The 55710-nt window shown below is 71.7% G+C and carries 51 protein-coding genes and 1 pseudogene (1 of these 52 running past the window's edge); 27 read left to right on the forward strand and 25 right to left on the reverse strand.

Annotation, left to right across the window (positions count from 1 at the left end; all coding sequences use genetic code 11):
• Positions 1 to 207 (reverse strand): hypothetical protein (locus ACH4UM_RS01980; RefSeq protein WP_398172496.1); only part of this gene is annotated, 207 nt, incomplete at its 3' end.
• A 583-nt stretch (positions 208 to 790) separates the two neighbouring features.
• Here ACH4UM_RS01980 and ACH4UM_RS01985 point away from each other — a divergent pair.
• The 8 genes from ACH4UM_RS01985 (at position 791) to ACH4UM_RS02020 (ending at position 10708) form a co-directional block, all read left to right on the forward strand.
• A complete protein-coding gene (locus ACH4UM_RS01985; RefSeq protein ID WP_398172498.1) occupies positions 791 to 2032 on the forward strand; it encodes an amidohydrolase in 1242 nt (413 codons plus the stop codon).
• A gap of 270 nt (positions 2033 to 2302) precedes the next feature.
• Complete coding sequence (locus tag ACH4UM_RS01990) at positions 2303 to 3340, forward strand: BMP family protein (protein ID WP_398172500.1); 1038 nt, start codon at positions 2303 to 2305, stop codon at positions 3338 to 3340.
• A gap of 239 nt (positions 3341 to 3579) precedes the next feature.
• Positions 3580 to 4635 (forward strand): BMP family protein, encoded by a 1056-nt coding sequence (locus tag ACH4UM_RS01995; RefSeq protein ID WP_398172502.1) that lies wholly within the window; start codon positions 3580 to 3582, stop codon positions 4633 to 4635.
• 245 nt (positions 4636 to 4880) lie between these two features.
• On the forward strand, positions 4881 to 6560 hold the full coding sequence (locus ACH4UM_RS02000; RefSeq protein ID WP_398173570.1) for an ABC transporter ATP-binding protein: 1680 nt from the start codon (positions 4881 to 4883) through the stop codon (positions 6558 to 6560).
• The gene (locus ACH4UM_RS02005) at positions 6557 to 7687 is read left to right on the forward strand and encodes an ABC transporter permease (RefSeq protein WP_398172504.1); all 1131 of its coding nucleotides are present in this window, start codon (positions 6557 to 6559) and stop codon (positions 7685 to 7687) included. Before ACH4UM_RS02000 ends, ACH4UM_RS02005 begins: the two co-directional genes overlap by 4 nt.
• Positions 7684 to 8946: an ABC transporter permease gene (locus ACH4UM_RS02010; protein WP_398172506.1), complete on the forward strand. Its 1263-nt coding sequence runs from the start codon at positions 7684 to 7686 to the stop codon at positions 8944 to 8946. Before ACH4UM_RS02005 ends, ACH4UM_RS02010 begins: the two co-directional genes overlap by 4 nt.
• Positions 8943 to 9347 carry a cytidine deaminase gene (locus ACH4UM_RS02015; protein WP_398172508.1) on the forward strand — a complete coding sequence of 135 codons (405 nt, stop codon included), beginning with the start codon at positions 8943 to 8945 and terminating at the stop codon, positions 9345 to 9347. Before ACH4UM_RS02010 ends, ACH4UM_RS02015 begins: the two co-directional genes overlap by 4 nt.
• A 77-nt stretch (positions 9348 to 9424) precedes the next feature.
• On the forward strand, positions 9425 to 10708 hold the full coding sequence (locus tag ACH4UM_RS02020; protein ID WP_398172510.1) for a thymidine phosphorylase: 1284 nt from the start codon (positions 9425 to 9427) through the stop codon (positions 10706 to 10708).
• 186 nt (positions 10709 to 10894) lie between these two features.
• Here ACH4UM_RS02020 and ACH4UM_RS02025 read toward each other — a convergent pair whose 3' ends face one another.
• Positions 10895 to 11815 carry an AEC family transporter gene (locus tag ACH4UM_RS02025; protein ID WP_398172512.1) on the reverse strand — a complete coding sequence of 307 codons (921 nt, stop codon included), beginning with the start codon at positions 11813 to 11815 and terminating at the stop codon, positions 10895 to 10897.
• A 180-nt stretch (positions 11816 to 11995) separates the two neighbouring features.
• Between ACH4UM_RS02025 and ACH4UM_RS02030 the strand changes: the two genes are divergently transcribed.
• A complete protein-coding gene (locus ACH4UM_RS02030) occupies positions 11996 to 12340 on the forward strand; it encodes an STAS domain-containing protein (protein WP_398172514.1) in 345 nt (114 codons plus the stop codon).
• On the opposite strand, the gene ACH4UM_RS02035 is transcribed toward ACH4UM_RS02030, so the two are convergent.
• The gene (locus ACH4UM_RS02035; RefSeq protein ID WP_398172516.1) at positions 12224 to 13240 is read right to left on the reverse strand and encodes a sigma-70 family RNA polymerase sigma factor; all 1017 of its coding nucleotides are present in this window, start codon (positions 13238 to 13240) and stop codon (positions 12224 to 12226) included. The genes ACH4UM_RS02030 and ACH4UM_RS02035 overlap by 117 nt on opposite strands.
• A 129-nt stretch (positions 13241 to 13369) precedes the next feature.
• Positions 13370 to 14674 (reverse strand): MFS transporter, encoded by a 1305-nt coding sequence (locus ACH4UM_RS02040; RefSeq protein ID WP_398172518.1) that lies wholly within the window; start codon positions 14672 to 14674, stop codon positions 13370 to 13372.
• Positions 14675 to 14737: 63 nt separating this feature from the next.
• Between ACH4UM_RS02040 and ACH4UM_RS02045 the strand changes: the two genes are divergently transcribed.
• Positions 14738 to 15712: a LysR substrate-binding domain-containing protein gene (locus ACH4UM_RS02045; RefSeq protein WP_398172520.1), complete on the forward strand. Its 975-nt coding sequence runs from the start codon at positions 14738 to 14740 to the stop codon at positions 15710 to 15712.
• 35 nt (positions 15713 to 15747) lie between these two features.
• Here the strand turns inward: ACH4UM_RS02045 and ACH4UM_RS02050 are convergent, their stop codons facing one another.
• Positions 15748 to 16509, reverse strand: a complete 762-nt coding sequence (locus tag ACH4UM_RS02050; protein ID WP_398172522.1) for an alpha/beta hydrolase — start codon at positions 16507 to 16509, stop codon at positions 15748 to 15750.
• A gap of 113 nt (positions 16510 to 16622) precedes the next feature.
• On the opposite strand from ACH4UM_RS02050, the gene ACH4UM_RS02055 reads away from it, so the two are divergent.
• On the forward strand, positions 16623 to 17786 hold the full coding sequence (locus ACH4UM_RS02055) for an adenosine deaminase (protein WP_398172524.1): 1164 nt from the start codon (positions 16623 to 16625) through the stop codon (positions 17784 to 17786).
• 129 nt (positions 17787 to 17915) lie between these two features.
• On the forward strand, positions 17916 to 18266 hold the full coding sequence (locus tag ACH4UM_RS02060; RefSeq protein ID WP_398172526.1) for an ATP-binding protein: 351 nt from the start codon (positions 17916 to 17918) through the stop codon (positions 18264 to 18266).
• A gap of 94 nt (positions 18267 to 18360) precedes the next feature.
• Here ACH4UM_RS02060 and ACH4UM_RS02065 read toward each other — a convergent pair whose 3' ends face one another.
• The 5 genes from ACH4UM_RS02065 to afsQ1 all read right to left on the reverse strand — a co-directional run bounded on the left by ACH4UM_RS02065 (position 18361) and on the right by afsQ1 (position 22405).
• Positions 18361 to 18561: a PspC domain-containing protein gene (locus tag ACH4UM_RS02065; protein ID WP_398172528.1), complete on the reverse strand. Its 201-nt coding sequence runs from the start codon at positions 18559 to 18561 to the stop codon at positions 18361 to 18363.
• 141 nt (positions 18562 to 18702) lie between these two features.
• A complete protein-coding gene (locus ACH4UM_RS02070) occupies positions 18703 to 19284 on the reverse strand; it encodes a VanZ family protein (RefSeq protein ID WP_398172530.1) in 582 nt (193 codons plus the stop codon).
• A 94-nt stretch (positions 19285 to 19378) separates the two neighbouring features.
• Positions 19379 to 19984, reverse strand: a complete 606-nt coding sequence (locus tag ACH4UM_RS02075; protein WP_398172532.1) for a hypothetical protein — start codon at positions 19982 to 19984, stop codon at positions 19379 to 19381.
• Positions 19981 to 21639 carry an ATP-binding protein gene (locus ACH4UM_RS02080; RefSeq protein ID WP_398172534.1) on the reverse strand — a complete coding sequence of 553 codons (1659 nt, stop codon included), beginning with the start codon at positions 21637 to 21639 and terminating at the stop codon, positions 19981 to 19983. Before ACH4UM_RS02080 ends, ACH4UM_RS02075 begins: the two co-directional genes overlap by 4 nt.
• A gap of 88 nt (positions 21640 to 21727) precedes the next feature.
• Positions 21728 to 22405 carry a two-component system response regulator AfsQ1 gene (gene afsQ1 / locus ACH4UM_RS02085; protein WP_398172536.1) on the reverse strand — a complete coding sequence of 226 codons (678 nt, stop codon included), beginning with the start codon at positions 22403 to 22405 and terminating at the stop codon, positions 21728 to 21730.
• Between the two features lie 320 nt (positions 22406 to 22725).
• On the opposite strand from afsQ1, the gene ACH4UM_RS02090 reads away from it, so the two are divergent.
• Positions 22726 to 23502 carry a SigE family RNA polymerase sigma factor gene (locus tag ACH4UM_RS02090; RefSeq protein WP_398172538.1) on the forward strand — a complete coding sequence of 259 codons (777 nt, stop codon included), beginning with the start codon at positions 22726 to 22728 and terminating at the stop codon, positions 23500 to 23502.
• Between the two features lie 282 nt (positions 23503 to 23784).
• On the opposite strand, the gene ACH4UM_RS02095 is transcribed toward ACH4UM_RS02090, so the two are convergent.
• Positions 23785 to 24420: a uridine kinase gene (locus ACH4UM_RS02095; protein ID WP_398172540.1), complete on the reverse strand. Its 636-nt coding sequence runs from the start codon at positions 24418 to 24420 to the stop codon at positions 23785 to 23787.
• Positions 24421 to 24547: 127 nt separating this feature from the next.
• On the opposite strand from ACH4UM_RS02095, the gene ACH4UM_RS02100 reads away from it, so the two are divergent.
• The gene (locus tag ACH4UM_RS02100) at positions 24548 to 24946 is read left to right on the forward strand and encodes a hypothetical protein (protein ID WP_398172542.1); all 399 of its coding nucleotides are present in this window, start codon (positions 24548 to 24550) and stop codon (positions 24944 to 24946) included.
• A gap of 88 nt (positions 24947 to 25034) precedes the next feature.
• Here ACH4UM_RS02100 and ACH4UM_RS02105 read toward each other — a convergent pair whose 3' ends face one another.
• From ACH4UM_RS02105 to deoC, 3 genes are read right to left on the reverse strand one after another with little or no spacing between them, the layout of a single operon-like run.
• Positions 25035 to 26021 carry an aldehyde dehydrogenase family protein gene (locus ACH4UM_RS02105; protein WP_398172544.1) on the reverse strand — a complete coding sequence of 329 codons (987 nt, stop codon included), beginning with the start codon at positions 26019 to 26021 and terminating at the stop codon, positions 25035 to 25037.
• Positions 26014 to 27465: an aldehyde dehydrogenase family protein gene (locus tag ACH4UM_RS02110; RefSeq protein ID WP_398172546.1), complete on the reverse strand. Its 1452-nt coding sequence runs from the start codon at positions 27463 to 27465 to the stop codon at positions 26014 to 26016. Before ACH4UM_RS02110 ends, ACH4UM_RS02105 begins: the two co-directional genes overlap by 8 nt.
• Before the next feature lie 7 nt (positions 27466 to 27472).
• Positions 27473 to 28438, reverse strand: a complete 966-nt coding sequence (gene deoC, locus ACH4UM_RS02115) for a deoxyribose-phosphate aldolase (protein WP_398173572.1) — start codon at positions 28436 to 28438, stop codon at positions 27473 to 27475.
• Between the two features lie 135 nt (positions 28439 to 28573).
• Between deoC and ACH4UM_RS02120 the strand changes: the two genes are divergently transcribed.
• The gene (locus tag ACH4UM_RS02120; RefSeq protein ID WP_398172548.1) at positions 28574 to 29269 is read left to right on the forward strand and encodes a PH domain-containing protein; all 696 of its coding nucleotides are present in this window, start codon (positions 28574 to 28576) and stop codon (positions 29267 to 29269) included.
• Positions 29270 to 29384: 115 nt separating this feature from the next.
• Here ACH4UM_RS02120 and ACH4UM_RS02125 read toward each other — a convergent pair whose 3' ends face one another.
• From ACH4UM_RS02125 to ACH4UM_RS02140, 4 genes are all read right to left on the reverse strand, one after another.
• The gene (locus tag ACH4UM_RS02125) at positions 29385 to 31052 is read right to left on the reverse strand and encodes a phospho-sugar mutase (RefSeq protein ID WP_398172550.1); all 1668 of its coding nucleotides are present in this window, start codon (positions 31050 to 31052) and stop codon (positions 29385 to 29387) included.
• A gap of 165 nt (positions 31053 to 31217) precedes the next feature.
• Positions 31218 to 32042, reverse strand: a complete 825-nt coding sequence (locus ACH4UM_RS02130; RefSeq protein ID WP_398172552.1) for a purine-nucleoside phosphorylase — start codon at positions 32040 to 32042, stop codon at positions 31218 to 31220.
• 103 nt (positions 32043 to 32145) lie between these two features.
• On the reverse strand, positions 32146 to 32427 hold the full coding sequence (locus ACH4UM_RS02135) for a type II toxin-antitoxin system RelE/ParE family toxin (protein WP_398172555.1): 282 nt from the start codon (positions 32425 to 32427) through the stop codon (positions 32146 to 32148).
• A 51-nt stretch (positions 32428 to 32478) separates the two neighbouring features.
• Complete coding sequence (locus tag ACH4UM_RS02140; RefSeq protein WP_398172557.1) at positions 32479 to 32916, reverse strand: gamma-glutamylcyclotransferase; 438 nt, start codon at positions 32914 to 32916, stop codon at positions 32479 to 32481.
• Positions 32917 to 33022: 106 nt separating this feature from the next.
• On the opposite strand from ACH4UM_RS02140, the gene ACH4UM_RS02145 reads away from it, so the two are divergent.
• Positions 33023 to 34471 carry an NAD(P)H-quinone dehydrogenase gene (locus tag ACH4UM_RS02145; RefSeq protein ID WP_398172559.1) on the forward strand — a complete coding sequence of 483 codons (1449 nt, stop codon included), beginning with the start codon at positions 33023 to 33025 and terminating at the stop codon, positions 34469 to 34471.
• A gap of 178 nt (positions 34472 to 34649) precedes the next feature.
• Positions 34650 to 35612 (forward strand): DeoR/GlpR family DNA-binding transcription regulator, encoded by a 963-nt coding sequence (locus ACH4UM_RS02150; RefSeq protein ID WP_398172561.1) that lies wholly within the window; start codon positions 34650 to 34652, stop codon positions 35610 to 35612.
• Between the two features lie 110 nt (positions 35613 to 35722).
• On the opposite strand, the gene ACH4UM_RS02155 is transcribed toward ACH4UM_RS02150, so the two are convergent.
• Positions 35723 to 37495 carry an acetyl/propionyl/methylcrotonyl-CoA carboxylase subunit alpha gene (locus tag ACH4UM_RS02155; RefSeq protein WP_398172563.1) on the reverse strand — a complete coding sequence of 591 codons (1773 nt, stop codon included), beginning with the start codon at positions 37493 to 37495 and terminating at the stop codon, positions 35723 to 35725.
• Positions 37496 to 37931: 436 nt separating this feature from the next.
• Here ACH4UM_RS02155 and ACH4UM_RS02160 point away from each other — a divergent pair, with 436 nt between their 5' ends.
• Positions 37932 to 38495, forward strand: coding sequence for a hypothetical protein (locus tag ACH4UM_RS02160; protein WP_398172565.1), 564 nt, complete (start codon positions 37932 to 37934; stop codon positions 38493 to 38495).
• Between the two features lie 9 nt (positions 38496 to 38504).
• On the opposite strand, the gene ACH4UM_RS02165 is transcribed toward ACH4UM_RS02160, so the two are convergent.
• The 4 genes from ACH4UM_RS02165 to ACH4UM_RS02180 all read right to left on the reverse strand — a co-directional run bounded on the left by ACH4UM_RS02165 (position 38505) and on the right by ACH4UM_RS02180 (position 41939).
• Complete coding sequence (locus ACH4UM_RS02165) at positions 38505 to 39116, reverse strand: Maf family protein (RefSeq protein ID WP_398172567.1); 612 nt, start codon at positions 39114 to 39116, stop codon at positions 38505 to 38507.
• 33 nt (positions 39117 to 39149) lie between these two features.
• Complete coding sequence (mmpB, locus tag ACH4UM_RS02170) at positions 39150 to 39278, reverse strand: morphogenic membrane protein MmpB (RefSeq protein ID WP_398172569.1); 129 nt, start codon at positions 39276 to 39278, stop codon at positions 39150 to 39152.
• 833 nt (positions 39279 to 40111) lie between these two features.
• Entirely contained in the window at positions 40112 to 40321 is a 210-nt protein-coding gene (locus ACH4UM_RS02175; RefSeq protein WP_398172571.1) for an acyl-CoA carboxylase epsilon subunit, read from the reverse strand.
• A gap of 16 nt (positions 40322 to 40337) precedes the next feature.
• A complete protein-coding gene (locus ACH4UM_RS02180; protein ID WP_398172573.1) occupies positions 40338 to 41939 on the reverse strand; it encodes an acyl-CoA carboxylase subunit beta in 1602 nt (533 codons plus the stop codon).
• 111 nt (positions 41940 to 42050) lie between these two features.
• On the opposite strand from ACH4UM_RS02180, the gene ACH4UM_RS02185 reads away from it, so the two are divergent.
• Positions 42051 to 42989, forward strand: coding sequence for a biotin--[acetyl-CoA-carboxylase] ligase (locus ACH4UM_RS02185; RefSeq protein WP_398172575.1), 939 nt, complete (start codon positions 42051 to 42053; stop codon positions 42987 to 42989).
• Positions 42990 to 43136: 147 nt separating this feature from the next.
• Positions 43137 to 44300: an adenylate/guanylate cyclase domain-containing protein gene (locus tag ACH4UM_RS02190; RefSeq protein ID WP_398172577.1), complete on the forward strand. Its 1164-nt coding sequence runs from the start codon at positions 43137 to 43139 to the stop codon at positions 44298 to 44300.
• A 229-nt stretch (positions 44301 to 44529) separates the two neighbouring features.
• Here the strand turns inward: ACH4UM_RS02190 and ACH4UM_RS02195 are convergent, their stop codons facing one another.
• Positions 44530 to 45312 carry a hypothetical protein gene (locus ACH4UM_RS02195; protein ID WP_398172579.1) on the reverse strand — a complete coding sequence of 261 codons (783 nt, stop codon included), beginning with the start codon at positions 45310 to 45312 and terminating at the stop codon, positions 44530 to 44532.
• A 231-nt stretch (positions 45313 to 45543) separates the two neighbouring features.
• Between ACH4UM_RS02195 and ACH4UM_RS02200 the strand changes: the two genes are divergently transcribed.
• From ACH4UM_RS02200 to hutH, 3 genes are all read left to right on the forward strand, one after another.
• The gene (locus ACH4UM_RS02200; RefSeq protein WP_398172581.1) at positions 45544 to 46338 is read left to right on the forward strand and encodes an enoyl-CoA hydratase/isomerase family protein; all 795 of its coding nucleotides are present in this window, start codon (positions 45544 to 45546) and stop codon (positions 46336 to 46338) included.
• Between the two features lie 216 nt (positions 46339 to 46554).
• Entirely contained in the window at positions 46555 to 47706 is a 1152-nt protein-coding gene (locus tag ACH4UM_RS02205) for a diguanylate cyclase domain-containing protein (RefSeq protein ID WP_398172583.1), read from the forward strand.
• 79 nt (positions 47707 to 47785) lie between these two features.
• Positions 47786 to 49324, forward strand: coding sequence for a histidine ammonia-lyase (gene hutH / locus ACH4UM_RS02210; RefSeq protein ID WP_398173574.1), 1539 nt, complete (start codon positions 47786 to 47788; stop codon positions 49322 to 49324).
• Positions 49325 to 49461: 137 nt separating this feature from the next.
• Here the strand turns inward: hutH and ACH4UM_RS02215 are convergent, their stop codons facing one another.
• Complete coding sequence (locus tag ACH4UM_RS02215) at positions 49462 to 49803, reverse strand: hypothetical protein (protein ID WP_398173576.1); 342 nt, start codon at positions 49801 to 49803, stop codon at positions 49462 to 49464.
• Positions 49804 to 49933: 130 nt separating this feature from the next.
• Between ACH4UM_RS02215 and ACH4UM_RS02220 the strand changes: the two genes are divergently transcribed.
• The 4 genes and pseudogenes from ACH4UM_RS02220 to ACH4UM_RS02235 form a co-directional block, all read left to right on the forward strand.
• Positions 49934 to 50275, forward strand: a complete 342-nt coding sequence (locus tag ACH4UM_RS02220) for a hypothetical protein (RefSeq protein ID WP_398172585.1) — start codon at positions 49934 to 49936, stop codon at positions 50273 to 50275.
• Between the two features lie 228 nt (positions 50276 to 50503).
• Entirely contained in the window at positions 50504 to 51745 is a 1242-nt protein-coding gene (locus ACH4UM_RS02225; protein WP_398172587.1) for an Ig-like domain-containing protein, read from the forward strand.
• A 276-nt stretch (positions 51746 to 52021) separates the two neighbouring features.
• Positions 52022 to 52207 (forward strand): annotated as a pseudogene (locus tag ACH4UM_RS02230) (ABC transporter ATP-binding protein); the annotation flags it as partial.
• Between the two features lie 267 nt (positions 52208 to 52474).
• Positions 52475 to 55710, forward strand: partial view of a S8 family peptidase gene (locus ACH4UM_RS02235; protein ID WP_398172589.1) — the 5' portion only. Its footprint extends 73 nt past the window's final position; the window shows 3236 of its 3309 coding nt (coding positions 1–3236); its start codon is at positions 52475 to 52477; the stop codon falls past the right edge of the window.

Below are 55710 nucleotides of genomic sequence, written 5' to 3' on the forward strand. Positions count from 1 at the left end.
CTGTGCCTGGCTGACGGCCTGTGCCGCGGTCTGTGCCTGGCTGACGGCCTGTGCCGCGGTCTGTGCCTGGCTGACGGCCTGTGCCGCGGTCTGTGCCTGGCTGACGGCCTGTGCCGCGGTCTGTGCCTGGCTGACGGCCTGTGCCGCGGTCTGTGCCCGGCCGACGGCTCGCGCCGCGGTCTGTGCCCGGCCGACGGCTCGCGCCACGGTCTGTGCCTGGCTGACGGCCCGCGCCACCGCCCGCGCACTGGCTGAAGGTCTGTGCCCGGCCGACGGCCTACTGCGGTGCGGGCCGGCTCCCGTGCGGGGCGGTCACCTCCGGCCCGCTTCCTTGCGGCCCGCTCCTTTGCGGGGCCGTCCGCCCGGTGCCGAGGCGCCCGGTACGGACGCGCCCGATGCGGAGCCGCCCCCTGTACGGAGGCCCCAGGTACGGAGGCCCCAGGTACGGAGCCGCCGGGAGGCGCCTCCGGTGGTGGGCCCGCCCGAACGGGACACCAGCCGCAGCTGCCCCCCATGCGTCCGACAGGTGAACATTTCGGGCGTGGGTGGTGCCCGGCGTGGTATGCGTGGAGGTGACAACAAGTGGGACGGGTGTCAGGGATGTGGCCAGGATCACTCTCCCGGGGATCCCATGATCCACTCGGCCGGCCAAGGCGGGCGAGTGTACCCATCCCAGCCGATACCTATGCGTCGGACGGCCAGGTTTTCTTCCCCTAACGGGCTGAACTTTTGTTGATCGAGGGTCAGTTGACCGTCCGGGCGTCCTACCCTTCAGAGGGTGAAAGCACTGATGTCGCCAGACTCCGAGGCCGATACCCCCGCGGAAGCCGCCCTGCCCGGCACCCTGCCGGAGGCGCTGTTCGCCGAGCTCGTCGTGTTCCGGCGCGACCTTCACATGCACCCGGAGCTCGGCAACCAGGAGTTCCGCACCACCGCCGCGATCAAGGCGCGGCTGGAGAAGGCCGGGCTCGCGCCGCGGGTACTCCCCTCCGGGACCGGGCTCGTCTGTGACATCGGTGTGGACGCCGAGGGCGGGACCGGCGGGACCGGCGCGCCGGGCATCCTCGCGCTGCGCGCCGACATCGACGCGCTGCCCATCCCGGACACCAAGAGCGAGATCCCGTACCGCTCCACCGTGCCCGACCGTGCCCACGCCTGCGGCCACGACGTGCACACGACCGTCGTGCTCGGGGCCGGCCTGGTCCTCGCCGACCTGCACCGGCAGGGGCTGCTGCCCCGGCCGGTACGGCTGGTCTTCCAGCCCGCCGAGGAGGTGCTCCCCGGGGGCGCCGCCGAGGCCATCAAGAGCGGGGTCCTGAACGGGGTGGGGCGGATCATCGCCGTGCACTGCGACCCCCGGGTGGACGCCGGCCGGATCGGGCTGCGGCAGGGGCCCATCACCTCCGCCTGCGACCGGCTCGAGGTCTCGCTGGACGGCCCCGGCGGCCACACCGCCCGGCCGCACCTGACCACGGACCTCGTCACCGCCGTCGCCCGGGTCGTCACCGACGTGCCCGCGCTGGTCGGCCGGCGGGTCGACACCCGCGCCGGGCTCGCCGTGACCTGGGGCCGGATCGAGTCCGGGCACGCCCCGAACGTCATCCCGCAGCACGCCGAGCTCTCCGGGACCGTGCGCTGCCTGGACATCCACGCCTGGCGGCAGGCACCCGACATCGTGGTCGCCGCGATCGACGAGGTCGCCAACCTGCACAAGGCCAAGTCGGAGATCAACTACGTCCGCGGAGTGCCCCCGGTCGTCAACGAACCGGAGGTGACCGAACTGCTGCGCGACGCCATGGTGGCGCGGCGCGGCGCGGCCTCCGTCGAGGGTACCGAGCAGAGCCTCGGCGGCGAGGACTTCTCCTGGTATCTGGAGCACGTGCCCGGCGCCATGGCCAGGCTCGGGGTCCGCACGCCCGGCGAGCGGACCGTGCGCGATCTGCACCAGGGCGACTTCGACGCCGACGAGGCCGCCATCGCGGTCGGCGTGGAACTGTTCACCGCCGCCGCTCTGCTGCATCCCGTGCGCTGAGGCATGCTGGGAAGGGGCGCCTGATCAGTGCCCCTTCGTCCGCTTGTGTCACCCGGCCGTAATCGGCGGCGGGCAAACGTAACCCGCTGTCGGCACGGTTCGGTAACGGCCCCGAGAAACCCCGTTCCCCTGTACTTCTACGCGCGTTACTGTGCGCGGAATCGCCGCCAGAGGTGGCGTGGGGAAGCGGGCCGGCGACGGTGCCGTGGGCAAGAAGGGGTGCTTGCTGTGCGTCTGAATTCCCGGAGGACCAGGTTCTCCCAAGCCGCGGTGACCGTAGCGGTCATCGCACTCGCGGCCGCCGGGTGCGGCAAGTCCAGCAACGAGTCGACCGGCAGCGGCTCCTCGGAGTCCGGAAAGTACTCGGGCAAGGGCATCGGCCTGGCCTACGACATCGGTGGCAAGGGCGACCAGTCCTTCAACGACGCCGCCTTCGCCGGTTTCCAGAAGGCCGAGCAGGAGTTCAAGATCGGCGGCCGGGACGTCGAGCCGAACGACAACGAGTCCAGCGCCGACAAGGTGCAGCGCCTCGAACAGCTCGCCAAGGCCGGCTACAACCCCGTCATAGGCGTCGGCTTCGTGTACGCGCCGGCCGTCAAGGAGGTCGCGGCGAAGTTCCCGAAGACCTCCTTCGGCATCATCGACGACAACACCGTCAAGGCGAACAACGTCGCCGACCTGGTCTTCCACGAGGAGCAGTCGTCGTACCTGGCGGGCGTCGCGGCGGCCAAGACCACCAAGAAGAACCACATCGGCTTCATCGGCGGCGTGGACATCCCGCTGATCCACAAGTTCGAGGCCGGCTTCGACCAGGGCGCCCGGTCCGTGAACCCGAAGATCAAGATCGAGTCGCAGTACCTGACGCAGACCCCGCAGGAGGGCGGCTTCTCCAGCCCCGACAAGGGCAAGGACGCGGCCAACGGCCAGATCGAGGCGGGCGCGGACGTCATCTACCACGCGGCCGGCCTGTCCGGCCAGGGCGTCATCCAGTCCGCGGCCGAGCACAAGGTGTGGGCCATCGGCGTCGACTCCGACCAGTACAAGCAGTCGTCCCTCGCCAAGTACAAGGACTACATCCTCGGCTCGGCGCTGAAGAACGTCGGCGGCGCGGTGTACGACCTCACCAAGTCCGTGGTCGAGGGCAAGCCGCTGACCGGCGAGGTGCGCGGCGACCTGAAGTCGGGCGGTGTGGGCTTCGCCGACTCCAACCCGAAGTACCAGGCCATGAAGGACGTCGTCGCCGCCGTCCAGAAGGCCAAGCAGGACATCATCGACGGCAAGGTCACCGTCAACACCACCACCAAGTGACCGACCGCCCGTCCGGGGCGGGTCCCGCGACGCCCCGACAGGGCCGTCCGGGCACCCTTCTGCCCGTACGCCCCTTGCCTTCCGCAAGGGGCGTACTGCTGTCCGTGAGGGTGGACCGTGAGTGTGGCCACAGCTCGGTAACGGAGCGGACAGAAGGGGTTTTCCGCCAGGTCTACGCGCGTTACGCTGCGGCGGAACCAGCGCCTGGTTTGGGCGCTTGCACAAAGGAGTCTCGTTCCATGCGCCGGGTGTCCCGTATCGCGGTTGCAGGCGTTGCAACCGCAGCTCTCGCCGTCACTGTTTCCGCCTGTGGCAGCTCGTCCACCTCCTCGTCCGCCGGCGGCAGCGGCGGAAAGTCCAAGGGCATAGGCCTCGCGTACGACATCGGCGGCAAGGGCGACCAGTCCTTCAACGACGCCGCGTACGCCGGTTTCCAGAAGGCCGAGAAGGACTTCGGCGTCGGCGGCCGCGACGTCGAGCCGCAGGACGGCGAGACGGACGCCGACAAGGTGCAGCGCCTGGAGACGCTCGCCAAGTCGGGCTACAACCCCGTCATCGGCGTCGGCTTCGTGTACGCGCCGGCCGTCAAGGAGGTCGCCGCCAAGTTCCCGAAGGTGACCTTCGGTATCATCGACGACAACACCATCAAGGCGAACAACGTCGCCGACCTGGTCTTCCACGAGGAGGAGTCCTCCTACCTCGCCGGTGTCGCCGCCGCCAAGACCACCAAGAAGAACCACATCGGGTTCATCGGCGGTGTCGACATCCCGCTGATCCACAAGTTCGAGGCGGGCTTCGTCCAGGGCGCCCAGTCGGTCAACCCGAAGATCAAGATCGAGAAGCAGTACCTGACCCAGACGCCGCAGGAGGGTGGCTTCGCCAGCCCGGACAAGGGTGAGAGCGCCGCCAACGGCCAGATCGACGCCGGTGCGGACGTCGTCTACCACGCGGCCGGCCTGTCCGGTCAGGGCGTCATCAAGGCCGCCGCCGCGCACAAGGTGTGGGCCATCGGCGTCGACTCCGACCAGTACGCCCAGAGCGCGCTGTCGAAGTACAAGGACTACATCCTCACCTCGGCCCTGAAGAACGTCTCGGGTGCGGTCTACGACCTCGCCCAGTCGGTCATCAAGGACAAGAAGCCGCTCAGCGGTGAGATCCGCGGCTCGCTGTCCAACGGCGGCGTCAGCCTCGCCGGCTCCAACCCCGTCTTCAAGAACAACGCCGACCTGCAGGCCGCGCTCAAGAAGGCCGAGGACGGCATCAAGAACGGCACCATCAAGGTCAAGACCTCCTGACCTGACGGTCGTGGGCCGGTCGGGCCGGTCGTGAGGCCGCCCGGGGCATGGCCAAAAGAGCGCTGCAATGGCAGCGTTACGGCGACGGAACGGGGTGCGAGGAGCATGACCGAACTCGCACCCCGTTCGCGCGGCAGAATGCTCGGAACGGATCGGAAGAAATTCAAGATCGATCAGGTCCGGGCACTATTTAAAGCAGGGGCGCTACGCGCGTAGAGTGGCCCCTTTCCCGAGGAGAGTGCGCCATCGACGCGTCCAGCAGCCCTCCGCTCACCGCTCAGTCGACAGTCGCGGTCGAGCTCGCGGGCATCACCAAGCGATTCCCCGGAGTCGTGGCCAACCACGACATCCATCTGGCGGTCCGCAAGGGCACCGTGCACGCCCTCGTCGGCGAGAACGGCGCCGGCAAGTCGACCCTGATGAAGATCCTCTACGGCATGCAGAAGCCGGACGAGGGCACCATCGCGGTCGACGGCGAGCAGGTCTCCTTCGGCAGCCCCGCCGACGCCATCGTCCGCGGCATCGGCATGGTCCACCAGCACTTCATGCTGGCCGACAACCTGACCGTGCTCGAGAACGTCGTCCTCGGCAGCGAGAAGCTCTACGGCATCGGCGGCGGTGCCCGCAAGAAGATCAAGGAGATCTCCGACCGGTACGGCCTCGGCGTCCGCCCGGACGCCCTGGTCGAGAACCTCGGCGTGGCCGACCGCCAGCGCGTGGAGATCCTCAAGGTCCTCTACCGCGGCGCCCGGACCCTGATCCTCGACGAGCCCACCGCCGTGCTCGTCCCGCAGGAGGTCGACGCGCTCTTCGCCAACCTGCGCGAGCTGAAGTCCGAGGGCCTGTCGGTCATCTTCATCTCCCACAAGCTGGGCGAGGTCCTGTCGGTGGCCGACGAGATCACCGTCATCCGCCGCGGTACGACGGTGGGCACCGCCGTGCCGTCCGAGACCACCCCGCGCCAGCTCGCCGAGATGATGGTCGGCAGCGAGCTGCCCACCCCGGAGACCGCGGAGTCGACGGTCACGGACAAGCCGGTGATCGAGGTCAAGGGCCTGACGGTCTTCGCGAGCGGTGGCGCCTCTCTGGGCGAGCTCTCCGAGCCCGCGGGCACCGGTCTGCTCACCGAGGAGCTGGCCGAGGCCGACGGGGTGCGCCGTGTCCTCGACGACGTCACCTTCACCATCCACGCGGGCGAGGTCATGGGCATCGCCGGCGTCGAGGGCAACGGCCAGACCGAGCTCATCGAGGCGCTGATCGGCCTCAAGAGCGCCGACTCGGGCTCCATCGCCTTCCTCGGGAAGGACATCACCCCCTGGGCCACCCGCAAGCGGCGCGAGCAGGGCATCGGCTACATCCCCGAGGACCGCCACCGCCACGGCCTGCTCCTCGAGGCCCCGCTGTGGGAGAACCGCATACTCGGCCACGTCACCGAGCGTCCCAACGCCAAGGGCTTCTGGCTCGACATCAAGGGCGCCCAGGACGACACCCGCCGGATCGTCGAGGACTACGACGTCCGCACCCCCGGCATCGACGTGACCGCCGCCTCCCTGTCCGGCGGCAACCAGCAGAAGCTGATCGTCGGCCGCGAGATGAGCCACCAGCCGAAGTTCCTGATCGCCGCGCACCCCACCCGCGGTGTGGACGTCGGCGCGCAGGCCGCGATCTGGGACCACATCCGCGACGCCCGCCGCGAGGGACTGGCCGTACTGCTGATCTCGGCCGACCTGGACGAGCTGATCGGCCTGTCCGACACCCTCCGGGTGATCTACAACGGCCGGCTGGTCGCCGACGCCGACCCGGCCGCCATCACCCCCGAGCAACTGGGCTCGGCCATGACGGGTGCCGCGTCCGGTCACCTGGAACACGTAGAGAACGCCGCAGAGGGCGACGACAACGCCGGTCCGGAGGACGAGGCCCGATGAAGAAGTTCGACAAGGAGCGGGTGCTCCTCGCGGTGGCCGGCCCGGTCATCGCGCTCGTCGCGGCGATCCTGCTGACCTCGGTCGTGCTGATCGCCTCGGGCAAGAGCCCGATCGAGCCGTACACGCTGATGCTCCAGCAGGCGTCGTACTCCGACGTCCAGGTGCTGATCATCAACCAGGCGTCGATGTACTACCTGGCGGCGCTCGCGGTGGCCGTCGGCTTCCGCATGAACCTGTTCAACATCGGCGTCGACGGCCAGTACCGGCTCGCCGCGATGATGACGGCCGTGGTCGGCGCCAACATCGCCCTGCCGTCCTTCCTGCAGATCCCGCTGCTGCTGCTCGTCGGCATGCTCACCGGCGCCTTCTGGGCCGGCATCGCGGGCGTCCTGAAGGTCACCCGGGGCGTGAGCGAGGTCGTCGCCACGATCATGCTCAACGCCATCGCCACCAGCGTCATCGGCTACCTGACCCTGTCCAACGTGTGGGGCGTGCAGGTCGGCAACAACATGACGACCGGCATCATGCGGAAGTCCGGCTGGTTCCCGGGCATCGACCTCGGCCCGGACGTCGGCGAGATCTACGGCCTGGTCTTCCTCGCGATCGCCATGGGCATCCTCTACTGGATCGTCCTCAACCGCACCCGCTTCGGCTTCGACCTGCGCGCCACCGGCGCTTCGGAGACCGCCGCCGCGGCCTCCGGCGTCGACGCCAAGAAGATGGTGCTCACCGCCATGCTGATCTCCGGCGCGGTCGCGGGCCTGTCCGGCCTGCCCCTGCTGCTCGGCGACTCCCACACCTACAGCCTGAGCTTCCCCACCGGCCTGGGCTTCACCGGCATCACCATCGCCCTGCTCGGCCGCAACAACCCGGTCGGCATAGCGTTCGCCGCCCTCCTGATCGCCTTCCTCGACAAGGCCTCTCCCGCCCTCGACTACGCGACCCCGGTGGCGTACGAGAAGGAGATCGCCACGATCATGCAGGGCCTGATCGTCTTCGCGGTCGTCATCTCCTACGAGGCCGTACGGCAGTGGGGCCTGCGCCGCCAGCAGAAGCGGGTCGGCGCCGAGCTCGCCGCCGCCGCCGCCCAGAACAACTCCGAGAAGAATGAGGTGGCGGCCCGATGACCACCGCGACCATCGCCAAGCCGCAGGCCAAGAAGCCCGGCAGGGGCGGCCGCCGCGTCTCCCTCCCGGTACTCCTGCTGATCATCGCGGGCGTGCTGGTGCTGACCTCGATCGTCCGCCTGATCACCGGCGCGGACGGCATCACCTCGACCGGGCAGATGTCCACCGCGCTGCGGCTGGCCGTCCCGATCGGCCTCGCCGGCCTCGGCGGTCTGTGGTCCGAGCGCTCCGGCGTCGTCAACATCGGCCTCGAGGGCATGATGATCCTCGGCACCTGGTTCGGCGCCTGGGCCGGCTACCAGTGGGGCCCGTGGACCGGCGTGCTCTTCGGCATCGTCGGCGGCGCGCTCGGCGCGGTGCTGCACGCCATCGCCACGGTGACCTTCAACGTCAACCACATCGTCTCCGGTGTGGCGATCAACATCCTGGCCCTCGGCACCACCCGCTACCTGTCGAAGTTCACCTTCGAGAACGCCCCGCAGGGCTCCTCCAAGCAGTCCCCGCCGATCGACTCGCTGGGCACCTTCGACATCCCCGGCCTGTCGAGCTGGCTGGACACGCTGAACAACAAGCACTGGTTCCTGGTCTCCGACATCGCCGGCCTGGTCGGCGGTCTGATCACCGACCTGTCGCCGCTGACCGTCATCGCCGTCGCCCTCGTACCCCTGTCCTGGTGGGTGCTGTGGCGCACTGCCTTCGGGCTGCGGCTGCGCTCCTGCGGCGAGAACCCCGTGGCGGCCGAGTCGCTCGGCGTCAACGTCTACAAGTACAAGTACATCGCCGTGATCATCTCCGGTGGTTTCGCGGGCCTGGGCGGCGCGTTCCTGTCCATCGTGGCCTCCAACGTCTACCTCGACGGCCAGACCGCCGGCCGCGGCTACATCGGTCTCGCCGCGATGATCTTCGGCAACTGGATGCCGGGCGGTCTCGCCCTCGGCGCGGGCCTGTTCGGTTACACCGACAGCCTGAATCTGCGCGGCGGCACCACCAACGTGCACGCACTGATCCTGCTGCTGGCGATCCTGCTGGTGTTCGGGGCGGCGTACCTGGCGTGGAAGAAGAAGGTCGTCCCGGCCGTCATCACCGCCGTGGTCTCGGCCCTGATGTTCGCCTGGTACGCCGGCACCAGCGACGTACCGAAGCAGGTCGTTACGGCGACCCCGTACATCGTCACCCTGCTGGTGCTGTCGCTGTCCGCGCAGCACCTGCGGATGCCGAAGGCGGACGGCCTGCCGTACCGGAAGGGACAGGGCAAGTGAGCTCGGACGCGACGACGGCCGACTGGGCGGCACTGCGCGAGGAGGCCCGCGCGGCGATGTCCCGCGCCTACGCCCCCTACTCGGGTTACCCGGTCGGCGTCGCGGCCCTGGTCGACGACGGACGGATCGTCACCGGCTGCAACGTCGAGAACGCCTCGTACGGGCTCGGCCTGTGCGCCGAGTGCGGTCTTGTCTCCCAGCTGCAGAACAGCGGCGGCGGGCGGCTGACCCACTTCACCTGCGTGGACGGCCACGGCGAGATCCTCGTGCCGTGCGGCCGCTGCCGCCAGCTGCTGTACGAGTTCGGCGGGCCGAACCTGCTGCTGGAGACCCCGGCGGGGATCCTGCCGCTGTCCCAGATGCTGCCGCAGGCCTTCGGTCCGGACAATCTCACCACGTAACGCCCGTGCGGCCCCCCTGAGCCCGAAGCGGCCCAGGGGGGCCGCACCCCTTCGCACCCCGGAAGGAACCGAACCCCATGGCCATGGACGCCATCTCCGTCATCCGCACCAAGCGGGACCGCGGTGAGCTCAGCGACGAGCAGATCGACTGGGTCATCGACGCGTACACCCGCGGGGAGGTCGCCGACGAGCAGATGTCCGCGCTCGCGATGGCCATCCTGCTCAACGGCATGAACCGCCGCGAGATCGCCCGCTGGACCGCCGCGATGATCGCCTCCGGCGAGCGCATGGACTTCTCCTCGCTGTCCCGCCCGACCGCGGACAAGCACTCCACGGGCGGCGTCGGCGACAAGATCACCCTGCCGCTGGCCCCGCTGGTCGCCGCCTGCGGCGCGGCCGTCCCGCAGCTGTCGGGCCGCGGCCTCGGCCACACCGGGGGCACGCTGGACAAGCTGGAGTCGATCCCCGGCTGGCGCGCGCTGCTGTCCAACGAGGAGATGCTGCACGTCCTGGACAGCACAGGCGCGGTGATCTGCGCGGCGGGCGACGGCCTGGCACCCGCGGACAAGAAGCTGTACGCGCTGCGCGACGTGACCGGCACCGTCGAGGCGATCCCGCTGATCGCCTCCTCGATCATGTCGAAGAAGATCGCCGAGGGCACCGGCTCGCTGGTGCTGGACGTGAAGGTCGGCACGGGCGCCTTCATGAAGACGATCGAGGACGCGCGGGAGCTGGCGTCCACGATGGTCGGCCTGGGCACCGACCACGGCGTGAAGACGGTCGCGCTCCTGACGGACATGTCGACGCCGCTCGGTCTGACGGCCGGCAACGCGCTGGAGGTCCGCGAGTCGGTGGAGGTCCTGGCGGGCGGCGGCCCGGCGGACGTGGTCGAACTGACGCTGGCGCTGGCGCGGGAGATGCTGGACGCGGCGGGCGTGAAGGACGCCGACCCGGCCAAGGCCCTGGCCGACGGCTCGGCGATGGACGTCTGGCGCCGCATGATCGCGGCCCAGGGCGGCGACCCGGACGCGCCCCTGCCCACGTCCAAGGAGCAGCACGTGGTCAAGGCCGCCTCCTCCGGCGTCCTGACCCGCCTGGACGCCTACGGCATCGGCATCGCCGCCTGGCGCCTGGGCGCCGGCCGCGCCCGCAAGGAGGACCCGGTCCAGGCGGGCGCGGGTGTGGAGCTCCACGCCAAGCCGGGCGACACGGTGACGGCGGGCCAGCCCCTCCTCACCCTCCACACCGACACACCCGAGCGCTTCGAGTACGCGCTCCGGGCGGTGGAGGGCTGCTACGACATCGCGGCGGCCGACACCGACTTCACGGCGTCCCCGGTGGTGCTGGAACGTATCGCCTGACCTGCGGTTTCCCCGTACGGGTGAACGGGACCGGTGGACCGCCGCCGGTCCCGTTCGGCGTGCTGGGACCGGTGACGCACCGATGGGAGACCGCCATGGGTGCACTCACCGTCGGCCAGGATCCCGAGCAGAGCTGGGACGACCTCGTGATCGGCACCAGCGAATTCCCGGTTGACTGACGCCCCGTCACCCCAGCAACGCCGCAACCGATACCAGCACCGGCACCGACAGGATCGTCGACAGCAGGATGGCCTCGCGGGCCAGCGACTCGCCCACCCGGTAGCGGCTCGCGTAGGTGAACAGGTTCTGCGCGGCGGGGAGGGCCGAGGTCACCACCACGTCCAGGAGCGGGGCACCGCGCAGGCCGAAGACAGCTGACGCCAGCGCCCAGGCGGCCAGCGGCTGGCCCACCGACTTCAGGGCCACGGACAGCAGGACCAGGTGACGGTCGCGGCCCCGGCCGGGGGCTGTGCTGCCGTGCAGGGAGATGCCGAAGGCCAGCAGGACGGCCGGAACGGACATGTTGCCGATCAGGGTCAGCGGGTCCATGACCGGGCCGGGGACCTCCAAGCCGGTCGCCGACACCAGGACCCCGCTCAGCGAGCCCACCGCGATCGGGTTGCGCAGCGGTGCGAGCATGCGCTGCCACAGCGGGCCCTTCTCGCCGGTGCCGGACAGGTCCAGGACCGTCAGCGCGATCGGTGTGACCATGATCTGCTGGAACAGCAGGACCGGGGCCACCAGGGACGCGTCGCCCAGGACGTACACCGCGATCGGGATGCCGAGGTTGCCGGAGTTGACGTAGCTGGAGCACAGGGCGCCGATCGTGGTGCGGCCCACGCCCCAGCGCCGTACCGCGCCGAACGCCACGAAGACGCCCGCCGCCGCGGCCGTGCTCATCGCCGTCACCAGCAGCCGGCTGGAGAAGATCACCGACAGGTCGGCCCTGGCGAGCGTGGTGAACAGCAGCGCCGGGGAGGCCACATGGAAGGCCAGCCTGGTCAGCACCTCGCCGCCCCGGTCGCCGAGCGAACCCCGGCGCCCGATCACATAGCCGACGCCGATGACGACGGCGATGACCGCGAACCCGCTCAGCACGCCCTGCACACGGCCTCCTCGGCGGGCAGGAGGCCGTCGGGTATCCAGGGCGGTGCTGATCGGTGGGGCATACAGCAAACCCTCGGGGCAGGAGGGCGGCGGGTCAATGTGATCTACGGTGCTGCCGCCGAGGTGCGCCGGGTCTCGATGAGTTGTGGCCGCCCGGGGGGTCTACCGATCGTGGACGCCATGACACCCGCCGTGCTCGTGCTCGCCGGCCCGGTCACCCGGGAGGAGGCGACGGGGCTGTGCGACGACGTACGGCGGCTGCTGGAGGCCACCCGTGCCGGGGTCGTGGTGTGCGATGTGGGCGGGCTGGGCCCGCCGGGACTCGGCTCCGTCGACCTGCTGGCGCGGCTGCAGCTCACCGCCAGGCGGGTGGGGGGCCGCATCCGGCTGCGCGACCCCGACCCGGGGCTACACGCCCTCCTCGCCCTGGTCGGCCTCACCCTCGATACGGAGGGGCAGCCCGAACAGCGGGAACCAGCGCTGGGTGTCCAGGAAGCAGTGGAACCCGGCGATCCGGCCGTCTGACAACTCCAGCACCTGCACCGCCCACGCGGAGAAGCCGCCCTGGTCCGGGTCCGGCTTGTAGTGGGCGAAACCGGGCAGCCCGTTGGCCCGGACCGGCAGCAGGCGCGAGCCCGCGCAGGACGCGCCCAGCGTCGTCATGAAGCCGGTGATGTCCGCCGCGCCCGTCAGCCACAGGTCGAACGGCGGCATCGTCATGACCGCGTCCTCGTGCAGCAGCGCGGTCAGCGCCGTCATGTCGTACCCCTCGAACGCCTTCACATAGCGCTCCAGGAGTCTTTGCTGCTCCTCGTCCAGCGGGTCGGACACCGCCGCGTCCGCGCCGGCGTCGTTCCGCTCGGCGAGCGTCGCGCGGGCCCGCTGCAGGGCGCTGTTGACCGAGGCGACCGACGTGCCGAGGAGTTCGGCGACCTCGCTCGCCCGCCAGGCCAGCACCTCGCGCAGGATCAGCACCGCCCGCTGCTTGGGCGGCAGCTGCTGCAGCGCGGCCATGAAGGCGAGCCGTACGGACTCCTTGGCGACGGCCGCCTCCGCAGGGTCCTCGACCGTCGGCAGGACCCGGCCGTCCGGCATCGGCTCCAGCCAGGTGCTGTCCGGCCGGGGGGACAGCGCCGCCTGGGCCAGCGGCGTCGACTCGGTCAGATCCATCGGCCGGGCCCGCTTGCTGCCCGCCGTCAGCATGTCCAGGCAGACGTTCGTCGCGATGCGGTACAGCCACGAGCGAAGGCTGGAGCGGCCCTCGAACCTGTCGTAGCCGCGCCAGGCGCGCACAAGGGTGTCCTGGACCGCGTCCTCAGCCTCGAACGAGGAGCCGAGCATGCGGTAGCAGTAACCGGTGAGCTCGACCCGGTACTTCTCCAGCTGCGCGTCGAGATCCGGCGTCGTCGCCGTACCGTCGCCCATCGCGTCCACCCGCCCCTGTGGCCGTTCCGTCCGGTGCGCGTCGTCGCGCCCGGCACTTCGGAAGCTACCGCAGCCCACTGACAACGGCCCCCGGGGCGAGGAAAACAGCAGGTCGGAGGCGGTGACGCGCTACGCGGTCAGCGGCTTTCGCCGCGCCGCGGCCCGGGCCGCCCGCGAGCCGAGCAGCGTGATCGTCACAACGCCCAGGACGGCGAGCAGACCGACCTCGACCGTCCCGGACCAGCCCTGTGCGTGGAAGGCCATGGCACCTACCGTGCTGCCGGCGCTGGAGCCGATGTAGTACGCGGACTGGTAGAGCGCGGAGGCCTGCGCGCGGCCGTGGGTGGCCGTCTTGCTGACCGCCGAGGAGGCGACCGCGTGACCGGCGAAGAAGCCCGCCGTGATCAGGACCAGGCCCAGCAGGACGAGCGCGACCGAGTCCAGCAGGGACAGCAGCAGGCCCGCCGCCGTCGTGGCGCCCGCCAGGTACAGGGCGCCCCTGCGGCCGAGGCGGCCGACCAGCCGGCCGGCCGTCGACGCGGACACGGTGCCCACCAGGTACACCAGGAAGATCGAGCCGATGATGCCCTGCGGGAGCGAGAAGGGCGCCTCGGTCAGACGGTAGCCGATCACGGTGTAGACACCGCCGAACACCGTCATGAACAGCGCGCCGATCGCGTACAGCCGGCGCAGCAGCGGGTCGGCGAGGTGGTCGCGGACCGTGCGCGCCAGCACGCCCGGGCGCAGCGAACCCCTCTTGAAGTGCCTCGGCGCCGGGAGCAGGAGGCGGAAGGCCACCGCGCAGAGCACCGCGATCACCCCGACGACTCCCACGGCGGCCCGCCAGCCCCACTCCTGGGCCACCCAGCCGGTGACGACCCGGCCGCTCATGCCGCCCACGCTGTTCCCGGCCACGAACAGTCCGATGGCCGTGACCAGGGCTCTTGGCCGGACCTCCTCCGCCAGATAGGCCTGCGCCGAGGCGGGCAGCCCGGCCAGCGCCGCGCCCTGCAGCGCCCGGAGCACGACCAGCGCGCCCAGCGACGGTGCGAAGGGCACCAGCAGACCCACGGTCACCGCGACCGCCAGCGAGGCCGTCATCACCGTGCGCCGCCCGAAACGCTCCGACAGTGCGCTCATCGGCAGCACGAACAGGGCCAGGCCGCCGGTCGCCGCGGCCACCGTCCAGCTCGCCTCGCTCGCCGCCACCCCGAACTCGCCGGAGATCAGCGGCAGCAGCGCCTGCGTGGAGTACAGCAGCGCGAAGGTCGCCACACCCGCGAGGAAGAGGGCGAGGCTCATCCGGCGGTAGCCGGGGCCGCCCGGGGCCATACGGGAGTCGGCGGTGCCGAGGGCTGGGACGGCAGGGGCGGCGGCGGGAAGGGCACGTGCGGCGTCCACGACGGTGGACGCCCCGGTATCGGCGGGAGACATGCCTCGAAGGTAGGAACCCCATGGTTCATCCGTCCAATGCACGAACTCGCCATAATCGTTCCCATGGTGCATCAGCAGAGGTCAAGAGGACGCCTGTCACCGTCCGGTGACACAGAAGACATCCAAAAAGACACCGAGGACGTGGTCAGGCTGCTCGCGCCCCGCCTCGCCCACTTCGCCGGTGTCGCCCGCACCGAGCACGTCACCCGCGCCGCGCAGGAGATGCAGGTGCCGCAGTCCACCCTGTCCCGGGCCATGGTGCGCCTGGAACAGGACCTCGGCGTCGACCTCTTCGCCCGCCGGGGCCGTACGGTCTCCCTGACGCCCGCCGGCCGTACCTTCCTCACCTCCGTGGAACGCGCCCTCGCCGAGATCGAGCGGGCCGCCGACGAGGTGCGGGCCGACGCCGACCCGGCCACCGGCAAGGTCGCCTTCGGCTTCCTGCACACCATGGGCGCCGAGACCGTGCCCGGGCTCATCCACGCCTTCCGCGCCGACCACCCCCGCGTCCGCTTCAGCCTTGTGCAGAACTACGGCGAGGCCATGCTGGAGCGGCTGCGGGCGGGCGAACTGGACCTCTGCCTCACCTCACCCGTCCCGGACGCCCCTGACCTCGTCGCCCGCCGCCTCGACGAGCAGAAACTGCGCCTCGTCGTGCCCGCCGACCACCCTCTCGCCGCCCGCCGGCGAATCCGCCTCGCCGAGGCCGCCGACGAGACCTTCGTGACCCTGGAGTCCGGCTACGGCCTGCGCCGCATCACCGACGACCTGTGCCGTGAGGCCGGTTTCAGACCGCGCATCGCCTTCGAGGGGGAGGAGGCCGAGACCCTGCGGGGCCTGGTCGCGGCGGGCCTCGGGGTCGCCCTGCTGCCGCCGCCCGCCGTCCCCCGCCCCGGGGTGGCCGAACTGACGGTCACGGCCCCGCGCGCGGCGCGGGAGATCGGTGTGGCCTGGCTGGAGGGCCACCCGGACACCGCGCCCGTGGCGGCCTTCAAGAAGTTCCTGCTGTCGAAGCGGGGCAACCTGCTCCCCGCCTGAGCGGTGGCCCGCTCCCCATGTGGGGGACGCGGTCCCTACCGCCGCAACGACTTCCCGAACCCGGCCGCGAGCGGCATCCGCAGCCCCAGCGGCGGCGGTGCCGCCAGCGCGTCCTGCACCGGCCGGGAGAAGGCGCTCGAGAACAGCGTTCCCATGACGAAGTCCGTGGCGAGCGCGAGGACTTCGTCACGGTACTGGTGCAACCCGTGGCCGTCGGCGTGCACTTCGAACCGGCACACGTCCCGGTTCGCCTTCTTCGCCCGTGCCGCGTACCGGAAGGACAGCTCGGGATCGGTCCGCCCGTCGTTCGTGCCGTGCACGATCAGCACCCGGCGCCCGACGAGCTGCTTCACCGGTTCGGGCGAGGCGGCCAGGTCGTCCTCGGGCAGCCAGGGGGCGATCGCCACCACGGAGCCGACGGCCTCGTGCCCGCCCGCGTGCAGCGCGGCCCGTCCGCCCATGCCGACGCCGGCCAGGCACACGGGGACGTCGCCGTAGCGCCGTACCACCTCCTCGACGGCCCAGGTGGCGTCGCGGGCCAGATGTGCCTCGCTGCCGTTCCAGCCGCGGTAGCGGTAGTGCACCACGTGGGCGGCCAGGCCCTCGTCCCGCCCGGCGCGGGCCAGCCGGCGCCCCAGGGCCCGCACCGAGGCGGTCGCCAGCATCGGCGACGGTCTGCGGCCGGAGACCTCCTCACCGCCGGGGAGCAGCAGCACCACTCCGCTCACCGCCGCCGGCTCCGGGCCGAGCGTCCTCCCCAGCCGGGCCGTGCGAACCGGCATCGCTTGCTGTGCCATGACAGAACAGTGTCAGAAGCAGTGGTGTACGCCACCCGTCCGTGCGGTCACCGTTACGTATCGACGGATGTGTACAGGGGTCGCTCTACGCGCGTAGGCGTTAGAGTGCGGAAATGACGAGCCAGACTGCCCACCTGGGGAACACCCCGAGCTCGGACCAGATCCGCCGGGCGCCCAAGGTTCTGCTGCACGACCACCTCGACGGCGGGCTGCGCCCCGCGACCGTCGTCGAACTCGCCCGCGACGCCGGGTACGGCCAGCTCCCCGACACCGATCCGGACAAGCTCGGCCTGTGGTTCCGCGAGGCCGCCGACTCCGGTTCCCTCGAACGGTACCTGGAGACCTTCTCCCACACCGTCGCCGTGATGCAGACCCGGGACGCGCTCGTCCGGGTGGCCCGCGAGTGCGCCGAGGACCTCGCCGCGGACGGGGTCGTCTACGCCGAGGTGCGCTACGCCCCCGAGCAGCACCTGGAGGGCGGGCTGAGCCTGGAGGAGGTCGTCGAGGCCGTCAACGAGGGGTTCCGGGAGGGGGAGAGGAACGCCCTGGCGGCCGGCCGGCGCATCCGGGTCGGCGCCCTGCTCACCGCCATGCGGCACGCGGCCCGCGCCCTGGAGATCGCCGAACTCGCCGACCGCTACCGGGACCTGGGCGTCGTCGGCTTCGACATCGCCGGCGCCGAGGCCGGCTACCCGCCCACCCGGCACCTGGACGCCTTCGAGTACCTGAAGCGGGCCAACAACCACTTCACCATCCACGCCGGCGAGGCGTTCGGCCTGCCGTCCATCTGGCAGGCCCTGCAGTGGTGCGGCGCCGACCGGCTCGGGCACGGGGTGCGCATCATCGACGACATCCAGGTCCACGGGGACGGCACGGTCGAACTCGGGCGGCTGGCCTCGTACGTCCGGGACAAGCGCATCCCGCTGGAGCTCTGCCCGAGCTCCAACCTCCAGACCGGAGCGGCCTCCTCGTACGCCGACCACCCGATCGGGCTGCTGCGCCGGCTGCACTTCCGGGCGACGGTCAACACGGACAACAGATTGATGTCCCACACCAGCATGAGCCGGGAATTCGAGCACCTTGTCGAGGCATTCGGTTACACGCTCGACGACATTCAGTGGTTCTCCGTCAATGCGATGAAATCAGCGTTCATTCCTTTCGATGAACGACTCGCGATGATCAATGACGTGATCAAGCCGGGATATGCGGCGCTGAAATCCGAATGGCTGTTTCAGCAGACCGCCTCCACCAGCGGTTCTTCGGTCACGGAAGGCTGAGCGAGGGACACAGGGGTGCGGACGGGCTTCACAACCCGTCCGCATTTCGATGTTTGCGGCCGACGGCTCGGCATGTTTACGGTCGTGGACCGCTCGGTTCCCTGTCTTCCACACCAAGGACGCATTTCCATGAAGCAGTCTGCCGCCAAGACCCTCGGTGTCGCCGCCCTCGGTGCCGCTTTCGCCGCCGCCGGCGCGGGCGCCGCGAACGCGGCTCCGGCCGTCCCGGACGCCGGTCAGGCGCTGGGCACGGTCAGCCAGGCGCTCCCGACGGAGAACGTCGCCAGGACCCTGCCGGCCGGCCAGGCGCTGAACCAGGCCAGGCCCACGGTCGAGACGGGGCTCGCCGCCGCGCAGCCGGCCGCCCGGAACGCCCTCGGGAACGGCCCGGCCAAGCAGGTGGTCGGGCTGCTCGGCGGTCTGCCGGTGCAGGGCCTGGGCACCCACGGCCTGCCGGTGAACGGCGTCCCGCTGACCTGAGCCGCACGGCCGCCGGCCCGCCGTCGGGGCACACCCGTTGCTTCGGGGTGCGCCCCGACGGCGTTCGCGTACGCGGTCCTTGTGCGTACGGCGGTCACCAGGCCGTACGGGCCTTGTCCTCGGAGGGCAGCAGGATCCACAGCGCGAGGTAGACCACGAACTGCGGGCCCGGCAGCAGGCAGGAGAGCAGGAAGATCACACGCATCGTCGTCGCGGAGGTGCCGAAGCGCCGGGCCAGCGCGGCGCACACTCCACCGATCACGCGGCCGTGGGCCGGGCGGGCAAGGGCGGTCATCTCTTTCGACTCCTTCACCTTCGGGGCGCTCTCGGACGGCCCCTGAGGTTCAATCGTGGCCGGCGCCTGGGAGCAGTGGACCCGGCTGGGCCCCTGCCGGCCGGCCGCCGGGGTGGACAGATCGCTTTGACGACCTCCACGTTACGGAGACGAAGGGGGCAAAACGTCGCTCCAGGGGGCGATGCCGACCCTGGGAATCGTCGGGGTCCGACCCTGAGCCGCGTCCTCCTGCCGCAGGGCCGAACGGTCCCGGCGCTCGGCCCTGCGGCGGAGGCGGGAGCGGGCCGCGGGGACGAGGGCGAGGTGGGCGACGGCCACGCCCACGGTGTTCAGCAGGAGCGTGTCGACGTCCGTCACACGGCCCGGCACGCCGGTCTGCAACAGGGCGATGCCCAGCGAGATCAGGGCGCCCGCCGCGACCGTACGGATCAGGGACGCGGCCGGAGAGGCACAGAGCCGGCCGTGCGCCATGGGCAGCAGGACGCCGAGCGGGGCGAGCAGCCCGAGTCCCGCGCCGATCCGCCGGGCGGCCTCGGGCCAGCCGAGCGCCAGGTCGGCCCGGACGGTGGCGAGCGGGCGCAGATTCGCCGGCATCACCCAGGGGACGTCCAGAGGCCGCAGCGTCAGCCAGGCGACGAGCGCGAGATGGGCGACGAGGAGGACACCCCCTGTCACGCGGACGCGGATCGCGGCGCTGCCGCCGATGGAGCCTTGACGCTGCACGCCCCCCAAGACGCTGCCCCCGGCACGATCGGTTCCGGGAGAGCCGACACGCACCGCAATGAGTCCGGTGCCACACGCGACCGTCACCCGGTCGTCAGGCGGCGGCCACCTCGGTGGACGGCGGCGCGGTGGTGCCGGGCCGGGAGCGGACCTCGTCGGTGCATTCGTAGCGGCGCAGCCGGGAGCCGTCGGGCCCGCCGAGGACCACCGACCCGTCGCCCTCGGCGGCCGCCGAGTCGGACAGCGTGCACACGATCTGGGCGAGGGCGTACGGTGTGAGGCCGGCCGGTGCGGTGCTCAGCCGGAGGGCGTCGTCGGGGTCCTTGGGGTGCGGCCCGGTGACGGTCAGGCCGCCGGGGACGTGCGTGGTGTACCCGGCCGCCTTCTCACTGACCGCCGGCGGCGCGGCGAGCTCGTCCAGCAGCCCCTGCGCCACGATCACGCGCCGGCGCGCGTCCCCCGTGCCCTCCGGCACCCGTACCGTCCGGTCCACGGTCACCAGCGACTGGCCGCAGAGCAGGAACACCTGCACGGGCACGCCGCGCGCGCCCTGCGTGGAAAGGTCGGGCTGGGACAGCGAGCACGGCACCCTGGAGGGGGCGCCGCCGAAGTCGGTGGGCACCTCGGTGGGGCGGATCCCGCAGCCGGTGAGCAGCAGGCCCAGGGCGGGGACCGCCCACAGCAGACGGCGTACGTTCATCGGGCGCCCCCCTTCGAGTCGTTGCCCTTGCCCTTGTCCTGGTCCCCGTCCTGCCCCTTGCCCTTGCCCTTGCCCTTGTCCTGCACCTTGTCCATGCCGCCCTCGGCGGTCTCCTCGGTCAGGTCGGAGGCGTCCCGGGGCAGCCGCAGCGTGAACACCGCGCCGCCGCCCGGGGAGTTGGCGGCGGTGATGTCTCCGCCGTGGATGTGGGCGTTGTTCAGCGCGATGGACAGGCCCAGGCCACTGCCCTCGGAGCGCGGGCGGGAGGCGCTCGCCTTGTAGAACCGGTCGAAGACGTGCGGCAGGACGTCCTCGGGGATGCCCGGCCCGTGGTCGCGGACCTGGATGACGATCTCGGCCGGTTTCGTCCCCTCCGCTGCCGACTCCCGGACCGACACCCGCACCGGCGAGCCGCCGTGCTTGAGCGCGTTGCCGATGAGGTTGGCGAGGATGACGTCCAGCCGGCGCGGGTCGAGGCGGGCGTGGAGGCCGCGCTCGGCGTCCAGCTCCACCGCGTCCAGCCAGGCACGGGCGTCGATGCAGGCGGTGATCTGGTCGGCGATGTCGACGTCGTCCAGGACGAGGCGGGCCGTGCCCGCGTCGAAGCGGGTGACCTCCATCAGGTTCTCGACCAGGTCGTTCAGCCGCCGGGTCTCGCTGACCACGAGCCGGACCGCGGGCTCGATCATCGGGTCGATGCCGCCGCTCTCGGACTCCAGCTCCTCCTCCAGCACCTCCGTCACGGCGGTGATGGCGGTCAGCGGTGTACGCAGCTCATGGCTCATGTCCGCCACGAAACGGCGGGAGGCGTCGTCGCGGGCGGCCATGTCGGCGACCCGCTTCTCCAGCGCCTCGGCCGCGTTGTTGAACGTCCGGGACAGGTCGGCGAGTTCGTCGGTGCCGGACACCCTGAGCCGGGTGTCCAGCCTGCCCTCGCCGAGCCGGCGCGCGGCGACGCCCAGCCGGTGCACCGGTTTCAGCACGGTCGTGGCGGCGGCCTGGGCCAGGAGCGCGGCGCCGATCAGGGCCAGCCCGGTCGCGATCCCCAGTGACCAGGCCAGCGAGTTGAGGTCCTTGGCCTCCGGCTCCAGCGACTTGAGCATGTAGCCGGTCGGGCCGCCCCCGATCACCTTCGTGCCGGCCACGAGGTACGGCGTGCCGTGCTCGACGACGCGCTGCCAGTACAGGTGGTACTGCGACTTGTTGGCCGTGGACAACAGCTGCTGCCGGTTCACCGCGGTGCGCAGCGACTTGGGCACGTCCTCCAGCTCGAAGCCGCTCAGGCCACCGGAGTTGCCGTAGACCGCGTGACCGCTCGCGTCCTGGCCGGCCAGCAGCACGCTGAACCGCTGGCTGCTGCCCGCCATCTGGCCGGCCGTGCGCTGCAGCTGGTCCTGCGTCGGGTGTGCCGGCAGCGCGCCCGCGCGGTTCTGCATCTCCTGCTGGAAATCGCGCAGCACCGCGTCCTGGGCGCGGGTGAGCACCGCCTCGCGGTTGAGCCAGTAGGCGATTCCCGACGCGGACACGGCGGCGGTCAGCGCCACCAGCGCGAAGACGACGACCAGCCTGAGGCGCAGACTCGTGAACCGCAGCCGGGACAGTGCTCCCTTGCGCTCCGCGGCCCAGCCGCGGAGCCCCCCTTGCTGTTCGGTCACAGTGTCTTACCGTTCGCTTCTCCGCCCGCGCGGCGCAGAGGTGCGGCTTTCGTGCTCGGCTGCGGGCCGGTGGCCGCGCGTGCGTCGCTCACGACGGCGCGTCCAGGCGGTAACCGACTCCGCGCACGGTCCGGATCAGGGTCGGGGACGACGGCACGTCCTCGACCTTGGCGCGCAGCCGCTGCACACAGGCGTCCACCAGCCGCGAGTCACCGAGGTAGTCGTGCTCCCACACCAGCCGCAGCAACTGCTGCCGGGACAGCGCCTGCCCCGGCCGCCGGCTCAGCTCCAGCAGCAGCCTCAGCTCGGTCGGGGTCAGCTGGAGGTCCTCGCCGTTCTTCGTCACCGTCATCGCGGCCCGGTCGATGACCAGGCTGCCGAAGGCCGCCGCGTCGTTCGCCTCCCGCTCGCCGCGGCGCAGCACGGCCCGGATCCGGGCGTCCAGCACCCGGCCCTGCACGGGCTTGACGACGTAGTCGTCGGCGCCGGACTCCAGGCCGACCACCACGTCGATGTCGTCGCTGCGCGCGGTGAGCAGAATGATCGGCAACTGGTCGGTGCGCCGGATGCGCCGGCACACCTCGAACCCGTCGATGCCGGGCAGCATCACGTCCAGCACGATCAGGTCCGGCCGCTGCTCGCGCAACAGCTTCAGACCGTCCTCACCGCTGGCAGCGGTGACCACCCGGTGTCCCTGGCGCGTCAGTGAGAGCTCCAGGGCCGTCCGGATGGCGTCGTCGTCCTCGATCAGCAACAGGGAAGGCACGGGCCTCATTCTGGCCCATGCCGGGTCGGGGTTTCGACACTTGGAGCGCTCCCACCCATCTCCCTCGAACCTTCTGCCCCCCGGCGTACGCCTGTGTAGCCGTAACGCTCTGCTCTGTGACCGCGCTGTGCCCCGGCGAGGAGGGGCCCCTGTGACAGGTCTGTGACAGTCGGCGGACACGGCGATGAAGTCGCAGGGGCAGGCTTTTCGGCACAGGCAAGGAAGCAGAACGCAAGCCGCGAGGCGAGCGGGACGAGCAAGACGAGCAAGACGAGCAAGATGCGGTACGAACACCGGAAGTCCACGACGGGGGGCGCGAGATGAACACGCTGCACGGCACCAGCACCAGCGCAGTGGTCACGCGTCTGCACGACGTGACCCGGGGTTCGGAGAAGTCCGGTGCCGGTGGGGGCACCTCCCTGCTCGAGCGTGGCCGGGAGCCTGGGGGAGGGCGGGGGTGCGCTCGCGGTACCGGGCGTCAGCACACCGCGTACATGACGGTGGTTGACGCGCACACGGGGGAAACCCGCGGGGGAACCGCGTACGGGGAGGGCTCGGGGGAGCGCCGCACCCTGTCGGAGGTGGAGTTCACCGCCTACGTCCAGGAGCGCCGCGCCTCCCTGTACGCAACCGCGTACCACCTCACCGGCGACCGCTTCGAGGCCGAGGACCTGCTGCAGAGCGCGCTGTTCTCGACGTACAAGGCGTGGGACCGGATCAGTGACAAGGCGGCCGTGGGCGGATATCTCCGCCGCACCATGACCAACCTGCACATCAGCGCCTGGCGGCGCCGCAAGCTCAACGAGTACCCGACCGAGGAACTGCCGGAGACGCCCGGCGACACGGACGCCATGCGCGGCACCGAGCTGCGCGCGGTCCTGTGGCAGGCGCTGGCCCGGCTGCCCGAACTCCAGCGCACCATGCTGGTCCTGCGCTACTACGAGGGCCGCACGGACCCGGAGATCGCGGAGGTCCTCGGCATCAGCGTCGGCACGGTGAAGTCCAGCATCTGGCGGTCCCTGCGCCGGCTGCGCGAGGACGAGGTCCTCAGCTTCGGCCGTGACCAGGAGGAGTCCTTCGGCGAGCTCGTCGCCTGAGCCGTCCGGAGGTCTGGGGGAACGGGGAAACACGGGGGAAGTACGGGGGAGTACGGGGGAGCAGGACCGGGGGGACCCACGGGGGAAACGGGGGTCCACCGGAAGCACGGGGGAGCATCACCACGGGGGAACGTGGGGGGAGCACCAAGGAAGCGGGACTGGGGGCCGGGGGGTCCATCCAGTCCCGCTTTCGTGCGTACGTCCGTCCGCAGGCGAACGTACCGTCCGTCTGTACGGCGCACGTCCCGTCCGTCTGCACGGAGGACGCCCGCCCTGCGCCGGTTACGCCACCGTACGCGCCTGTGTCTGCCGTCCCGCCGCAGCGGCCGCCAGCCGGCCCAGGGCCTCGTCCCGGTCGCAGGGGCGGGCGCCCAGCGCGACCTGACGGGCGACGATGGAGCGCTCGGCGCGCATCAGCCGCCAGCCCCGGCGCAGCAGGAACGGCACCGACTTGCGGCCCTCCTTCAGGTCCCGCAGGAAACGGCGGCGGAAGGTGGTGACCGGCCCGCGGGTCAGGCACAGCGCGTCGGCCAAGACGCCCAGTTCACGGCAGCGCGCCACGATCTCGGCGGCGAACACGCCCTCCGCGATGAACAGCGGTGTGCGGCCGAGGTGCAGCGCCTCCTCGCCGGTGCGGGCGCTCAGCGCGATGTCGTACACGGGCACGCTCGTGGTGCCCGTCGCGCACAGCCGGGTGATCGCCGCCACCGCCACGTCCGCGTCCCAGGACCCGGGGTGGTCCCAGTCGATGTCCGAACTCCCCGCCACCTGCGGCAGTGTCGGGTCGTCACCTTCCTTGTAGAAGTCGTCGAGGCGCAGTACGGGCAGCCCGGAGCGGGCGGCGACCAGGGACTTGCCGGAGCCGGAGGGGCCGCAGAGCAGCACCACACGGGCGGGTGACGGGGGATGAAGGCTCACGGAACACCAGTTTGACGCATGGTGGCCCGCCTGCCGACCCCGCGGGTCGGCTTTGGAGCGTGGGCTGCGTCTCAACTACCCTGTGCGTCGTTCCCGTTACTCAGCGCATCAGAAGGTGGCACCAGACATGGCTCGACACGCGTCCTTGCCCCACCCCACCGCCCGGCGCGCCCTGGTCGCCCTCGCGACCGCCGGTGCCGCCCTGGGGGTGGGTGCGACGACGGCCGCGGCGGACACCGTTCCCGTCGTGGGCGGGTCGTACCAGCCCGAATCCCTGGGCAACGTCGACTCGCGGGCCGGCGTGAAGGCGCTGACCGGCACGGTCGGTTACGCCACCGGACCGGTCGCCGGCCTGAAGCCGAATCCGCTCGCGGGCACCGGCGTCGACCCGCTGGACAACGGCGTCGGCACCCAGCTCGCCGACTTCAAGCCGCTGACCTCCAAGGCGTTGACCGGCCCGGTGGCCCAGGCCCGCTCGGTCGGCAGCATTCCGGTGCTGGGGCAGGCGGTCGGGTCGGTGCGCTGACCTGCGTCCACCGCCAGGACCACGGACACGCGGAGAGCCGCGCCTGCCCCGGACGGAGGGCGGACGCGGCTCTCGTTCGTGCGGCGCCTCAGTAGGAGGAGCCGGAGGCGCCCAGCGACCCGGTCGGGTGCCAGACCGTCTTGGTCTCAAGGAAGGCCGTCAGGCGGTCGGTGCCCGGAGTCGCAAAGTAATCCACAGGCTGTGGACGCAGCACGCGCTTGAGGTTGTCCGCCGCCGCGATCTCCAGTTCCTTCGCCAGGGTTTCGTCGGCGCCCGCGAGGTCGATCGCGTTGACGTCCTGGTGCGCGGCGAGTGGTGCCGCGATCTCCGCCGTGCGGCCGGAGAGGATGTTGACCACCCCGCCCGGCAGGTCGGAGGTGGCCAGTACCTCGCCGAGGGAGAGGGCGGGAAGGGGGGACCTCTCGCTCGCGACCACGACCGCCGTGTTGCCGGTCGCGATCACCGGGGCGATCACCGAGACCAGGCCCAGGAAGGACGATTCCCGCGGTGCCAGGACGGCCACCACTCCGGTCGGCTCGGGGGAGGAGAGGTTGAAGAAGGGGCCCGCGACCGGGTTGCCGCCGCCCACCACCTGGGCGATCTTGTCGGTCCACCCGGCGTACCAGACCCAGCGGTCGATCGACGCGTCCACGACGGCGGACGCCTTCGGCCTCGAGAGCCCTTCGGCGTCGGCGACCTCGCGGACGAACTGCTCCCTGCGGCCCTCCAGCATCTCCGCGACGCGGTACAGGATCTGGCCCCGGTTGTACGCCGTCGCCCCCGACCAGGCGCCGAACGCCTTGCGCGCGGCGACGACCGCGTCCCGGGCGTCCTTGCGGGACGACAGCGGTACGTTTGCCAGCCAATTGCCCTTCGAGTCCGACACCTCGTACACCCGGCCGCTCTCGGAACGCGGGAACTTCCCGCCGACGTACAGCTTGTAGGTCTTGAAGACCGACAGCCGCGGTTCGGTCCTCTCGGTCCTCTCGGTCCTCTCGGTCCTCTCGGTCCTCTCGGTCCTCTCGGTCCTTTCGGTCTTCTCTGCCTTCTCGGTCTTCACGGACTTCTCAGACATCGAGGTACGCCTCCAGGCCGTGGCGGCCGCCCTCGCGGCCGAAGCCCGACTCCTTGTAGCCGCCGAAGGGCGAGGCCGGGTCGAACTTGTTGAACGTGTTGGACCAGATCACGCCCGCGCGGAGCTTGCCGGCCACCGCCAGGATGCGGGAGCCCTTCTCCGTCCAGATGCCCGCCGACAGGCCGTACGGGGTGTTGTTGGCCTTGGCGACGGCCTCGTCCGGGGTGCGGAAGGTGAGGACCGAGAGCACCGGGCCGAAGATCTCGTCGCGGGCGATGGTGTGCGCCTGGCTGACGTTGGTGAAGAGCGTCGGGGCGAACCAGTAGCCGGACGTCGGGAGTTCGCAGGCGGGGGACCAGCGCTCGGCGCCCTCGGCCTCGCCCTGGTCGGCGAGCGCGGTGATCCGGGCCAGCTGCTCGGCGGAGTTGATCGCGCCGATGTCGGTGTTCTTGTCCAGCGGGTCGCCCAGGCGGAGGGTGGCGAGCCTGCGCTTGAGGGAGTCGAGCAGCTCGTCGTGGATCGACTCCTGGACCAGCAGCCGGGAGCCCGCGCAGCAGACCTGGCCCTGGTTGAAGAAGATGCCGGTGACGATGCCCTCGACGGCCTGGTCGATCGGCGCGTCGTCGAAGACGATGTTGGCGCCCTTGCCGCCCAGTTCGAGGGTGAGCTTCTTGCGGGTGCCCGCGACCGTGCGGGCGATCTCCTTGCCGACCGCCGTGGAGCCGGTGAAGGCGACCTTGTTCACGTCCGGGTGCGCGACGAGCGCGGCGCCCGCGTCGCCGTAGCCGGGGAGGATGTTGACGACGCCCTTGGGCAGGCCCGCCCGGCGGCAGACGTCCGCGAAGAAGAGCGCGGACAGCGGGGTCGTCTCGGCGGGCTTGAGCACCACCGTGTTGCCGGTCGCCAGCGCCGGGGCGATCTTCCACGCCAGCATGAGCAGGGGGAAGTTCCACGGGATGACCTGGCCGGCCACGCCGAGCGGCCGCGGCGACGGTCCAAAGCCGGCGTGCTCCAGCTTGTCCGCCCAGCCCGCGTAGTAGAAGAAGTGAGCCGCGACCAGGGGCAGGTCGGCGTCCCTCGTCTCCTTGATCGGCTTGCCGTTGTCCAGCGTCTCCAGGACCGCGAACTCACGGCTGCGCTCCTGGATGATGCGGGCGATGCGGAAGAGGTACTTGGCGCGCTCGGAGCCGGGCAGCGCCGACCACTTCTCGAAGGCCCTGCGGGCGGCCTTCACCGCGCGGTCCACGTCCGCCTCGCCGGCCTGCGCGACCTCGGAGAGGACCTCCTCGGTGGACGGGCTGACCGTCTTGAAGACCTTGCCCTCGGCCGCCTCGGCGAACTCGCCGTCGATGAACAGGCCGTAGGACGGCGCGATGTCGACGACCGACCGGGACTCGGGAGCCGGTGCGTACTGGAAGGGGGAGAGCGTGTTTTCCGTGTTCATGGGGGTCTCAGTCCACCGTCACGTAGTCGGGGCCGGAGTAGCGGCCGGTGGCCAGCTTCTGACGCTGCATCAGCAGGTCGTTCAGGAGCGAGGATGCGCCGAAGCGGAACCAGTGGTTGTCCAGCCAGTCCCCGCCCGCGGTCTCGTTGACCAGGACCAGGAACTTGATCGCGTCCTTGGTGGTCCGGATGCCGCCGGCCGGCTTCACGCCCACCTGGACGCCGGTCTGCGCCCGGAAGTCCCGTACGGCCTCCAGCATGAGGAGGGTGTTGGCGGGCGTGGCGTTGACCGCGACCTTGCCCGTGGAGGTCTTGATGAAGTCGGCGCCGGCCAGCATGCCGAGCCAGCTCGCGCGGCGGATGTTGTCGTACGTCGACAGCTCGCCGGTCTCGAAGATGACCTTCAGCCGGGCGGACGCCCCGCAGGCCTCCTTCACGGCGACGATCTCGTCGTACACCTTGAGGTACTTGCCCGCGAGGAACGCCCCGCGGTCGATGACCATGTCGATCTCGTCGGCGCCCGCGGCGACCGCCTCGCGGACGTCGGCCAGCTTCACGGTGAGGGAGGCGCGGCCGGCCGGGAACGCGGTGGCGACCGAGGCGACCTTCACGGTGGAGCCGGCGACGGCCTCCTTGGCGACGGCCACCATGTCGGGGTACACGCAGACCGCGGCCGTGGCGGGCGACGTACGGTCCGTCGGGTCGGGATGGACCGCCTTGGCGCCGAGCGCCCGGACCTTGCCCGGGGTGTCCGCGCCTTCCAGCGTCGTCAGGTCGACCATCGAGATGGCGAGGTCGATGGCGTACGCCTTCGCGGTGGTCTTGATGGAACGGGTGCCGAGCGAGGCGGAGCGCGCCTCCAGGCCGACCGCGTCGACGCCGGGCAGCCCGTGCAGGAAGCGGCGCAGCGTGCCGTCGGACGCGGTCACGTCGGCGAGAGCATGTGCGCGTGCGGTGGGTGCAGTGGTGGGCATGGTCACCAGCCGAGCATATCTACGCGCGTAGCGGCTGTACAGCCCCGGGTCCGCATCGGGCGCTCGTCCCACACTCCCGGGCCGCACGGGCACCGCGGATGGGCGGGCCCCCGGGCGTCGGGCAGAATCGGGACCATGACGACGCCCGAGCACCAGTCCCCCGCGCCGCAGCCGCCGGTCCCCGAGTCCACGGATCGGGTCCACCGGTCGTCCGCAGGCATCGCGGGCGGTGTCCTGATGCTCGCCATCGTCCTGTGGCTGGGCTTCGACGCGCTGTTCACCGGCCATGGCCGCACCCCGTGGCTCGCCCTCGCCGCGATGATCCTCGTCGTGCCGCTGGTGATCGCCTTCACCCTGCGCCCGGCCGTCCACGCCAACGACGACCGGCTGCGCATCCGCAACCCCTTCCGCGTGATCGTGCTCCCCTGGGGCCAGATCGCGGCCCTGCGCTCCGGCTACTCGAACGAGGCCATCACCAAGTCCGGCACCAAGTACCAGCTGTGGGCGGTGCCCGTGTCGATGCGGGCGCGCAAGCGGGCGGCCCGGCAGCGGGCGCGGGCCGCCGCCACGGGGGAGCGCGGCGCTGGCGGGCGCGGTGGCGGGTTCGGCCTCGGTGGTCTCGGTGGCGGCGGGTTCGGTGGCGGAGGCGGGCCGGAGGCCCCCGCTCGCGTGGCGGCCGACCAGTACATGAACGACGTGCGCGAGCTGCACGAGAGCCGGGAGAACGCCGAGACGGCTCAGGGCGAGGTGACCGTCCGCTGGGCGTACGAGATCGCGGGGCCGGCCCTCGCCGGTGCGGTGGTGCTGGCGATTCTGCTGGCCGTGGGCTGACGGTCCCCGCGGCGGCTGCCCGCCGCTTCGGCCGTGGTGAACGGCGTACGGGTGCTCCCCTCGAGGGGAGCACCCGTTCCGTTTCCGTGCGCGGGGCGGGAACCCGGGCGGGTGGTCAGATGCCCGCCGCCGCCGACAGGTCCCGCTTGATCGACGCCAGTACCTCGGTGGCCTTCGCGCGCGCCGACGGGAGGCCGGCGTGGGTGGCGACCGGGATCACGACCTCCAGATAGCACTTGAGCTTGGGCTCCGTGCCGCTCGGGCGGACGATGACACGGGCGCCGTCGAGGGTGTAGCGCAGGCCGTCCGTGGGCGGCAGCCGGTCCGTGCCCTGCGTCAGATCCTCGGACCGGACGACGGGCAGGCCCGCCAGTTCGGTCGGGGGCTGCTCGCGCAGCCGGCGCATCGCGTCGGCGATGAGCGAGAGGTCCTGGACACGGACCGAGAGCTGGTCGGTGGCGTGCAGGCCGTGCTCGACGGCGAGGTCGTCGAGGAGGTCCAGGAGCGTGCGGCCCCCGGCGGAGCCGTTGCCGGAGGCCGTGTCCTTGAGCCGCGAGGCCAGTTCGGTGATCAGCAGGGCCGCCGTGATGCCGTCCTTGTCGCGAACCCCGTCGGGGTCGACGCAGTAGCCGAGGGCCTCCTCGTAGCCGTAGCGCAGGCCCTCGACGCGGGCGATCCACTTGAAGCCGGTGAGGGTCTCCTCGTACGGGAGCTTTGCGCTCTCGGCGATGCGGCCGAGGAGGGAGGAGGAGACGATCGACTCCGCGAAGGTGCCCCTCGCGCCGCGGTCGGCCAGATGGGCGGCGAGCAGGGCGCCGACCTCGTCGCCGCGGAGCATGCGCCAGTCCTCGCCGTCCTTGACGGCCACGGCGCAGCGGTCCGCGTCCGGGTCGTTGGCGATGACCAGGTCGGGGCCGGTCTCGCGGGCCTTGGCGAAGGCCAGGTCCATCGCGCCGGGCTCTTCGGGGTTGGGGAAGGAGACGGTGGGGAAGTCCGGGTCCGGCTCGGCCTGTTCGGCGACGAGGTCGGGGGCCGGGAAGCCGGCGCGGGCGAAGGCGGCCAGCAGGACGTCCTTGCCGACGCCGTGCATCGCCGTGTAGACCGTGCGGGCGGTGCGCGGGGATCCGGGGGCGAGCACGGCGTCCGTGCGGGCCAGATAGGCCTCCAGGACGGAGTCGTCGAGGGTCTGCCAGCCGGTGTCCGGGCGGGGCACGTCGTGGAGGCTGCCGATCGCCTCGATTTCCGCGGCGATCTCCGCGTCGGCCGGCGGCACGATCTGCGAACCGTCGCCCAGGTACACCTTGTAGCCGTTGTCGCGGGGCGGGTTGTGGCTCGCGGTGACCTCCACGCCGGCCACCGCGCCCAGGTGCCGGATGGCGAAGGCGAGGACCGGGGTGGGCAGGGGGCGCGGCAGGACGGCGGCGCGCAGGCCGGCGCCGGTCATGACGGCGGCGGTGTCGCGGGCGAAGTCGGCGGACTTGTGGCGGGCGTCGTAGCCGATGACGACGAGGCCGGCGTTCCCGTCCCCGTGGGGGGTCCCGTTCTTCTTGAGGTACGCGGCGAGACCGGCGGCGGCCCGGATGACGACGGCGCGGTTCATGCGCATGGGGCCGGCGCCGAGTTCGCCCCGCAGACCGGCGGTGCCGAACTGGAGGGTGCCGGCGAAGCGGGCGGCGAGTTCCTTGACGTCCCCGGCGTCGATGAGCCCGGCGAGTTCCTCACGGGTCTCGGCGTCGGGGTCCTCGGCCAGCCACGTCCTGGCCCGTGCGATGAGGTCCTGCACGTCTACGTCAGCCTCTCGTGTGGTGTCGGTGGGGGTGCGGTGCGGTGCGGTCGGTGCGTTGGGGCGGCGCGGGTCCTGTGCCGGAGGTCCGGGGTGGGACCCACTCGAATGGCCCGCTCCCGCGGTCCGGCGGCCTTTCCGCCGTGCGCGTTCGTTTCCGGGGTTCTACAGCCGGCCCAGCACCTGTGCCAGCAGCGAGCCCATGCGGGTGGCGCTGTCGCGGCCCGCCTGGAGGACCTCCTCGTGGTTGAGGGGCTCTCCGGTCATGCCGGCGGCGAGGTTGGTGACCAGGGAGATGCCGAGGACCTCGGCGCCGGCCTCGCGGGCGGCGATCGCCTCCAGGACCGTGGACATGCCGACCAGGTCCGCGCCGATGACCCGGGCCATGCGGATCTCGGCCGGCGTCTCGTAGTGCGGACCGGGGAACTGCGCGTAGACGCCCTCCTCGAGGGTGGGGTCGATCTCCTTGCACAGGGCGCGCAGGCGGGGGGAGTAGAGGTCGGTCAGGTCGACGAAGTTGGCGCCGACGATCGGTGAGGTCGCCGTGAGGTTGATGTGGTCGCTGATCAGCACCGGCTGGCCGGGGCGCATGCCCTCGCGCAGGCCGCCGCACCCGTTCGTCAGCACGATGGTCTTGCAGCCGGCCGCGACGGCGGTGCGCACCCCGTGGGCGACGGCGGCCACACCGCGGCCTTCGTAGTAGTGGGTGCGGCCGAGGAAGACCAGGGCGCGCTTGTTCCCCGTGGCGTACGAGCGGATCTTGCCGCCGTGTCCCTCGACCGCCGGCGGCGGGAAGCCGGGCAGCTCGGTGACCTGGAGCTCGGCGTCGGGGGCACCGAGGGCGTCGACGGCCGGAGCCCAGCCGGAGCCCATCACCAGGGCGACGTCGTGGGTCTCGGCGCCGGTGAGTTCCCGCAGGCGCGCGGCGGCGGCGTCGGCGGCGGCGTAGGGGTCGCCCTGGATGTCGTCCGGAAGAAGAGATGCGTTCACGCGCATGAGAGTAGCCGGTATCGGCCTACGCGCGTAGATGACAGAGGTCACGGGAATGCGATCGTTGTCTTGTCGTTTCCGACAACGCGGGTGGCCGGTGGGGTCAGCCCTCGCCCGTGATGAGGACGTCCTTGTCGTTGAAGACCTCGACGATGAAGATCAGCAGCCGGCCGCGGCTGACCGTGTACTCCACCAGGATGTTCTCCGTGAGCCGGATGGTGCGGTCGTCGCCGGTGGAGCTTATCGGCCGGGACACCGGGAGGAAGGGGTCACGCGCGAGGAGGGAGATTCCCTTGTCGAACGCCGTGCGCTGTTCGTGGTCGAGCCGGTCGCGGGCCGCTGCGGCCTGTTCGGTGTAGTAGACGTCGTACGTGATGGGGGACATGGTGCTCTCCCGTTCGTGCGTCGATCATCCCGATTTTACGGGCCCGGCCGCTCAGCAGGGCCGCTTGCGCAGCTCCATCACGTAATCGTGGGGCGCGCCCGCCGACTCGGCCGCATCGGCGATCTCGCCGAGGTAGCGTGCGGACGGCAGGCCGCCCTCGTAGGCGTTGAGGACGTAGACCCAGGCCTGTTCCTCGCCGTCCAGGGTGTGGACGCGGACCCGCATGCGGCGGTAGATGCCCAGTCCCACGCCCTCCCAGCGGTCCAGGGAGTCCTCGTCCATGGGGGCGAGGTCGTAGAGCGCGACGAAGACCTGCGAGATCGGGTCCTCGACCAGGGTCGCCAGGGCGCCCTCCCAGCCCATGTGCTCGCCGCCGAAGGTCAGCCGCCAGCCGTTGAGCCAGCCCGTGGCGCGCAGCGGCGAGTGCGGGGCCCGGCGGGACATGAGCCGCGCGTCGAGATTGCCGGCGTACGAGGCATAGAGCGACATGGGTCGAAGCGTACGGCAGGGGCGCCCGTGTCTCTTCCGGCTCAGAGGTAACAGAACGGGCCCGCCTGTCCCCCCGAGGCGGTAGCACCTTGAACGGTGCGGGACAATGGAGTACGTGACTCGGATCGTGATCATCGGTGGCGGACCCGGCGGATATGAAGCGGCGCTGGTGGCCGCGCAGCTCGGCGCGGAGGTGACCGTCGTCGACTGCGACGGTCTGGGCGGAGCGTCGGTGCTGACCGACTGCGTACCGTCGAAGACCCTTATCGCTACGGCCGAGGTGATGACCACCTTCGACTCCTCCTACGAGGAGCTGGGGATCATCGTCGCCGACGACACCCCGCCGCTGGAGCAGGCCGCCCGGGTCGTGGGCGTCGATCTGGGCAAGGTCAACCGGCGGGTGAAGCGGCTGGCGCTCGCACAGTCGCACGACATCACGGCGTCGGTGACACGGGCCGGGGCGCGGGTCATGCGCGGGCGCGGCCGGCTGGAGGGCGTGCAGGCCCTCGACGGGTCGCGCAAGGTCGTCGTCACGGCGGCCGACGGGAGCGAGGAGACACTCAGGGCCGACGCCGTCCTCATCGCCACCGGCGGTCACCCGCGCGAGCTGCCCGACGCCCAGCCGGACGGCGAGCGCATCCTGAACTGGACCCAGGTCTACGACCTCACCGAGCTGCCCGAGGAGCTCATCGTGGTCGGCTCGGGTGTCACCGGTGCCGAGTTCGCCGGCGCCTACCAGGCGCTCGGGTCGAAGGTCACGCTCGTCTCCTCGCGCGATCGCGTGCTGCCGGGCGAGGACCCGGACGCGGCGGCCGTGCTGGAGGACGTCTTCCGGCGCCGCGGCATGAACGTCATGGCCCGCTCGCGCGCCGCCGCGGCCAAGCGGGTCGGGGACCGGGTGGAGGTGACGCTGGCCGACGGGCGCGTCATCACCGGCTCGCACTGCCTGATGGCCGTCGGCGCCATCCCCAACAGCGCCGGGCTCGGCCTGGAGGAGGCAGGCGTCAAGCTGCGCGACTCCGGTCACATCTGGACCGACAAGGTGTCGCGGACGACGGCTCCGGGTGTGTACGCGGCCGGCGACGTGACCGGTGTCTTCGCGCTCGCGTCGGTCGCGGCGATGCAGGGACGTATCGCCATGTACCACTTCCTGGGCGACGCGGTGGCCCCGCTGAACCTCAAGACGGTCTCGTCCAACGTCTTCACCGACCCCGAGATCGCCACCGTCGGCTACAGCCAGGCCGACGTCGACGCCGGCAAGATCGACGCCCGCTGTGTCAAGCTGCCGCTGCTGCGCAACCCGCGCGCCAAGATGCAGGGCATCCGGGACGGCTTCGTCAAGATCTTCTGCCGTCCGGGCACCGGGATCGTGGTCGGCGGTGTGGTCGTGGCGCCGCGCGCCTCGGAACTGATCCACCCCATCTCGATCGCCGTCGACAACAATCTGACGGTCGAACAGATCGCGAACGCGTTCACCGTGTACCCGTCCCTTTCGGGGTCGATCGCCGAGGTGGCACGACAGTTGCACGGACGGAAGGCGACGGGCGAGGCGTAGGGCCCGCTCCTCGGCCGGATCCGACTCCGCGCTGGTCACGGCGAGTTGTCGGCCGTTCGTACGGCACAGGCGCGGAGACCGGACTCCTATACCACCTCGCGTCCTGCCGTGCGAACAACTTCTGCTATTCGGCGCAAACAGCTGAAAGCAGACGGTCGCTGGGGTTACTGTCAGTTTCGTGTTCGCTGCTGAACGTCGCCAATTGATCCTCGAAATGGTGCGAGCGAACGGTGCCGTGTCGCTCCGTGAACTCGCCCGCGTCGTCCAGACCTCCGAAGTGACCGTACGGCGGGACGTGCGCGCGCTGGAGGCCGAAGGACTCCTCGACCGCCGCCACGGCGGCGCGGTACTCCCGGGTGGGTTCACCCGGGAGTCCGGCTTCCCGCAGAAGTCCCATCTCGCGACCGCGGAGAAGACGGCCATCGCCGACCTCGCCGCGAGCCTCGTCGAAGAGGGCGAGGCGATCGTCGTCGGGGCGGGTACGACCACACAGGAGCTGGCCCGCCGGCTCGCCCGGGTCCCGGGCCTGACCGTGGTCACCAACTCCCTCCTGGTCGCCCAGGCGTTGGCCCATGCCAACCGCGTGGAGGTCGTGATGACCGGCGGCACGCTGCGCGGCTCCAACTACGCGCTCGTCGGCTCGGGAGCCGAGCAGTCGCTGCAGGGCCTGCGGGTGTCCAAGGCCTTCCTCTCGGGGAGCGGGCTGACGGCCGAGCGGGGCCTGTCCACGTCCAACATGCTGTCGGCGTCCGTCGACCGGGCCCTCGTCCAGGCCGCCGCGGAGGTCGTGGTCCTCGCCGACCACACCAAGCTCGGTGCGGACACGATGTTCCAGACCGTCCCGACGGACCTGATCACCCGGCTGGTGACGGACGAGCCCCCGGTCCACGACGACCGCGCGGCCACCGAGCTCCAGGCCCTGGCCGACCAGGGCGTCCAGATCGGTGTGGCCGGGGCCTCGGGACACCCGGTGGGTGATCAGCCCCCGGCGCGCGGCGAGCGCCGCCGGGACGTGCCGCTGCCCGGCCCGCGCCGCAGCCAGGTCACCGGACCGGCCGCGCTGCGCTCCACGACCCTGGGCGGCGAGCAGTCGCCGGGGGCGGAACGGGCGGCCCGGGTGGCGGACCTGCGCAGGCGTTGAGGGGCGCGTTCCGGGGGCGCTGCCGGCCGCCCCGCCGGCGCTGACCAAGCAACGAGGCGCCCGGCGGACTGTCGGTGACAGTCCGCCGGGCGCCTCGAAGGTGGTACGGGTCAGTCCTTGATCTCGCAGATGGGGGCGCCGGAGGTGAGGGAGGCGCCGACCTCCGCGCTGAGGCCCTTGATGGTGCCGTTCTTGTGGGCGTTGAGGGGTTGTTCCATCTTCATGGCCTCCAGGACCACGATCAGGTCGCCTTCCTTGACCTCCTGGCCCTCCTCGACGGCGATCTTGACGATGGTGCCCTGCATGGGTGAGGCGAGGGTGTCGCCGGAGGCGACGGGGCCGGACTTCTTGGCCGCGCGGCGTTTGGGCTTGGCGCCGGCCGCCAGGCCGGTGCGGGCCAGGGACATGCCCAGTGAGGTGGGCAGGGAGACTTCCAGGCGTTTGCCGCCGACCTCGACCACGACCGTCTCACGGCCGGGTTCCTCGTCCGTCTCGGTGTCGGCCGGGGCGGTGAAGGGCTTGATGTCGTTGGTGAACTCGGTCTCGATCCACCGGGTGTGGACGGTGAAGGGGTCGGTGGAGCCGGTCAGTTCGGGGGCGAAGGCCGGGTCGGTGACCACCTTGCGGTGGAAGGGGATCGCGGTGGCCATGCCCTCGACGTGGAATTCTTCCAGGGCGCGGGAGGCGCGTTGCAGGGCTTCGGCGCGGGTGCGGCCGGTGACGATGAGTTTGGCGAGCAGGGAGTCCCAGGCCGGGCCGATGACGCTGCCGGATTCCACGCCGGCGTCCAGGCGGACGCCGGGGCCGGTGGGTGCCTGGAAGCGGGTGACGGTGCCGGGGGCGGGCAGGAAGTTGCGGCCGGGGTCCTCGCCGTTGATGCGGAACTCGAAGGAGTGGCCGCGCAGGGGCGGGTCGTCGTAGCCGAGTTCCTCGCCGTCGGCGATGCGGAACATCTCGCGGACCAGGTCGATGCCGGCGACTTCTTCGGTGACCGGGTGTTCGACCTGCAGGCGGGTGTTGACCTCGAGGAATGAGATGGTGCCGTCGTTGCCGACGAGGAACTCCACGGTGCCGGCGCCGACGTAGCCGGCCTCCTTGAGGATGGCCTTGGAGGCGCGGTAGAGCTGGGTGATCTGCTCGTCGGACAGGAAGGGGGCGGGGGCTTCCTCGACGAGTTTTTGGTGGCGGCGCTGCAGGGAGCAGTCGCGGGTGGAGACGACGACCACGTTGCCGTGGCGGTCGGCCAGGCACTGGGTCTCCACGTGGCGGGGTTTGTCGAGGTAGCGCTCGACGAAGCATTCGCCGCGGCCGAAGGCGGCGACGGCCTCGCGGACGGCGGAGTCGTAGAGCTCGGGGACCTCTTCCAGGGTGCGGGCGACCTTCAGGCCGCGGCCGCCGCCGCCGAAGGCGGCCTTGATGGCGATGGGCAGGCCGTGCTGTTCGGCGAAGGCGACGACCTCCTCGGCACCGGAGACGGGGTCGGGGGTGCCGGCGACCAGGGGGGCGCCGGCGCGCTGGGCGATGTGCCGGGCGGCGACCTTGTCGCCGAGGTCGCGGATGGCCTGCGGGGGCGGGCCGATCCAGATCAGGTCGGCGTCCAGTACGGCCTGGGCGAACTCGGCGTTCTCCGAGAGGAAGCCGTAGCCGGGGTGGATGGCGTCCGCGCCGGACTCCTTGGCGGCCCTGAGGACCTTGTCGATGTCCAGGTAGCTGGTGGCCGGGGTGTCACCGCCCAGGGCGAACGCCTCATCCGCGGCGCGGACATGCAGAGCGTCCCGGTCCGGGTCGGCGTAGACGGCCACGCTCGCGATCCCGGCGTCCCGGCAGGCCCGGGCAACGCGGACAGCGATTTCGCCACGGTTGGCGATGAGCACCTTGCGCACGATTGAGGCTCCCTCCTTGAAACAAGCCGAGTTTAGGGACTGCCGACACGGCACTTCGACCCGTCCCCACTGGTGAGCTTGCCCACACGGAGCGTGATTCGAGGCTCGCTCGACCTGCGAAATCCCTTGTCACATCGCTGTACGCAGGACTCCTCCGGAAAACCCTAGTCCTCCGGTGTGGTCAAGGTCTCTGTGAGGGCGTGCTGCGGCCCACTTCGTTTCTTTGTGGAGTCCCTACGAATGGCCCAATGATTCTTTGCCGTCCGCAGGACCCTTGTCCCCACGTTTACCCGTTAGTAGCGTTCGCGATGCTGAAGAAGGCCCGTGGCCCGCAGGGCCTCCTCGAGGGGTGGTGGTCGGGCGACGGGCGGGCGTACCTGGGGTAACAGGCACTCGTGCGGATGCGTGCGGCGGCAGTCGAAAGTGGGTGGGACCGGTGGTGCGCAGACCGGTGGCGTGGATCGTGGCGGTCGTGCTCTTCGCCGAGGCCTTCGGCTTCGCGGCACTGAACTGGTTCCTCGGGGAGGTCGTGCACCGGCAGAAGATGTCGCTGGCCGGCCTGGACTCGAACGTGATGTCGACGTCGTCGAAGGCCGGCGGCGTGCTCTTCGGCCTCTACTTCGCCCTGTGCGGCCTGGTCGCCCTGCTGGTGGCCCTGCGGGGCCGCCGCCCGGCCGGCATCGGCCGCATCCTGCTGATCAGCGCCGCGGTGGTGCACGGGCTGCTGGGCGCGTTCGCGTGGGGGCTGGTGGGCTGGACGGCGTTCCTGTTCATGGTCGTCGTCCTCGGGCTCATCGTGCTGCTGCTGATGACGTACGACCGTGCGGAGGACCAGCCGGTCGACGCCGGAACGCAGGACGGCCCGCGGGACGCGGGCGGCCCCGCCGGCGCCCCCGGGCCGGCCGGCGAGGGCAAGGGCGCCGGCGACGGGCACCCGTTCGGCGGCAGCCCCGCCGGACCCGCCCCGCTCACCCCGCCGGCGGAGCCCAGCACCCCGTGATCAGTCCTCTCAGGGCGTCCACAACTCCGTGATACCCACGCCCAGTTCGGCCAGCAGCCGGCGGATCAGGGGCAGGCTGATGCCGATGACGTTGCCGTGGTCGCCGTCGATGCCGTCGATGAAGGGGGCCGAGCGGCCGTCCAGGGTGAAGGCGCCGGCGACGTAGAGCGGCTCGCCCGAGGCGACGTACGCGGCGATCTCCTGGTCCGTCGGCTCACCGAAGCGGACCACGGTGGAGGCGGTGGCCGAGGCGTGCCGGCCGCTCGTCGTGTCCCACACGCAGTGCCCGGTCTGCAGGGTCCCGGCGCGGCCGCGCATCGCCTTCCAGCGGGCGGTGGCCTCCTCGGCGTCGGCGGGCTTGCCGAGCGCATGGCCGTCGAGGTCGAGCACCGAGTCGCAGCCGATCACCAGGGCGCCCTTCACCTCCGGCCGGGCGGCCACCACCGAGGCCTTAGCCTCGGCGAGCGCGAGTGCCAGTTCGGCGGGGGTGGGCGCGGTGACGGCGTCCTCGTCGACGCCGCTCACCATCACCTCGGGGGCCAGCCCGGCCTGCCGGAGCAGCCCGAGCCGGGCCGGGGACTGGGAGGCGAGCACGAGTCGGCGGCGCGGCTGGTCGGTCATGCGGTTCAGCGTATCCGCGCGGCCCCTTCCGGCTCACCTCAGTCCGATCACGAACATCGCGAGCACCATGGCCAGCGCCATGAGAACGCCCAGCCGCCGCAGCATCTCCTGCATGTCACGCAGTTCCTTGGGCGGCTCGTTCTCGGGGTCGGACCACAGCATCCTCCGATCGTCCGGCGGCAACCGGGGCCGCCGCCTGAGTACGCGTACTCAACTTGACGCCCGACCAGGGGGGCGGGGTCCGCGGCCCCGAGCCGGGGGCTCGCGGTTCAGGTTCAGGCGCGTGCGCTGGAGCCACCCGGGGCCGGTCCGCGGCTCGCGGCTCGCGGCTCTGAGGATCCCCCCTCGCGTTCGCGGTGGCGGGTGGCGGGTGGCGGGTGGCGGGTTCACGGGCCGCGGGTTCACGGGCCGACGCCGGTGGCTCGGCGTCTCCTGCGTGCGGCCCCGGCCCTCATGCCTCCGGGCCGCGGGGCGCGGCGGGGTGCCGTACCCGTACGGGTACGCCTCCCGGTACACGCGTGGGCGGCGGCTCACGGCTGACGGTCACGGGCGTGCGCACGGCCACGGCTGCGGCTGCGGGCGCGAGTACACCGGCCGTCGGCCCGCTGCTGGGGAGGATGCCCGCGGTGCCGGCCTGCGGGGCGCGGTCGAGGGGCGGGCACGCGGCCTCGGGCCCCGTGTCCGCCCGGCCGGTGCCTCTGCGGCACGGGGGTTCAGGGGCGTCGCGGTCTGCGGCCGAGGGGCGACGGTCCTTGGCTGAGGTGAGGAGGACGGTGCGTGCCTCAGTGCCTGAGGGGGGACGGTCCGTGGCTTCCGGGGGCGGCTGACGGGCCTGCGGGCGCACCGTGGGCCGGGCACGAGCGACGGCCGCCGGCCCCGCGTGAGCGGGTCGGCGGCCGTGGACCGCGGGGCGGGGCCGGCCGAGCCCGGCCGGCCGAGCGGGTCGGTCCGGCCGGGCCGGAGGGACCGGACCCGGTCGGGGTAGGCCGGGCCGGTCAGCCGGGCCAGTACGTGCGGGCCCAGGCTGAGGGTCCCGGGTGGGGGAATCGATGGGCGGTGAGGCGGGCGGGGTCCGCCCAGGAGTCGCGGGGGGTGGGTGCGCCGGGGGGCAGGGCGGCTGCCGCCGCGGCGCGGGCCCGGACCACCGCCAGGGCGGCGGCGAGCTCCTCCGGGGTCGGGTTGCCTCGTACGACCTTGATCGTCATGTCCGCTCCCAGCGGCCTAGAGGGGGATGTTGCCGTGCTTCTTCGGAGGCAGGGATTCCCGCTTGGAGCGCAGCTGACGCAGGCCGCGCACGATGTGGGCGCGGGTGTCGGACGGCATGATCACCGCGTCGACATAGCCGCGCTCGGCCGCGACGTAGGGGTTGAGCAGGGCGTCCTCGTACTCCTGGATCAGCCGCGCCCGGGTGGCCTCGACGTCCCCGGCGGACTCCGCCTCCGCGATGGTGCGGCGGTGCAGGATGTTGACCGCGCCCTGGGCGCCCATGACGGCGATCTGGGCGGTCGGCCAGGCCAGGTTGAGGTCGGCGCCCAGGTGCTTGGAGCCCATGACGTCGTAGGCGCCGCCGAAGGCCTTCCGCGTGATCACCGTGATCAGCGGGACGGTGGCCTCCGCGTAGGCGAAGATCAGCTTGGCGCCGCGGCGGATGATGCCGTCGTGTTCCTGGTCCACGCCCGGCAGGAAGCCGGGGACGTCGACGAAGGTCAGCACCGGGATGTTGAAGGCGTCGCAGGTGCGGACGAAACGCGCGGCCTTCTCGGACGCGTCGATGTCGAGGCAGCCGGCGAACTGCATCGGCTGGTTGGCGACGATGCCCACCGGGTGGCCCTCCACCCGCCCGAAACCGGTGAGGATGTTCGGCGCGAACAGCGACTGGGTCTCGAAGAACTCGGCGTCGTCCAGGACGTGTTCGATCACCGTGTGCATGTCGTACGGCTGGTTGGCCGAGTCCGGGACGACGGTGTCCAGCTCCAGGTCCTCGTCGGTGACGGACAGGTCCGCCTCCTCCGGGAAGACCGGCGCCTCGGAGAGGTTGTTGGACGGCAGGTACGACAGCAGCTGCTTGACGTACTCGATGGCGTCCTTCTCGTCCCCGGCCATGTGGTGGGCCACGCCCGAGGCGGAGTTGTGGGTGCGCGCGCCGCCCAGCTCCTCGAAGCCGACGTCCTCGCCGGTGACCGTCTTGATGACGTCCGGTCCGGTGATGAACATGTGCGACGTCTGGTCGACCATCACCGTGAAGTCGGTGATGGCGGGGGAGTAGACCGCACCGCCCGCGCACGGGCCCACCACCAGGGAGATCTGCGGGATCACGCCGGAGGCGTGGGTGTTGCGGCGGAAGATCTCGCCGTACGCGCCCAGCGACGCGACGCCCTCCTGGATGCGGGCGCCGCCGGAGTCGTTGATGCCGATGACCGGGCAGCCGGTCTTCAGGGCGAAGTCCATCACCTTGACGATCTTCTGGCCGTAGACCTCGCCCAGCGCCCCGCCGAAGACGGTGAAGTCCTGCGAGAACACCGCGACCGGGCGGCCGTCGACGGTGCCGTAGCCGGTGACGACGCCGTCCCCGTAGGGGCGGTTCTTCTCCAGGCCGAAGTTGGTGGAGCGGTGCCGGGCGAACTCGTCCAGCTCGACGAAGGAGCCCTCGTCGAGAAGGAGTTCGATCCGCTCACGGGCCGTCAGCTTGCCCTTGGCGTGCTGCTTCTCGACGGCGCGTTCCGAGCCGGCGTGCGTCGCCTCGTGGATACGGCGCTGCAGATCCGCGAGTTTCCCTGCGGTCGTGTGAATGTCGATCTCTTGGCGCTCTTCCGGCTCCGACATCGGGATCGCGGCTCCCTGCCTGCTCAAAAGGGGGGACGGTTACTCATCCGTAGCGTAGTGGCGGCCCTCCGGTTCGGCAGTGCGGCGTTTGCCACACCTAGGGTGGCTTGCATGACGCCGCGAGATGCAGCAGACGACAACGCAGATAGCGCAGACAACGCAGATAGCACGGATAGCGCAGACAACGCCGGCAACGCCGGCAACGCTCCGCGGGGCAGCCGCTGGTCCGACCTCGACCGCCCGCCCCTCAACGCAACGGCGCTGCGGCACGGTCTGGTGCGGGAGGGCGGCCTGTTCGCCGAGGTGGACGTGGTGCAGTCCACCGGCTCCACCAACTCGGACCTGGTCGCCCGGGCCGCCGCGGGCAGCGCGGCCGAGGGCGCCGTCCTGGTCGCCGAGGAGCAGACCGCCGGCCGGGGCCGGCTGGACCGCCAGTGGACGGCGCCGCCCCGCTCCGGCCTCTTCTTCTCGGTGCTGCTGCGGCCCAGCGAGGTCCCGGTGGCCCGCTGGGGCTGGCTTCCGCTGCTCACGGGGATCGCCGTGGCGACCGGCCTGTCCCGGGCCGCCGGCGTCGACACGGCGCTCAAGTGGCCGAACGACCTCCTGGTCACCGTCGGGGGCGAGGAACGCAAGGCCGGCGGCATCCTCGCGGAACGGGCCGGTGACGACGCCGTGGTGGTCGGCGTCGGCATCAACGTCAGCCTGCGGGCCGACGAGCTGCCGGTCCCGCAGGCCGGTTCCCTGGCCCTCGCCGGGGCCGTGAGCACGGACCGCGATCCGCTGCTGAGGGCGGTGCTCCGTGCTCTGGAGGAGTGGTACGGGCGCTGGCGGCGGGCCGGGGGCGATCCGGCCGCCAGCGGCCTGCAGGAGACCTACGCGGCGGGCTGCGCGACGCTGGGGCGCATGGTGCGTGCCGAGCTGCCGGGCGACCGGTCGGTGGTCGGGGAGGCGGTCGCGGTGGACGGCGACGGCCGCCTGGTGCTCGCGACGGCGAACGGGGTGCAGGAACCGGTGGGTGCCGGCGACATCGTGCACTTGAGGCCTGCGTGAGCGCGTCCAGCCGGTCCGGGGCCCTGCGCTGATCGAAGAGCGTTCGGCTTCTCCACGGCGCAACCTGACTAAGTGAGCTGGCGCACACCTGCCGTAGAGTTGAGGCCGGTCGATACCTGACCGTGACAGATCGGAAGGGCAGCAGGCGTGACCGTCGACGACACGGGCTCCGGCGCGGACGCGGACGGCCGGGTGGACCCTCCCCCACCCTCGCCTCCGCTCGAGCGGGGGGACCCCCACGCCCCCGACTCCGAGGACCCGCTCGCGCTACGTCTCGAACAGCTCATCCTGGGCGCGGAGCGGCGCTACACCCCCTTCCAGGCGGCCCGTAGCGCCGGTGTCTCCATGGAACTGGCCTCCCGCTTCTGGCGGGCCATGGGTTTCGCCGACATCGGCCAGGCCAGGGCCCTGACCGAGGCCGATGTGCTGGCCCTGCGGCGCCTCGCCGGTCTCGTCGAGGCCGGGCTGCTCAGCGAGGCCATGGCCGTCCAGGTGGCCCGGTCCACCGGCCAGACCACCGCCCGGCTGGCCGAATGGCAGATGGACTCCTTCCTGGAGGGCCTGACCGAGCCGCCCGAGCCGGGCATGACCCGCACCGAAGTGACGTATCCGATCGTCGAACTGCTGCTGCCCGAACTGGAGGAGTTCCTCGTCTACGTCTGGCGCCGTCAGCTCGCCGCCTCGGCCGGCCGGGTCGTGCAGGCCGCCGACGACGAGGAGATGGTCGACCGGCGCCTGGCCGTCGGCTTCGCCGACCTGGTCGGCTTCACCCGGCTGACCCGCCGGATGGAGGAGGAGGAGCTCGGCGAGCTGGTCGAGGCCTTCGAGACGACCTCCGCCGACCTGGTGGCCGCGCGCGGCGGGCGGCTGATCAAGACGCTCGGCGACGAGGTGCTCTACGCCGCCGACGACGCCGGTACGGCGGCCGACATCGCGCTGCGTCTGGTCGAGACCCTCGGCAACGACGAGACGATGCCCGAGCTGCGCGTGGGCATGGCGTTCGGCACGGTGACCACCCGGATGGGCGATGTCTTCGGTACGACCGTCAACCTCGCCTCGCGACTGACCTCCATAGCCCCGCGCGACGCCGTCCTCGTCGACAGCGCCTTCGCCGAGGAGCTGATCCGCACCGGTGAGGCCCCGGCCTCCGAGGCGGAGGCGGCCGAGGCCGCGGCCGCCGCGGAGAAGGAGGGCGAGGAACCGCCGACGTACCGCTTCGCGCTCCAGCCGATGTGGCAGCGCCCGGTGCGCGGACTGGGCGTGGTCGAGCCGTGGCTGCTCAGGCGCCGGGACGACGACGCGACGCCGTGACCGCGCCGGCGCCGTGACCCCGGTGCCGGGACCGAGAGTTCGGAATCCAGAGACCGCTGTCGAGGAGACCGGCGTCCAGAGGCCGGTGTCCAGAGGCCGGCATCCAGACACGGGCATCCAGACACCGGCACCCAGAGGCCGTGACCGCGAGGCCGTGACCACGACGCCGTGACCACGACGCCGTGGCCGTGGGCCCCCGGCCCCGTGGCCGGGGTCGCCCCGCTCGCGCTCAGTGGGCCGCCGCCCCGCCCTGGACGCCGACGCACAGCCCGATGACCGGGACGCACAGGCCGCCGCCCCCGCCGGACGAGGGGGCCGGGCTGTGCGTACGGCGGCTCGGGGCAGGAGTGGGCCGCGGGGCGGGGTCGCGGGTCGCGGGCGGCCGGGACGCCCCGGTGGGTGCCCGGTGTTCCGGCGGGTTCGGGGCCTCGGGGATGGTCGTCGGGACGGACGTGGGCACGCTCGTGGTGTCCGGCAGCGCGGAGGGCGGCAGGGCGGCGGCCGCGGAGGGCGACGAACCCGTCGAGGCGCTCGTGCCCGAGGCCGGCGCGGCGTCGGCGCCGCCCATGGGGACGGTCGCCGAGGGCAGGGCCGCCGGGCCGGCCCCGGTCGTGGCGGACGCGCCGGCCGAGCGGGCCCGTCCGTTCCCGGCGTCGGCGTGGGGCTCGGCCTCGGCGCTGCCCGGGCCGCCGTTCCCGGACTCCGGTGCCACCGGTGCCAGCCGTACGAGGCTGAGCACACCGGTGGCCAGCGCGAGCCCTCCGGCGGCGAGCAGTACCCTGCGGGGCCGGGGCCGGCGGTGCCGTCCCCGAACGCGGGGACTCCAGGACCGGCGCCACGAACCGGTCGGGTGCGAACGAGCCGGATCCGAACAGGCCGGCCCCGAACCGGTCGTGTGCGAACCGGTCGTGTCCCCGCGATCCCCGTGTTCCGCCTCGCGGTTCTCCGCCCCGACTGCGGCGCTTATGTCGGCTGTGTCGTCCTTCACCGTGGTCGTGTCCGTCGTCGTCATCGCAGTTCCTCCCCCTGCGCTCGCGCCCCCCGATGCGCCATGGCGGAGCACGCTATTGCGCTGGCGTGGCGATACGGCGGGAGTTGGGCGGGATGTCACTCGAACGGGGTGCCGGGTCTCGACAGGGATGGCGTGCCGTGGTCGTACCTCGGGCGGCCGCTCTTTTCCCGCGCGGGCGGGGCTGCGATGATCGGGGCAGGTGTTGTTAACCCGCGTTAACCGGAGGGTGTCATGAGCGAGGAACGGTTCGGGGAGTTCGTGCTGGTACGGCGGCACGAGTACGTCGCGGAGCTCGTTCTCGACCGGCCCAAGGCCATGAACGCGGTGTCGACCGGCATGGCCCGGTCGATCGCCGGAGCGTGCGCCGCGCTCGCCGCCGACCGGGACGCGCGGGTGGTGGTCGTCACCTCCTCGCACGAGCGGGCCTTCTGCGTCGGCGCCGACCTCAAGGAGCGCAACTCCTTCAGCGACGCCGACCTGGTCAGGCAGCGGCCGGTCGCGCGCGGGGCGTACACCGGCGTACTGGAGCTGCCGATGCCGACGGTCGCCGCGGTGCACGGGTTCGCGCTCGGCGGGGGCTTCGAGCTGGCGCTTTCCTGCGATGTGATCGTGGCCGACCGTACGGCCGTGGTGGGGCTGCCGGAGGTGTCCGTGGGGGTGATTCCCGGCGGCGGCGGCACGCAGCTGCTGCCTCGGCGGGTGGGGGCGGCGCGGGCGGCCGAGCTGATCTTCACGGCCCGGCGGCTGGAGGCCGGGGAGGCGCACGAGCTTGGGCTGGTGGACCGGCTGGTGGACGAGGGGCGGGACCGGGCGGAGGCGCTGGAGCTGGCCGCGCGGATGGCCGCGAACTCGCCGGTCGGCCTGCGTGCGGCCAAGCGGGCGCTGCGGCTCGGGCACGGGCTGGATCTGCGGGCAGGCCTGGAGGTCGAGGACGCGGCGTGGCGTTCGGTGGCGTTCTCCGGGGACCGTGCGGAGGGCGTGGCGGCGTTCAACGAGAAGCGCACGCCGCGGTGGCCGGGGGAGTAGCCGCGACGGCCCGCGGCCGGCGAAAGCCGCCGACGGAGGCGGCGGACGGAGGCGGCGGAAGCGATGGACGGAGGCGGCGGACGGACGCGGCGGAAGCGATGGGCGGACGCGGCGGAAGCAGGGCCAATGGCTTCGGAGCGGGGCCAGCGGCGGAGGCGGACCACTGTCAGCCGCACCAATATCCCGATTCGACCGGAAAATCCCTAGCCTGGGGTAATGGGCGAGAACAGGCGGCTCGCGGCCGTCGTGGCGTTGGCGCAGGGTATGGCCGCGGCGCACACCCCGCGTGAGTCATGGCGGGCGGCGGCGCTCGGCGCGTGCCGGGCGCTGGAGGGCAGCTTCGCCGCGCTGTCGGTGTGGGAGCGCGAGCGCGGCCGGCTGCGGGTCCTGGTGAACGTGGGGGACCGGGCCCCGGAGGAGGAGGAGTTCCCCGAGGACGAGACCTACCCGGTGCACCAGTTCCCGGAGATCACCGAGTTCCTGCACGAACGGTGGGCCTCGGGCGGTGAGCCCGACGCCTGGGTGGAGACCGCCGGGGGGCCGGCCGCCGGCGAGCCCGGCTACTGCCATCAGCGCGTCGCGGCCCTGCGCCGGCGCGGCCGCGGCTGCTGTGCGGTCGCGCCGATCGTGCAGCACGGACGCGCCTGGGGCGAGCTCTATGTCGCCCGCCCGGCCGGCGCCCCGCTCTTCGGCCGGGCCGACGCCGACTTCGCCACCGTGCTGGCCGCCGTGGTCGCCGCGGGGCTCGCGCAGACCGAGCGGCTGGAGGAGGCCCGCAGGCTGGCGTTCACGGACGCGCTCACCGGGCTCGCCAACCGCCGTGCCGTGGACGTACGGCTGGAAGAGGCGATAGAGCGGCACCGCCGGGAAGGGGTCGCCGTCAGTCTCGTCGTCTGCGACCTCAACGGGCTCAAGCAGGTCAACGACACCCTCGGCCACGCAGTCGGCGACCGCCTGCTCGAACGGTTCGGCTCCGTGCTGTCGCTGTGCGGGGCGATGGTGCCCGGGGCCCTCGCGGCGCGGCTCGGCGGGGACGAGTTCTGTCTGCTCGCGGTGGGGCCGACCGCCGACGAGGTGGTCAAGGCGGCCGAGGAGCTGTGCCGGCGGGCCGCCGAACTCGAACTGGGGGAGGGGGTCGCCTGCGGGGTCGCGTCGACCGATGACGCGATCGGGCCGGTGCGCTCGGCCCGCCGGCTGTTCCGGCTGGCCGACGCCGCCCAGTACCGGGCGAAGGCGCTGCGCGCCGTCAGGCCGGTCGTCGCGGGCCGCGAGGGTCCCGAGGACCCGGTCGTCCGCCTGGCCGACGAGCCCTCGCCCGGGCCCGAGCCGCAGGCGGAGCGGCGCCGCTTCCGGGGCCGCAGGCCCTGAGCGGTATGGACGTAAGGGTCACTCCGGCGCCCCACTAGTGACATCTTCGCATTCACTGCGTACGCTCCTGAATATGGATATGCACACTGTGGTGGTGGGGACGTCGGGTGTCACCGCGTCCGACGTGCTTGCCGTGGCGCGCGGCGGCGCACGGGTCGAACTCTCCGGGGAGGCGGTGGCGGCCCTCGCGGCGGCCCGGGAGATCGTGGACGCGCTGGCGGCCAAGCCCGACCCCGTCTACGGCGTCAGCACCGGCTTCGGTGCCCTGGCGACCCGGCACATCAGCCAGGAGCTGCGCACCCAGCTGCAGCGCAACATCGTCCGCTCGCATGCCGCCGGCATGGGGCCCCGGGTGGAGCGCGAGGTCGTACGGGCGCTGATGTTCCTGCGGCTGAAGACCGTGTGCTCGGGGCACACCGGCGTCCGCCCCGAGGTCGCGCAGACCATGGCCGACGTCCTCAACGCCGGTGTCACCCCGGTCGTGCACGAGTACGGCTCGCTGGGCTGCTCCGGCGACCTGGCCCCGCTGTCCCACTGCGCCCTCACGCTCATGGGGGAGGGCGACGCCGAGGGCCCGGACGGGGTCGTACGCCCGGCCGGCGAACTGCTGGCCGAACACGGCATCCAGCCCGTCGAGCTGCGCGAGAAGGAGGGCCTCGCCCTGCTGAACGGCACCGACGGCATGCTCGGCATGCTGGTCATGGCGCTCGCCGACCTCGACACGCTCTACAAGTCCGCCGACATCACCGCCGCCCTCAGCATGGAGGGGCTGCTCGGCACGGACAAGGTCCTCGCCCCCGAACTGCACGCCATCCGCCCGCACCCGGGGCAGGGCGCCTCCGCCGCCAACATGCTGGCCGTGCTCAAGGGCTCCGGGCTCACCGGTCACCACCAGGACGACGCGCCCCGTGTCCAGGACGCCTACTCGGTGCGCTGCGCCCCGCAGGTCGCCGGCGCCGGCCGGGACACCCTGGCCCACGCCCGGCTCGTCGCGGAGCGGGAACTGGCCTCCGCCGTCGACAACCCCGTCGTCCTGCCCGACGGCCGCGTGGAGTCCAACGGCAACTTCCACGGCGCCCCGGTCGCCTATGTCCTGGACTTCCTCGCCATCGCCGCCGCCGACCTCGGCTCCATCGCCGAGCGCCGCACCGACCGGCTGCTGGACAAGAACCGCAGCCACGGCCTGCCGCCGTTCCTCGCCGACGACGCGGGCGTCGACTCGGGGCTGATGATCGCCCAGTACACGCAGGCCGCGCTGGTCAGCGAGATGAAGCGGCTCGCGGTCCCGGCCTCCGCGGACTCCATCCCGTCCTCGGCGATGCAGGAGGACCACGTCTCCATGGGCTGGTCGGCGGCGCGCAAGCTGCGTACGGCCGTCGACAACCTGACCCGGATCATCGCCATCGAGCTCTACGCCGCCACCCGCGCGGTCGAGCTGCGCGAGGGGCTGACCCCGGCCCCGGCGAGCCGCGCGGTCATCGACGCCGCCCGGGAGGCGGGCGTGCGGGGACCGGGCCCGGACCGGTTCCTGGCGCCCGACCTCGCCGCCGCGGACACCTTCGTGCGCGAGAGACGGCTCGTCGCTGCCGCGGAGACGGTCACCGGCCCGCTGCAGTGAGCCGCTGAGCCGTCGACTCATCGAGCCGCTCACCCGTCGGCCCGCTCACCCCCTGAGCCACTCGGGTGGCGGAGACGGCTGAGACGGCCGGGGCCCGTGGCTGCGAACCCGCAGCCACGGGCCCCGGCCAACGCGGTTCAGAATCCGAGACGTTCGCGGCGTACCGAATACACCACGAAGCCGGCGCCCACCCCGAGGAAGAGCGTGCCGCCGACGACGTAGGGAGTGGTGTCCACGCTTCCGGTGTCGGCGAGTTCGCTCCCGCCCTGCGTCTGGGCCCCACTCTGCGCCCGGGCGCCGTACTGCGTCCGGGCGCCGGACGTTTCGCCGGCCGTGGACGCGGCCCGCCCCTGCTCCGTGACCTGCGTCGTCGGCGCCGCCTGGGCCGCCGTTCTGACCGGTGCTTCCACCGTCGCGTTCGCGGAGGGGACGAACCACAGGGCGCCCAGCAGGGTGCCCGCGGCGGTGGCGGTCAGCAACGTACGGCGAGCGGATGACACGGAATATCGATCCCCTTGTGACGCTGGCGAATTGGCCGTGTGGGGCGATGTTAGTGAAAGTCGCGGGTCACGGGAAAGTCACGGGAGGTTTGAAACGTACGCTCCGGCCATGAGCACTGCAGAGACATCACGTTATGTACGGCTTCGGGTGGACCTCATTCTCGAGATCCAGGACGAGGACGCCGTCGTCGGGGCGGCCCGCCGCCGGATCGCCGCGTCCGAGGAGGACGGGGAGATGGGCCCCGAGGAGCGGGTACAGGCCGAAACGGCTGTGACGGAAGACACCGCGGAGGCCCTGGCTTTTCTGGTGGATCCGTTCGTACTGGTCAGCGAAGTGCCGGGAGTGGAGCTGCAGCAGGCGTCCTGGTCCAGCGAGCACATCGGCTACGACCCCGGCTCGCCGGACTGGGAGCCCGACGAGGATGATGTCGACGGGGACGACGAAGACTAGGCCGCCTAGGCCGCCTAGGCCGCCGGCGCCCCCGGGCGGCAACCGCTGTCCGGGGTTTCGTCGTCTCCCCCGGCGCAGGGGCCCGCAGCCGCACCGGCCGCATCGGCTGACGTGGTGAGTCCCACACCCGTACGGCACGGGAAAAGGGGCGAAACGGTCGTAGCGTTGATGATTCGCACGGGGGACTCGAGGGGTTTTGGGGATTCGGCGACGATGGAGAAGCGTGTGATGACGAACAGTAAGCGACGCAGGCGCCTGACGGCCGCGTCGACACTGCTCGGCGGTGTACTGGTGCTCTCGGCCTGTTCCGGCAGCAGCAACGCGGCCGGGAACGACGGCGACACCTCGCGGGCCAAGGCCGACAAGGCCGCGGCCCAGGAGTCGTCGGAGGCCCAGATCAAGATCACACCCGGGGACGGCTCCGACAAGGCATCGATCAACAACTCCGGCGTCACGGTGGCCAAGGGCACGCTCACGAGCGTGACCATGACCACGTCGGACGGCAAGCCCGTCAGCGGCCAGATATCGGCCGACAAGACCAGCTGGAGGCCCAGCGCCCGCCTCGAGCGCGCCACCACCTACAAGGTCGCCGCGAGCGCCGTGGACGCCAAGGGCCGCGCAGCCCACGAGAACGCCTCCTTCACCACGGTCGCCCCGGCGAACAGCTTCATCGGCTCCTTCACGCCGGACAACGGCACCACGGTCGGCGTGGGCATGCCCGTCTCGATCAACTTCGACAAGGGCATCACCAACAAGGCGGCCGTCCAGAAGGGCATCACCGTCAACTCCTCCAGCGGCCAGGAGATCGTCGGCCACTGGTTCGGCAACAGCCGCCTCGACTTCCGGCCCGAGCAGTACTGGAAGGCGGGCTCCACCGTCACGCTGAAGCTCAACCTCGACGGTGTCGAGGGCACCAACGGCGTGTACGGCGTGCAGCAGAAGACGGTCACCTTCCACATCGGCCGCAACCAGGTCTCCTACGTCGACGCGAAGACCAAGCAGATGAAGGTCACGCAGGACGGCAAGACCGTCAAGACCATCCCGATCTCCGCCGGCGCGCCCGACCACACCACGTACCAGGGCCAGATGGTGATCGCCGAGAAGTTCACCCAGACCCGGATGAACGGCGCGACGGTCGGCTTCAAGGACTCCGACGGCAAGGGCGAGTACGACATCAAGGACGTGCCGCACGCCATGCGCCTGACCACGTCCGGCACCTTCATCCACGGCAACTACTGGGGCGCGCCGTCCGTCTTCGGCAACGTCAACACCAGCCACGGCTGTGTGGGCCTGCAGGACAAGAAGGGCGCGGGCGACCCGAGCACCCCGGCCGCGTGGTTCTTCAGCCACTCGATCGTCGGTGACGTCGTGGTCGTCTCCAACACCGGGGACAAGACCGTGTCCCCGGACAACGGACTCAACGGCTGGAACATGAGCTGGGCGCAGTGGAAGGCCGGCTCGGCCGTCTGACCCCACCTCAACCACCACGCTCGATGCCGCCCTTCGGGGCGGCATCAGTGTTTTTCCCGGTGCCCAAGGCATTCGGTGACCGGCGGAGCCTTCTCGCGCGGTGGGTCTCGCCGTGGCCGGCCAGCTGATCGCCGGCGGGTTCGGCGGCCGGCGGGCGTCGCGGCTGCGGCCGGCGGACGCGCTGCGGCGCGTCGAGTAGCACCCGCGTCGCGACCGGCCCGTCCGGCCGTCCAGGAGCCCCGGCCCCCGTCACCCCATCCAGGAGTTGCACCCACCATGTACGAACTCAGAGCCGTCACCAAGCGCTGCACCCGGGGCAAGGAGGTCGTCGACGCCGTCGACCCGGCGATCGGCGACGGCGACCGGCTGGTCGTCCAGGGGCCCACCGGCGGCAAGTCGACGCTGATGCAGATGCTCGGCGGGCTGGACCGGCCCACTGCCGGCGAGGTCGTCCTGGACGGCCGCAAGGGCCGCATCAGTGCCAGGGAGAACGCCGGAGCGTAGTGGACGGGCCGTCAAGTACGCTTGGGCGTAACGGACTTCGGGCGGTCAGGTAACAGTTCTCCGGCGCCCCTCTTACCGTTCTCTCATCTATTGAGCGGCTGATCACCCCCCGGCATACTGCGTGTTCCCGGGGGGCGTACGCGCATCTGTACGAGACTGCCCCCGGCCGGGTGAACGGGGAATTCGCCCGGTACTCGAACTCCAGGGGGAGTTTTGCGCAGACAAGTGAAAAGAGCGTGCGCGGCCACGGTCGCCACAGCCGCGGCCGTCGCCCTCGCCGCGGGCATGACCAGCCCGGCGTCCGCGCGGCCCGGGCAGCGCTCGACCGGCGCTGCCCGGCTCGCGTCCCACCACAGCATCGCCCTCATCACCGGTGACCGGGTCACCGTGGACGCCAAGGGACGAGTGACCGGCCTGGAGCGGGCCGAGGGACGCCGGCACATACCCGTCCAGGTCCGCAGGGTGGACGGGCACACACTCGTCGTCCCGGCCGACGCGGCCCGCCTGGTCGCCTCCGGCAAGCTGGACCAGCGGCTGTTCGACATCACGGAACTGAACGAACCCGCCACCCGCAAGTTCCTCGAGAACGGCCTGAAGGTCATCGTCGGCTACCAGGGAGCCGCCACCGCCGCCAAGGCCGGCGTCCGCGACGCGGGCACACTGCACCGGACCCTGAAGACCCTGAACGCGGACGCGGTGCAGACCCCGGTCAAGGGCACCTCCGGGCTGTGGAGCGCCCTCACCAATGGCGACAAGGCCGCCGCGGGCATCGCGCACGTCTGGCTCGACGGCGTCCGCAAGGCCAGTCTCGACAAGTCCGTGCCGCAGATCGGCGCCCCGGCCGCGTGGAAGGCCGGCTACACCGGCAAGGGCGTGAAGATCGCCGTCCTGGACACCGGTGTCGACGCCACCCACCCGGACCTCAAGACCCAGGTCGTCGCGGCCAGGAACTTCTCCACCGCCGCCGACGCGACCGATCACTTCGGCCACGGCACCCACGTCGCCTCCATCGCGGCCGGCACCGGCGCCAAGTCGGGCGGCAAGTACAAGGGTGTGGCGCCCGGCGCCAGGATCCTCAACGGCAAGGTTTTGGACGACACCGGCTTCGGCGACGACTCCGGCATCCTGGCCGGCATGGAGTGGGCGGCCCAGCAGGGCGCCGACGTGGTCAACCTCAGCCTGGGCGGCCCGGACGCACCGGGCACCGACCCGCTCGAGGCGGAGGTGAACAAGCTCTCCGCCCAGAAGGGCATCCTCTTCGCGATCGCCGCGGGCAACGACGGCCCCGAGTCGATCGGTTCGCCCGGCAGCGCGGACGCCGCCATCACCGTCGGCGCCGTCGACAAGAAGGACGGGCTGGCCGACTTCTCCTCCACCGGCCCGCGCGTCGGCGACGGTGCCATCAAGCCCGACGTCACCGCGCCCGGCGTGGACATCACCGCCGCCGCGGCCAAGGGCAGCGTCATCGACCAGGAGGTCGGCGAGAAGCCGCCCGGCTACCTGACCATCTCCGGTACGTCGATGGCGACCCCGCACGTCGCCGGTGCCGCGGCCCTCCTCAAGCAGGAGCACCCCAAGTGGGGCTACGCGGAACTGAAGGGCGCCCTCACCGGCTCGGCCAAGGGCGGCAAGTACACCGCCTTCCAGCAGGGCGCGGGCCGTATCGCCGTCGACAGGGCCATCAAGCAGTCCGTGATCGCCGATCCGGTGTCGGTGAGCTTCGGCATCCAGGCCTGGCCGCACACCGACGACAAACCGGTCACCAAGCGGCTGACCTACCGCAACCTCGGCACCAAGGCCGTCACCCTCGCCCTGACCGCCACGGCCACCGACCCCAAGGGCAAGGCCGCCCCGGCCGGCTTCTTCAAGCTGGACGCGCCGAAGGTGACGGTCCCGGCCGGCGGCAGAGCCTCCGTGAACCTCACCGTCAACACCAGGCTGGGCGGCACACTGGACGGCGCCTACTCGGCGTACGTGACGGCGACCGGCGGCGGGCAGAGCGTCCGTACGGCGGCCGCGGTGGTGCGCGAGGTGGAGTCCTACGACGTCACGCTGAAGGTCATCGGCCGCGACGGCAAGCCGGCGAAGAACTACAACGCCAACCTGGCGGGCATCGCCGGGCTCGGCAGGGGCAAGTATTTCTCGCCCTACGACGCCTCCGGGACCGTCAGGACACGGGTCCCCAAGGGCACCTACGTCCTGGACACCACGCTCGTCGTCGATCCGGACGACTTCACCAAGGGCGCCGACTGGCTCGCCCAGCCGAAGCTGGACGTCACCGGGAACACCACGATCACCCTGGACGCGCGCAGGGCCAGGCCGGTGGACATCACCGTCCCGGACAAGGCCGCCAAGTCCGAGTTCGCCGCGGCCTCCTACTCCGTCGAGAGCGGTGACTACGGGGCGTCCTTCGGCTGGTGGCTGGACGGCTACACCAACTTCCACACCGCCCACATCGGCCCCCGGGTCACCGACGGCTCGCTGTCCCAGCAGTGGGACGGGCACTGGTCCAAGGGCACCGACGAGCAGTACGACACGACCCTGGTGGCCCGCGTCAAGCAACTCGCCACCGGCTACACCAGGCACTACGCAAGCGGCGACCTGGCCACGGTGAAGGTCGGCATGGGCGCCGCCGCGAGCGGCAAGAAGGGCTCGGTCAACGCGGTCGGCTGGCTGCCCGACAGCCTGGGCGCCTCCTCCATCGGCATCTCGCAGTCCCTGCCCGGCACCCGCACACTGCACCTGTCGGCGCAGGGCGGCGTGAAGTGGGGGCTCGACTTCGAGCAGGACGGAGGGGTCGACCAGGACGGCTTCCCGATCGCCGAGGCCTACTACTCGCTCGGCACGCCGCAGACCTTCGCGGCCGGCCGCAGCTACGAGAAGACCTTCAACACGGCCGTGTTCGGCCCCCACCTGAACGCCGACTACGGCCTGTTCCGCGACGGCAACGACCTCTACGGCCTCCTGCCGCTGTTCGCCGACGCCAACCAGCACGCCGGGTCCTCGACGTTCACCAAGGTCACCACGACGCTCTACCGCAACGGCGTCAAGCTCGGCTCGAACGGCGACCCGCTCTTCGGCGACAAGGTGTTCAAGGTCCCCTCCGGCGACGCCGAGTACAGGCTGACCACCTCGGTCGTCCGCAGCGTCAGGGTCGCCGCGGCCTCCACCCGGATCGACGCGAGCTGGACCTTCCGCTCCAAGAAGCCGTCCGGCTCGGACGTGGTTCGGTTGCCGGCCTCCACGGTCCGCTTCCAGGCGGCCACCGGTCTGGACAGCCGGGTCCCCGAGGGCAGGCAGGTCAGCATCCCGGTCACCGTCGAGGGCGCCGCCAGGGGCGGCAACCTCGGTTCGCTCGCCGTCTGGGTGTCCTACGACTACGGCCGGACCTGGCAGAAGGCCGAGGTCAGGAACGGCCGGATCACGGTGAAGAACCCGGCGAAGGGGCAGGCCATCTCCTT

Origin of the sequence: Streptomyces sp. NPDC020801 (assembly GCF_044334385.1) — a bacterium.
Taxonomy (GTDB): Bacteria; Actinomycetota; Actinomycetes; order Streptomycetales; family Streptomycetaceae; genus Streptomyces.

Excerpts from the sequence above, each read along its gene's own strand:
- ACH4UM_RS02105 (WP_398172544.1), bottom strand. The coding sequence starts at position 26,021 with ATGTCTGAGAAGTCCGTGAAGACCGAGAAGGCAGAGAAGACCGAAAGG.
- ACH4UM_RS02020 (WP_398172510.1), top strand. The coding sequence starts at position 9,425 with ATGGCCATGGACGCCATCTCCGTCATCCGCACCAAGCGGGACCGCGGT.
- deoC (WP_398173572.1), bottom strand. The coding sequence starts at position 28,438 with ATGCCCACCACTGCACCCACCGCACGCGCACATGCTCTCGCCGACGTG.
- ACH4UM_RS02200 (WP_398172581.1), top strand. The coding sequence starts at position 45,544 with ATGAGCGAGGAACGGTTCGGGGAGTTCGTGCTGGTACGGCGGCACGAG.
- hutH (WP_398173574.1), top strand. The coding sequence starts at position 47,786 with ATGCACACTGTGGTGGTGGGGACGTCGGGTGTCACCGCGTCCGACGTG.
- ACH4UM_RS02090 (WP_398172538.1), top strand. The coding sequence starts at position 22,726 with ATGAACACGCTGCACGGCACCAGCACCAGCGCAGTGGTCACGCGTCTG.
- ACH4UM_RS02035 (WP_398172516.1), bottom strand. The coding sequence starts at position 13,240 with ATGGGCGACGGTACGGCGACGACGCCGGATCTCGACGCGCAGCTGGAG.
- ACH4UM_RS02225 (WP_398172587.1), top strand. The coding sequence starts at position 50,504 with ATGACGAACAGTAAGCGACGCAGGCGCCTGACGGCCGCGTCGACACTG.
- ACH4UM_RS02165 (WP_398172567.1), bottom strand. The coding sequence starts at position 39,116 with ATGACCGACCAGCCGCGCCGCCGACTCGTGCTCGCCTCCCAGTCCCCG.
- ACH4UM_RS01985 (WP_398172498.1), top strand. The coding sequence starts at position 791 with ATGTCGCCAGACTCCGAGGCCGATACCCCCGCGGAAGCCGCCCTGCCC.
- mmpB (WP_398172569.1), bottom strand. The coding sequence starts at position 39,278 with ATGCTGTGGTCCGACCCCGAGAACGAGCCGCCCAAGGAACTGCGTGAC.
- ACH4UM_RS02140 (WP_398172557.1), bottom strand. The coding sequence starts at position 32,916 with ATGTCGCTCTATGCCTCGTACGCCGGCAATCTCGACGCGCGGCTCATG.
- ACH4UM_RS02205 (WP_398172583.1), top strand. The coding sequence starts at position 46,555 with ATGGGCGAGAACAGGCGGCTCGCGGCCGTCGTGGCGTTGGCGCAGGGT.
- ACH4UM_RS02055 (WP_398172524.1), top strand. The coding sequence starts at position 16,623 with ATGACGAGCCAGACTGCCCACCTGGGGAACACCCCGAGCTCGGACCAG.
- ACH4UM_RS02120 (WP_398172548.1), top strand. The coding sequence starts at position 28,574 with ATGACGACGCCCGAGCACCAGTCCCCCGCGCCGCAGCCGCCGGTCCCC.
- ACH4UM_RS02135 (WP_398172555.1), bottom strand. The coding sequence starts at position 32,427 with ATGTCCCCCATCACGTACGACGTCTACTACACCGAACAGGCCGCAGCG.
- ACH4UM_RS02195 (WP_398172579.1), bottom strand. The coding sequence starts at position 45,312 with ATGACGACGACGGACACGACCACGGTGAAGGACGACACAGCCGACATA.
- ACH4UM_RS02075 (WP_398172532.1), bottom strand. The coding sequence starts at position 19,984 with ATGAACGTACGCCGTCTGCTGTGGGCGGTCCCCGCCCTGGGCCTGCTG.
- ACH4UM_RS02175 (WP_398172571.1), bottom strand. The coding sequence starts at position 40,321 with ATGACGATCAAGGTCGTACGAGGCAACCCGACCCCGGAGGAGCTCGCC.
- ACH4UM_RS02030 (WP_398172514.1), top strand. The coding sequence starts at position 11,996 with ATGACACCCGCCGTGCTCGTGCTCGCCGGCCCGGTCACCCGGGAGGAG.
- ACH4UM_RS02065 (WP_398172528.1), bottom strand. The coding sequence starts at position 18,561 with ATGACCGCCCTTGCCCGCCCGGCCCACGGCCGCGTGATCGGTGGAGTG.
- ACH4UM_RS02005 (WP_398172504.1), top strand. The coding sequence starts at position 6,557 with ATGAAGAAGTTCGACAAGGAGCGGGTGCTCCTCGCGGTGGCCGGCCCG.
- ACH4UM_RS01995 (WP_398172502.1), top strand. The coding sequence starts at position 3,580 with ATGCGCCGGGTGTCCCGTATCGCGGTTGCAGGCGTTGCAACCGCAGCT.
- ACH4UM_RS02110 (WP_398172546.1), bottom strand. The coding sequence starts at position 27,465 with ATGAACACGGAAAACACGCTCTCCCCCTTCCAGTACGCACCGGCTCCC.
- ACH4UM_RS02100 (WP_398172542.1), top strand. The coding sequence starts at position 24,548 with ATGGCTCGACACGCGTCCTTGCCCCACCCCACCGCCCGGCGCGCCCTG.
- ACH4UM_RS02180 (WP_398172573.1), bottom strand. The coding sequence starts at position 41,939 with ATGTCGGAGCCGGAAGAGCGCCAAGAGATCGACATTCACACGACCGCA.
- ACH4UM_RS02040 (WP_398172518.1), bottom strand. The coding sequence starts at position 14,674 with ATGTCTCCCGCCGATACCGGGGCGTCCACCGTCGTGGACGCCGCACGT.
- ACH4UM_RS02045 (WP_398172520.1), top strand. The coding sequence starts at position 14,738 with ATGGTGCATCAGCAGAGGTCAAGAGGACGCCTGTCACCGTCCGGTGAC.
- ACH4UM_RS02220 (WP_398172585.1), top strand. The coding sequence starts at position 49,934 with ATGAGCACTGCAGAGACATCACGTTATGTACGGCTTCGGGTGGACCTC.
- ACH4UM_RS02010 (WP_398172506.1), top strand. The coding sequence starts at position 7,684 with ATGACCACCGCGACCATCGCCAAGCCGCAGGCCAAGAAGCCCGGCAGG.
- ACH4UM_RS02185 (WP_398172575.1), top strand. The coding sequence starts at position 42,051 with ATGACGCCGCGAGATGCAGCAGACGACAACGCAGATAGCGCAGACAAC.
- ACH4UM_RS02060 (WP_398172526.1), top strand. The coding sequence starts at position 17,916 with ATGAAGCAGTCTGCCGCCAAGACCCTCGGTGTCGCCGCCCTCGGTGCC.
- ACH4UM_RS02050 (WP_398172522.1), bottom strand. The coding sequence starts at position 16,509 with ATGGCACAGCAAGCGATGCCGGTTCGCACGGCCCGGCTGGGGAGGACG.
- ACH4UM_RS02145 (WP_398172559.1), top strand. The coding sequence starts at position 33,023 with ATGGAGTACGTGACTCGGATCGTGATCATCGGTGGCGGACCCGGCGGA.